52 protein-coding genes and 1 pseudogene (1 of these 53 cut by a window edge) are annotated in these 55837 nt (G+C 63.1%); 25 read left to right on the top strand and 28 right to left on the bottom strand.

Features of this window, described 5'->3' with window-relative positions; genetic code table 11:
* The first annotated feature begins 277 nt into the window (after positions 1–277).
* Positions 278–1732, top strand: coding sequence for an MDR family MFS transporter (locus tag ACYU03_RS05615; protein WP_461891403.1), 1455 nt, complete (start codon positions 278–280; stop codon positions 1730–1732).
* 45 nt (positions 1733–1777) lie between these two features.
* Here ACYU03_RS05615 and ACYU03_RS05610 read toward each other — a convergent pair whose 3' ends face one another.
* Complete coding sequence (locus tag ACYU03_RS05610) at positions 1778–2410, bottom strand: TetR family transcriptional regulator (RefSeq protein WP_461888710.1); 633 nt, start codon at positions 2408–2410, stop codon at positions 1778–1780.
* Positions 2411–2671: 261 nt separating this feature from the next.
* Between ACYU03_RS05610 and ACYU03_RS05605 the strand changes: the two genes are divergently transcribed.
* The 5 genes from ACYU03_RS05605 to ACYU03_RS05585 all read left to right on the top strand — a co-directional run bounded on the left by ACYU03_RS05605 (position 2672) and on the right by ACYU03_RS05585 (position 11117).
* On the top strand, positions 2672–3826 hold the full coding sequence (locus tag ACYU03_RS05605; RefSeq protein ID WP_461888708.1) for an efflux RND transporter periplasmic adaptor subunit: 1155 nt from the start codon (positions 2672–2674) through the stop codon (positions 3824–3826).
* A gap of 3 nt (positions 3827–3829) precedes the next feature.
* The gene (ttgB, locus tag ACYU03_RS05600) at positions 3830–6982 is read left to right on the top strand and encodes a multidrug efflux RND transporter permease subunit TtgB (protein ID WP_461888706.1); all 3153 of its coding nucleotides are present in this window, start codon (positions 3830–3832) and stop codon (positions 6980–6982) included.
* Positions 6979–8433, top strand: a complete 1455-nt coding sequence (locus ACYU03_RS05595) for an AdeC/AdeK/OprM family multidrug efflux complex outer membrane factor (RefSeq protein WP_461888704.1) — start codon at positions 6979–6981, stop codon at positions 8431–8433. Before ttgB ends, ACYU03_RS05595 begins: the two co-directional genes overlap by 4 nt.
* A gap of 358 nt (positions 8434–8791) precedes the next feature.
* Positions 8792–9997 carry an OprD family porin gene (locus ACYU03_RS05590; RefSeq protein WP_461891402.1) on the top strand — a complete coding sequence of 402 codons (1206 nt, stop codon included), beginning with the start codon at positions 8792–8794 and terminating at the stop codon, positions 9995–9997.
* Positions 9998–10133: 136 nt separating this feature from the next.
* A complete protein-coding gene (locus ACYU03_RS05585) occupies positions 10134–11117 on the top strand; it encodes a LysR family transcriptional regulator (protein WP_461888702.1) in 984 nt (327 codons plus the stop codon).
* On the opposite strand, the gene ACYU03_RS05580 is transcribed toward ACYU03_RS05585, so the two are convergent.
* Positions 11017–11712 carry a Crp/Fnr family transcriptional regulator gene (locus ACYU03_RS05580; protein WP_461888700.1) on the bottom strand — a complete coding sequence of 232 codons (696 nt, stop codon included), beginning with the start codon at positions 11710–11712 and terminating at the stop codon, positions 11017–11019. The genes ACYU03_RS05585 and ACYU03_RS05580 overlap by 101 nt on opposite strands.
* Before the next feature lie 91 nt (positions 11713–11803).
* Between ACYU03_RS05580 and ACYU03_RS05575 the strand changes: the two genes are divergently transcribed.
* Positions 11804–12340: an Mpo1 family 2-hydroxy fatty acid dioxygenase gene (locus tag ACYU03_RS05575; RefSeq protein ID WP_461888698.1), complete on the top strand. Its 537-nt coding sequence runs from the start codon at positions 11804–11806 to the stop codon at positions 12338–12340.
* 73 nt (positions 12341–12413) lie between these two features.
* Here the strand turns inward: ACYU03_RS05575 and pcaC are convergent, their stop codons facing one another.
* The 9 genes from pcaC to pcaR all read right to left on the bottom strand — a co-directional run bounded on the left by pcaC (position 12414) and on the right by pcaR (position 22020).
* A complete protein-coding gene (gene pcaC, locus ACYU03_RS05570; RefSeq protein WP_028635111.1) occupies positions 12414–12806 on the bottom strand; it encodes a 4-carboxymuconolactone decarboxylase in 393 nt (130 codons plus the stop codon).
* A 10-nt stretch (positions 12807–12816) separates the two neighbouring features.
* The gene (gene pcaD, locus ACYU03_RS05565) at positions 12817–13608 is read right to left on the bottom strand and encodes a 3-oxoadipate enol-lactonase (protein WP_461888695.1); all 792 of its coding nucleotides are present in this window, start codon (positions 13606–13608) and stop codon (positions 12817–12819) included.
* An 11-nt stretch (positions 13609–13619) separates the two neighbouring features.
* Positions 13620–14984, bottom strand: coding sequence for a 3-carboxy-cis,cis-muconate cycloisomerase (locus ACYU03_RS05560; RefSeq protein WP_461888693.1), 1365 nt, complete (start codon positions 14982–14984; stop codon positions 13620–13622).
* A gap of 9 nt (positions 14985–14993) precedes the next feature.
* The gene (locus ACYU03_RS05555; protein ID WP_461888691.1) at positions 14994–16283 is read right to left on the bottom strand and encodes an MFS family transporter; all 1290 of its coding nucleotides are present in this window, start codon (positions 16281–16283) and stop codon (positions 14994–14996) included.
* Between the two features lie 106 nt (positions 16284–16389).
* A complete protein-coding gene (gene pcaF / locus ACYU03_RS05550) occupies positions 16390–17595 on the bottom strand; it encodes a 3-oxoadipyl-CoA thiolase (RefSeq protein ID WP_461888689.1) in 1206 nt (401 codons plus the stop codon).
* Positions 17592–18371, bottom strand: coding sequence for a CoA-transferase subunit beta (locus ACYU03_RS05545; protein WP_461888687.1), 780 nt, complete (start codon positions 18369–18371; stop codon positions 17592–17594). Before ACYU03_RS05545 ends, pcaF begins: the two co-directional genes overlap by 4 nt.
* Positions 18368–19228 (bottom strand): CoA transferase subunit A, encoded by an 861-nt coding sequence (locus ACYU03_RS05540; RefSeq protein WP_461888685.1) that lies wholly within the window; start codon positions 19226–19228, stop codon positions 18368–18370. The genes ACYU03_RS05545 and ACYU03_RS05540 overlap by 4 nt, the downstream gene beginning before the upstream one ends.
* A gap of 295 nt (positions 19229–19523) precedes the next feature.
* Entirely contained in the window at positions 19524–20867 is a 1344-nt protein-coding gene (locus tag ACYU03_RS05535) for an aromatic acid/H+ symport family MFS transporter (RefSeq protein ID WP_461888684.1), read from the bottom strand.
* Between the two features lie 277 nt (positions 20868–21144).
* Positions 21145–22020 carry a pca regulon transcriptional regulator PcaR gene (gene pcaR, locus ACYU03_RS05530; RefSeq protein WP_461888681.1) on the bottom strand — a complete coding sequence of 292 codons (876 nt, stop codon included), beginning with the start codon at positions 22018–22020 and terminating at the stop codon, positions 21145–21147.
* 701 nt (positions 22021–22721) lie between these two features.
* Here pcaR and ACYU03_RS05525 point away from each other — a divergent pair.
* Both ACYU03_RS05525 and ACYU03_RS05520 read left to right on the top strand, forming a co-directional pair.
* Entirely contained in the window at positions 22722–22922 is a 201-nt protein-coding gene (locus tag ACYU03_RS05525) for a hypothetical protein (protein ID WP_461891401.1), read from the top strand.
* Positions 22923–23216: 294 nt separating this feature from the next.
* Positions 23217–24689 carry an inorganic phosphate transporter gene (locus ACYU03_RS05520; protein ID WP_461888679.1) on the top strand — a complete coding sequence of 491 codons (1473 nt, stop codon included), beginning with the start codon at positions 23217–23219 and terminating at the stop codon, positions 24687–24689.
* A gap of 178 nt (positions 24690–24867) precedes the next feature.
* Here the strand turns inward: ACYU03_RS05520 and ACYU03_RS05515 are convergent, their stop codons facing one another.
* A complete protein-coding gene (locus tag ACYU03_RS05515) occupies positions 24868–26343 on the bottom strand; it encodes a helicase HerA-like domain-containing protein (protein WP_461888677.1) in 1476 nt (491 codons plus the stop codon).
* 165 nt (positions 26344–26508) lie between these two features.
* Between ACYU03_RS05515 and ACYU03_RS05510 the strand changes: the two are divergent.
* From ACYU03_RS05510 to ACYU03_RS05490, 5 genes and pseudogenes are all read left to right on the top strand, one after another.
* Positions 26509–27525: pseudogene (locus tag ACYU03_RS05510) on the top strand (HAMP domain-containing protein); the annotation flags it as partial.
* Between the two features lie 93 nt (positions 27526–27618).
* The gene (locus ACYU03_RS05505; RefSeq protein ID WP_461891400.1) at positions 27619–28383 is read left to right on the top strand and encodes a methyl-accepting chemotaxis protein; all 765 of its coding nucleotides are present in this window, start codon (positions 27619–27621) and stop codon (positions 28381–28383) included.
* Positions 28384–28669: 286 nt separating this feature from the next.
* Positions 28670–29761 (top strand): glycosyltransferase family 4 protein, encoded by a 1092-nt coding sequence (locus tag ACYU03_RS05500; RefSeq protein WP_461891399.1) that lies wholly within the window; start codon positions 28670–28672, stop codon positions 29759–29761.
* Entirely contained in the window at positions 29754–30527 is a 774-nt protein-coding gene (locus ACYU03_RS05495; RefSeq protein WP_461888676.1) for a DUF2334 domain-containing protein, read from the top strand. The genes ACYU03_RS05500 and ACYU03_RS05495 overlap by 8 nt, the downstream gene beginning before the upstream one ends.
* Positions 30524–31513 (top strand): lysylphosphatidylglycerol synthase transmembrane domain-containing protein, encoded by a 990-nt coding sequence (locus ACYU03_RS05490; RefSeq protein ID WP_461888674.1) that lies wholly within the window; start codon positions 30524–30526, stop codon positions 31511–31513. Before ACYU03_RS05495 ends, ACYU03_RS05490 begins: the two co-directional genes overlap by 4 nt.
* Here ACYU03_RS05490 and ACYU03_RS05485 read toward each other — a convergent pair.
* Together ACYU03_RS05485 and purU are read right to left on the bottom strand one after the other, a co-directional pair.
* Positions 31422–31652: a hypothetical protein gene (locus tag ACYU03_RS05485; protein ID WP_461888672.1), complete on the bottom strand. Its 231-nt coding sequence runs from the start codon at positions 31650–31652 to the stop codon at positions 31422–31424. The genes ACYU03_RS05490 and ACYU03_RS05485 overlap by 92 nt on opposite strands.
* Positions 31653–31667: 15 nt before the next feature.
* A complete protein-coding gene (gene purU, locus ACYU03_RS05480; protein WP_461888670.1) occupies positions 31668–32519 on the bottom strand; it encodes a formyltetrahydrofolate deformylase in 852 nt (283 codons plus the stop codon).
* Between the two features lie 311 nt (positions 32520–32830).
* Between purU and mvaT the strand changes: the two genes are divergently transcribed.
* A complete protein-coding gene (gene mvaT, locus ACYU03_RS05475) occupies positions 32831–33208 on the top strand; it encodes a histone-like nucleoid-structuring protein MvaT (protein WP_461888668.1) in 378 nt (125 codons plus the stop codon).
* A gap of 68 nt (positions 33209–33276) precedes the next feature.
* Here mvaT and sbcB read toward each other — a convergent pair whose 3' ends face one another.
* From sbcB to ACYU03_RS05460, 3 genes are all read right to left on the bottom strand, one after another.
* The gene (sbcB, locus tag ACYU03_RS05470; RefSeq protein WP_461888666.1) at positions 33277–34707 is read right to left on the bottom strand and encodes an exodeoxyribonuclease I; all 1431 of its coding nucleotides are present in this window, start codon (positions 34705–34707) and stop codon (positions 33277–33279) included.
* A 60-nt stretch (positions 34708–34767) separates the two neighbouring features.
* Complete coding sequence (locus tag ACYU03_RS05465; protein ID WP_461888664.1) at positions 34768–35127, bottom strand: PilZ domain-containing protein; 360 nt, start codon at positions 35125–35127, stop codon at positions 34768–34770.
* Positions 35128–35250: 123 nt separating this feature from the next.
* Positions 35251–35637: a tetratricopeptide repeat protein gene (locus ACYU03_RS05460; protein WP_461888662.1), complete on the bottom strand. Its 387-nt coding sequence runs from the start codon at positions 35635–35637 to the stop codon at positions 35251–35253.
* Between the two features lie 194 nt (positions 35638–35831).
* Between ACYU03_RS05460 and pyk the strand changes: the two genes are divergently transcribed.
* Positions 35832–37283: a pyruvate kinase gene (gene pyk, locus ACYU03_RS05455; RefSeq protein ID WP_461888660.1), complete on the top strand. Its 1452-nt coding sequence runs from the start codon at positions 35832–35834 to the stop codon at positions 37281–37283.
* A 75-nt stretch (positions 37284–37358) separates the two neighbouring features.
* Here the strand turns inward: pyk and ACYU03_RS05450 are convergent, their stop codons facing one another.
* Positions 37359–38288 carry an iron-sulfur-binding ferredoxin reductase gene (locus ACYU03_RS05450; RefSeq protein WP_461888658.1) on the bottom strand — a complete coding sequence of 310 codons (930 nt, stop codon included), beginning with the start codon at positions 38286–38288 and terminating at the stop codon, positions 37359–37361.
* A gap of 263 nt (positions 38289–38551) precedes the next feature.
* On the opposite strand from ACYU03_RS05450, the gene ACYU03_RS05445 reads away from it, so the two are divergent.
* Entirely contained in the window at positions 38552–40075 is a 1524-nt protein-coding gene (locus ACYU03_RS05445) for a fumarate hydratase (protein ID WP_461888656.1), read from the top strand.
* Positions 40076–40358: 283 nt separating this feature from the next.
* On the opposite strand, the gene ACYU03_RS05440 is transcribed toward ACYU03_RS05445, so the two are convergent.
* The 6 genes from ACYU03_RS05440 to ACYU03_RS05415 form a co-directional block, all read right to left on the bottom strand.
* Positions 40359–40937, bottom strand: a complete 579-nt coding sequence (locus ACYU03_RS05440; RefSeq protein ID WP_461888654.1) for a DJ-1/PfpI family protein — start codon at positions 40935–40937, stop codon at positions 40359–40361.
* 75 nt (positions 40938–41012) lie between these two features.
* Entirely contained in the window at positions 41013–42170 is a 1158-nt protein-coding gene (locus ACYU03_RS05435; RefSeq protein WP_461888652.1) for a phospholipase D-like domain-containing protein, read from the bottom strand.
* Position 42171: 1 nt separating this feature from the next.
* A complete protein-coding gene (locus tag ACYU03_RS05430; protein WP_461888650.1) occupies positions 42172–42753 on the bottom strand; it encodes a YceI family protein in 582 nt (193 codons plus the stop codon).
* A gap of 44 nt (positions 42754–42797) precedes the next feature.
* Positions 42798–43094 carry an amidase gene (locus ACYU03_RS05425; protein ID WP_461888648.1) on the bottom strand — a complete coding sequence of 99 codons (297 nt, stop codon included), beginning with the start codon at positions 43092–43094 and terminating at the stop codon, positions 42798–42800.
* Positions 43091–44179, bottom strand: a complete 1089-nt coding sequence (locus tag ACYU03_RS05420) for a serine hydrolase domain-containing protein (RefSeq protein ID WP_461888646.1) — start codon at positions 44177–44179, stop codon at positions 43091–43093. The genes ACYU03_RS05425 and ACYU03_RS05420 overlap by 4 nt, the downstream gene beginning before the upstream one ends.
* A gap of 42 nt (positions 44180–44221) precedes the next feature.
* Complete coding sequence (locus ACYU03_RS05415) at positions 44222–45109, bottom strand: acyl-CoA dehydrogenase middle domain-containing protein (RefSeq protein WP_461888644.1); 888 nt, start codon at positions 45107–45109, stop codon at positions 44222–44224.
* Positions 45110–45271: 162 nt separating this feature from the next.
* Here ACYU03_RS05415 and olsB point away from each other — a divergent pair, with 162 nt between their 5' ends.
* Positions 45272–46027 carry an L-ornithine N(alpha)-acyltransferase gene (gene olsB / locus ACYU03_RS05410; RefSeq protein WP_461888642.1) on the top strand — a complete coding sequence of 252 codons (756 nt, stop codon included), beginning with the start codon at positions 45272–45274 and terminating at the stop codon, positions 46025–46027.
* On the top strand, positions 46027–46815 hold the full coding sequence (locus tag ACYU03_RS05405) for a lysophospholipid acyltransferase family protein (RefSeq protein ID WP_461888640.1): 789 nt from the start codon (positions 46027–46029) through the stop codon (positions 46813–46815). Before olsB ends, ACYU03_RS05405 begins: the two co-directional genes overlap by 1 nt.
* A 270-nt stretch (positions 46816–47085) precedes the next feature.
* On the opposite strand, the gene ACYU03_RS05400 is transcribed toward ACYU03_RS05405, so the two are convergent.
* Positions 47086–47697, bottom strand: a complete 612-nt coding sequence (locus ACYU03_RS05400) for an acyl carrier protein phosphodiesterase (protein ID WP_461888638.1) — start codon at positions 47695–47697, stop codon at positions 47086–47088.
* Between the two features lie 152 nt (positions 47698–47849).
* On the opposite strand from ACYU03_RS05400, the gene ACYU03_RS05395 reads away from it, so the two are divergent.
* Genes ACYU03_RS05395 through ACYU03_RS05385 form a run of 3 tightly spaced genes read left to right on the top strand, consistent with a single transcriptional unit; the run spans position 47850 to position 50404 of the window.
* Positions 47850–48152: an ArsR/SmtB family transcription factor gene (locus ACYU03_RS05395; RefSeq protein WP_461888637.1), complete on the top strand. Its 303-nt coding sequence runs from the start codon at positions 47850–47852 to the stop codon at positions 48150–48152.
* 13 nt (positions 48153–48165) lie between these two features.
* Positions 48166–49335 (top strand): MFS transporter, encoded by a 1170-nt coding sequence (locus ACYU03_RS05390; protein ID WP_461888635.1) that lies wholly within the window; start codon positions 48166–48168, stop codon positions 49333–49335.
* Positions 49336–49354: 19 nt separating this feature from the next.
* Entirely contained in the window at positions 49355–50404 is a 1050-nt protein-coding gene (locus ACYU03_RS05385; RefSeq protein WP_461888633.1) for an alkene reductase, read from the top strand.
* Between the two features lie 89 nt (positions 50405–50493).
* On the opposite strand, the gene ACYU03_RS05380 is transcribed toward ACYU03_RS05385, so the two are convergent.
* The 3 genes from ACYU03_RS05380 to ACYU03_RS05370 all read right to left on the bottom strand — a co-directional run bounded on the left by ACYU03_RS05380 (position 50494) and on the right by ACYU03_RS05370 (position 53453).
* On the bottom strand, positions 50494–51342 hold the full coding sequence (locus ACYU03_RS05380) for an ATPase (protein ID WP_461888631.1): 849 nt from the start codon (positions 51340–51342) through the stop codon (positions 50494–50496).
* A 175-nt stretch (positions 51343–51517) separates the two neighbouring features.
* Positions 51518–52513, bottom strand: coding sequence for an NAD-dependent epimerase/dehydratase family protein (locus ACYU03_RS05375; RefSeq protein ID WP_461888629.1), 996 nt, complete (start codon positions 52511–52513; stop codon positions 51518–51520).
* 49 nt (positions 52514–52562) lie between these two features.
* Positions 52563–53453: a LysR family transcriptional regulator ArgP gene (locus ACYU03_RS05370; protein ID WP_461888627.1), complete on the bottom strand. Its 891-nt coding sequence runs from the start codon at positions 53451–53453 to the stop codon at positions 52563–52565.
* A gap of 124 nt (positions 53454–53577) precedes the next feature.
* Between ACYU03_RS05370 and ACYU03_RS05365 the strand changes: the two genes are divergently transcribed.
* The 3 genes from ACYU03_RS05365 to ACYU03_RS05355 all read left to right on the top strand — a co-directional run.
* Positions 53578–54177: a LysE/ArgO family amino acid transporter gene (locus ACYU03_RS05365; protein ID WP_461888625.1), complete on the top strand. Its 600-nt coding sequence runs from the start codon at positions 53578–53580 to the stop codon at positions 54175–54177.
* Positions 54178–54368: 191 nt separating this feature from the next.
* Entirely contained in the window at positions 54369–54965 is a 597-nt protein-coding gene (locus ACYU03_RS05360) for a superoxide dismutase (RefSeq protein WP_461888623.1), read from the top strand.
* A 263-nt stretch (positions 54966–55228) separates the two neighbouring features.
* Positions 55229–55837, top strand: partial view of a putative bifunctional diguanylate cyclase/phosphodiesterase gene (locus ACYU03_RS05355; RefSeq protein ID WP_461888621.1) — the 5' portion only. The gene runs 1473 nt beyond the window's last position; only the first 609 of its 2082 coding nucleotides appear in the window; its start codon is at positions 55229–55231; its stop codon lies off the right edge, out of view.

The following is a 55837-nucleotide window of genomic DNA, read 5'->3' as shown; positions in this document are numbered from 1 at the left end:
GACCTGTTCTTACCGTCGCCATCAGGCGGTCATGCTCGACATGCAGGCAGAAGAATAAAAGGTGTGGGATACAGAGACGAAAAATCCGGTGGCAAACGATTGCACCAAGCTGGTGCAAAGCCCCGGAATTCAGCCTCTGTGGCCAAGGCACGATATCACGCGGCCATGCCGGTCAGGATGAAAGCGCTAATGCCGATCTTGCATAGGGAATGCACGAGTTACATAGGAGGCTATTGAAACTCGCTACACTAGCGGCTTTCCAAGACAAGGTATGACCGTGACCGCCGCTTTGCCTCCCACCGTTCTGCGCAGCGTGCTGATCGCCCTGATGCTGGCGATCTTCCTTGGCGCCCTGGACCAGACCATCGTCGCCGTATCGATGCCGGCCATCTCCGCGCAGTTCAATGATGTCGGGCTGTTGGCTTGGGTCATTTCCGGCTACATGGTGGCCATGACCGTGGCCGTGCCGATCTATGGCAAGCTCGGCGACCTGTATGGCCGACGGCGCATGATCCTCACCGGCACCGCGTTGTTCACCCTCGCCTCGCTGTTCTGCGCCATGGCCCAGAGCATGGAACAACTGGTGCTGGCGCGGGTACTGCAAGGTATCGGCGCAGGCGGCATGGTCTCGGTGAGCCAGGCGATCATCGGCGATTTCGTTGCGCCTCGTGAGCGCGGCCGCTACCAGGGCTACTTCAGCAGCATGTACGCGCTGGCCAGCGTGGCAGGTCCGGTGCTGGGCGGCTGGCTGACCGAATACCTGTCCTGGCGCTGGGTGTTCTGGCTCAACCTGCCGCTGGGCCTGTGCGCGTGGTGGGTGACACGCCGCGCTCTCGCCGGCCTGAGCGTGAACAGACGCCAGGCGCAGGTCGATTACCTTGGCGCAGCCTTGCTGATCCTCGGCTTGGGCAGCCTGATGCTGGGCATCACCTTGGTTGGCCAGGGGCATGCCTGGCAGTCGGCGCCGGTGATTAGCCTGTTGTCTTGCGCCCTGTGCGGTCTGTTGCTGTTCGTGCTCCACGAACGGCGGACCGAAGAGCCCCTGCTGCCGCTGAAGCTGTTCGGCAACCAGGTCGCAACCTTGTGCTGGTGCACTATCTTCTTCACCAGCTTCCAGGCGATCTCGCTGACCATGCTGATGCCGCTGCGCTACCAGAGCATCACCGGCGCCGGCGCCGACAGCGCCGCCCTGCACCTGTTGCCACTGGCCATGGGCTTGCCGGTAGGCGCTTACACCGGTGGACGGCTGACCACCCTGACCGGCCGCTACAAGCCGCAGATCCTGGCCGGAGCCTTGCTGATGCCCTTCGCCATCCTCGGCATGGCCATGACGCCACCCCAGGCGGGCCTGCTCAGCGCGCTGTTCATGCTGCTGACCGGCATCGCCAGTGGCCTGCAGTTTCCCACCTCTCTGGTAGGCACGCAGAACGCGGTGGAGATCAGGGACATCGGCGTGGCCACCAGCACCACCAACCTGTTCCGCTCCCTCGGCGGGGCCATGGGCGTGGCCTGCATGTCCAGCCTTCTACTGGCGATGCTGCACAACGGTGGCCTGGAACTGACCGGCAATCCCCTGCTCGGCAGCCTGCAGGCGGGTGAACCGGATATGGCGACCCAGGCACGTCTGCTAGAAGCCTTCCGTAACTTGCTGCTGGCCAGTGCCGCCGTATCATTGCTGGGTCTTTGCGCCGCGCTGGCCTTGCCGGACCGCCAGTTGCGCGGGCGTCAATAGGAGAACTTGCGCCGCCGCGCCTGCATCACAAACCTTCACAAAGTGTCATTTGCGCAACGCAGGGCTCAAGCGCAACATATCCAGCCCTACGTCGACCCACTTCTCGGCATCGCGCAGCAGGTCGAAGCTGTCCGGCAGCAACAACCAGCGCCCCAGCAGGCCATCTATATAGGCATAGATCGCCAGCGCCGCACGGTCGGGGTCCAGGTCGGCGGGCAATTGGCCACGCCGTACCGCATTGCTCATCGAGAGCGCGATGCCCTGATGGCAGTCGATGGTCGAGTTCTGCCGCTGCTGGCGGATCTCACACATGTCATCGGTGAACTCGCATTTATGATGCAGGATTTCATTGATCCGCCGGGTCCTCGGGTCAAGCACCAACTGGTGCATCAGCTGTACCAACAACTTGCGCATGCAGCCGAGCGGGTCGAGTTCATCCTCGCTCTCGCTGGCGCGGGCCAACGGGTCCAGGCTCTCGTGCAGACTGTCGAGCAAGGCCTGGACCAGCTCGGCCTTGTTGTTGAAGTGCCAGTAGATCGCTCCGCGGGTCACGCCTGCGAGTTCGGCGATGTCAGCCAGGGTGGTACGCGCGACCCCGCGCTTGTAAAAGGCCTTTTCCGCTGCCTCGATGATCTGGCTACGGGTTTCCTGGGCTTCCTCTTTGGTTCGACGGACCATGGCAGTACAACCTCATCAGGGCCCGAGCGCTCACAGGGCGCACGGGAATCAGGTCGGGGGCACCTCTTTCAGGGTGTCACCCGGGGGCATTGAACACACTCCAGGGTGGTAGCGGAGTACCACCACATGGTATTTACAAACAACCATGAATGTAAGTATATTCGTTAGTAAGCTACTAATCCACCGAATAGCGTTTTTTCTGACAAGACACTTCCATTATATTCTTGAGCGTCTCCCAGCTCTTGCGACCCGAGGATCCTCATGCAATTCAAGCCAGCCGTTACCGCTCTGGTTTCCGCCGTCGCCCTGGCAACACTGCTCAGTGGCTGTAATAAAGAAGAAGCAGCGCCAGCGGCGCAGGCTCCTCAGGTCGGCGTCGTGACCCTGCAACCGCAAGCCTTCACCCTGACCTCCGAACTGCCGGGGCGCACCAGTGCCTACCGCGTCGCGGAAGTCCGCCCACAGGTGAATGGCATCATTCTCAAGCGCCTGTTCAAGGAAGGCAGCGAGGTCAAGGAAGGCCAGCAGCTCTACCAGATCGACCCGTCGGTCTACGAGGCCAACCTGGCCAACGCCCAGGCCAACCTGCAAGCCACCCGCTCCCTGGCCGAGCGCTACAAGCAGCTGATCGATGAGCAAGCTGTCAGCAAGCAGGAATACGACGACGCCAATGCCAAACGATTGCAGGCCGAGGCTTCGCTCAAAAGTGCGCAGATCGACCTGCGCTACACCAAGGTCCTGGCACCGATCAGTGGCCGTATTGGCCGTTCTGCGGTCACCGAAGGCGCGCTGGTCAGCAATGGCCAGTCCAATGCCATGGCGACCATCCAGCAACTGGACCCGATCTACGTGGACGTCACCCAGTCTTCGGCCGAGTTGCTCAAGCTGCGCCGCGACCTGGAAAGCGGCCAGTTGCAGAAGGTTGGCGAGAATGCCGCCAAGGTCAAACTGATCCTCGAAGATGGCAGCGCGTTCCCGCAGGAAGGCCGTCTGGAGTTCTCCGAAGTCTCGGTTGACGAAACCACTGGCTCGGTCACCCTGCGCGCCGTGTTCCCGAACCCTGAGCACACCCTGTTGCCGGGCATGTTCGTCCACGCCCGCCTGCAGGCCGGGGTCAATGCCAATGCCATCCTGGCACCGCAGCAAGGCGTGACCCGTGACCTGAAAGGCACGCCGACCGCACTGGTGGTGAACAAGGAAAACAAGGTCGAGCTGCGCCAGCTCAAGGCCAGCCGCACCCTGGGGAGCGACTGGCTGATCGAGGAAGGCCTCAACCCGGGCGACCGCCTGATCACCGAAGGCCTGCAGTTCGTCCGTCCGGGCGTCGAGGTCCAGGTCAGCGAGGCCACCAACGTCAAGAAGCCGGTCAATCCAACCCAGGCCAATGCGGCGAACGCAAGCGCCAAAGGGGAGTAAACCATGTCGAAGTTCTTTATCGATCGCCCGATCTTCGCCTGGGTGATCGCATTGGTGATCATGCTGGTCGGCGCCTTGTCGATCCTGAAGCTACCGATCAACCAATACCCCAGCATCGCCCCGCCGGCCATCGCCATCGCCGTGACCTACCCGGGCGCTTCGGCGCAGACGGTGCAGGACACCGTGGTGCAGGTGATCGAACAGCAGCTCAACGGTATCGACAACCTGCGTTATGTGTCCTCGGAGAGTAACTCCGACGGCAGCATGACCATCACCGCCACCTTCGAGCAGGGCACCAACCCTGACACCGCGCAGGTCCAGGTACAGAACAAGCTGAACCTGGCCACCCCCTTGCTGCCGCAAGAAGTGCAGCAACAAGGTATCCGCGTGACCAAGGCCGTTAAGAACTTCCTGATGGTGATCGGCCTGGTCTCCGAAGACGGCAGCATGACCAAGGACGACCTGGCCAACTACATCGTCTCCAACATGCAGGACCCGATCTCGCGGACCGCGGGCGTCGGTGACTTCCAGGTGTTCGGTGCCCAGTACGCCATGCGTATCTGGCTCGACCCGGCCAAGCTGAACAAGTTCCAGCTGACCCCGAGCGACGTGCGCACCGCGGTCACCGCGCAGAACGTCCAGGTATCAAGCGGCCAGCTCGGCGGCCTGCCTGCACTGCCCGGCACCCAACTGAACGCAACCATCATCGGCAAGACCCGCTTGCAGACCGCCGAGCAGTTCGAAAGAATCCTGCTCAAGGTCAACCGCGACGGCTCCCAGGTGCGCCTGGGCGATGTCGCCACAGTCGGCTTGGGCGGTGAGAACTACGCCATCAGCGCCCAGTTCAACGGCAAGCCGGCCTCGGGCCTGGCGGTCAAGCTGGCCACCGGCGCCAACGCCCTGGATACCGCCAAGGCACTGCGCCAGACCATCAGCGAGCTGGAGCCGTTCTTCCCGCCGGGAATGAAGGCTGTATTCCCGTATGACACCACGCCAGTGGTGACCGAATCGATCAGTGGGGTGATCCACACCCTGATCGAAGCGATCGTGCTGGTGTTCCTGGTGATGTACCTGTTCCTGCAGAACTTCCGCGCCACCATCATCACCACCATGACGGTGCCGGTGGTACTGCTCGGGACCTTCGGCGTCCTCGCCGCCGCCGGTTTCAGCATCAACACCCTGACCATGTTCGCCATGGTCCTGGCCATCGGCCTGCTGGTGGACGATGCCATCGTCGTGGTTGAAAACGTCGAACGGGTCATGTCCGAGGAGGGCCTACCACCGAAGGAAGCGACCAAACGCTCCATGGGCCAGATCCAGGGCGCGCTGGTCGGTATCGCCCTGGTACTCTCGGCGGTACTCCTGCCGATGGCCTTCTTCGGCGGCTCCACCGGGGTGATCTACCGGCAGTTCTCCATCACCATCGTCTCAGCCATGAGCCTGTCGGTGCTGGTAGCGCTGATCTTCACCCCGGCCCTGTGCGCCACCATGCTCAAGCCGCTGAAAAAGGGCGAGCATCATGTGGCCAAGCGCGGCTTCTTCGGCTGGTTCAACCGCAACTTCGACCGCAGCGTGCGTGGCTACGAGCGCAGCGTCGGCAACATTCTGCGCAACAAGATCCCGTACCTGCTGGCCTACGTTCTGATCGTCGTGGGCATGATCTGGCTGTTCACCCGCATCCCGACTGCGTTCCTGCCGGAAGAAGACCAAGGCGTGCTCTTCGCCCAGGTGCAGACCCCAGCCGGTTCCAGTGCCGAACGCACCCAGGTGGTGGTCGACCAGATGCGCGAATACCTACTGACCGAAGAAGCCGATACCGTGTCGTCGGTGTTCACCGTCAACGGCTTCAACTTCGCCGGCCGCGGCCAGAGTTCGGGCATGGCCTTCATCATGCTCAAGCCATGGGATGAGCGCTCTTCGGAAAACAGCGTGTTCAACTTGGCGACCCGCGCCCAGCAGCACTTCTTCAGCTTCCGCGATGCGATGGTGTTCGCCTTCGCTCCGCCAGCGGTACTCGAACTGGGTAACGCCACCGGCTTCGACGTGTTCCTCCAGGATCGCGCCGGTGTCGGCCACGAGAAGCTGATGGAAGCGCGCGACGAGTTCCTCGCCAAGGCCTCGCAGAGCAAGATCCTCTCGGCGGTGCGCCCGAACGGCCTGAACGACGAGCCGCAGTACCAACTGACCGTTGACGACGAGCGTGCCAGCGCCCTGGGCGTGACCATCGCCGACATCAACAACACTCTGTCGATCGCCCTGGGGGGCAGCTACGTCAACGACTTCATCGACCGTGGACGGGTCAAGAAGGTCTACATCCAAGGTGAAGCCAACTCACGGATGAGCCCGGAAGACCTGCAGAAGTGGTACGTGCGCAACGCCGCCGGCGAGATGGTGCCGTTCTCCTCCTTCGCCACCGGCGAGTGGACCTACGGCTCGCCCAAGCTGTCGCGCTACAACGGTGTCGAAGCGGTCGAGGTCCTCGGCGCCCCGGCGCCCGGCTACAGTACCGGTGAAGCCATGGCCGAGGTCGAACGCATCGCCAGCGAGCTGCCGGAGGGTATCGGCTACTCCTGGACCGGCTTGTCCTACGAGGAGAAACTCTCCGGTTCGCAGATGCCGGCGCTGTTCGCCCTCTCGCTGTTGTTCGTGTTCCTCTGCCTGGCAGCGTTGTACGAAAGCTGGTCGATCCCCATCGCGGTCGTGCTGGTGGTGCCACTGGGTATCATCGGTGCGCTGATGGCGGCGAGCATGCGTGGGCTGTCCAACGACGTGTACTTCCTGGTCGGCCTGCTGACCACCATCGGCCTGGCGGCGAAGAACGCGATCCTCATCGTCGAGTTCGCCAAGGAACTGCACGAACAGGGCCGCAGCCTGTTCGACGCGGCGATCGAGGCCTGCCGCATGCGTCTGCGCCCGATCATCATGACCTCGCTGGCATTCATCCTCGGCGTGGTACCGTTGACCATCGCCACCGGCGCGGGCTCGGGCAGCCAGCATGCCATTGGTACTGGCGTGATCGGCGGTATGATCACGGCGACTGTCCTGGCTATCTTCTGGGTGCCGCTGTTCTTCGTTAGCGTGTCGTCGCTGTTCGGCAGAAAGGAGCCGGAAGCCGACGCCACCCCTGAAACTCCACGCTATGAGGCTGGGCAATGAGCAAGTCCCTGTTATCCCTGGCGGTCACCGCTTTCATCCTGGGTGGCTGCTCGCTGATTCCCGATTACCAGACCCCGGAAGCGCCGGTGGCTGCGCAATGGCCGCAAGGCCCTGCGTACTCGCCGGCCGAGTCGGCCGACGTAGCCGCCGCCGAGCAGGGCTGGCGCCAGTTCTTCAATGACCCGGCGCTGCAGCAACTGATCCAGACCGCACTGGTCAACAACCGCGACCTGCGTGTCGCCGCCCTGAACATCGACGCCTACCGGGCGCAGTACCGCATCCAGAGAGCCGATCTGTTCCCGGCGGTCTCGGCCACCGGCAGTGGCAGCCGCCAGCGCGTGCCGGCGAACATGTCGCAGACCGGCGAGTCAGAAATCACCAGCCAGTACTCGGCCACCCTCGGTGTCAGCGCCTACGAGCTGGACCTGTTCGGCCGGGTGCGCAGCCTGAGCCAACAGGCCCTGGAAACCTACCTGTCCAGTGAAGAGGCACGGCGCTCGACGCAGATCAGCCTGGTGGCCAGCGTGGCCAATGCCTACTACACCTGGCAGGCCGACCAAGCCCTGCTCAAGCTGACCGAAGACACCCTCAAGACCTACGAGGAAAGCTACGCGCTGACCAGCCGTAGCAATGAGGTCGGTGTCGCCTCGGCACTGGACCTGAGTCAGGCCCGCACCGCGGTCGAAGGCGCACGAGTCAAGCTGGCCCAGTACCAGCGCCTGGTCGCCCAGGACCTGAACAGCCTGACCGTGCTGCTCGGCACCGGAGTGCCCGCTACCCTGCCGGCGCCACTCAAGCTCGACGCCGACCAGCTGGCCGAGGTGCCTGCCGGGCTGCCATCGGACCTGCTGCAACGCCGTCCGGACATCCAGGAAGCCGAGCACCTGCTCAAAGCCGCCAATGCCAACATCGGCGCCGCCCGCGCAGCCTTCTTCCCGAGCATCAGCCTGACCGCCAATGCCGGGACCCTGAGCCCCGACATGGACGGCCTGTTCAAGGGCGGTTCGGGCACCTGGCTGTTCCAGCCGCAGATCAACCTGCCGATCTTCAACGCCGGCAGCCTGCGCGCCAGCCTGGACTACTCGAAAATCCAGAAGGACATCAACGTCGCCAAGTACGAAAAGACCATCCAGACGGCCTTCCAGGAAGTCTCCGATGGCCTTGCCGCACGCAAGACCTTCAACGAACAGTTGCAGGCGCAACGCGACCTGGTGGCCGCCAACCAGGACTACTACCGCCTGGCTGAACGCCGCTACCGCATCGGCATCGACAGCAACCTGACCTTCCTCGACGCCCAGCGCGGCCTGTTCAGCGCCCAACAGGCCCTGATCAGCGACCGCCTCTCGCAGCTGGTCAGCGAGGTCAACCTGTACAAGGCCCTCGGTGGCGGCTGGTACGAGCGGACCGGCCAGGCCAACCAGCAAGCCTCGCTGGAAACGCCGAAAGGCTGATTGTCCTGCAGTACAAGAAGCCCACCCTTACGGTGGGCTTTTTCATGGGCGTTCGCAGGAGCACGGGGCAACTGACACCTGTCAGTAGTCAGCGTCGACCACAGAGCCTGCCCTGCACCAGACGCTGTCAGAAAAACTTCAATTTCGTTCGATAACCGCCCATTTCCGTTTGTCACGAATTGCTTCACCTCTTCCCTTTTTCGCACCATCGCCTCGCAACGTTGCACAGGTTCATCCCGATTGCGTCCTCCTGCGGCCACACCCTCCGCAGCGAACCCGCTCGCCCATAAAAACAAGAGATCCACGACAGATGAGCACTTTGCAACCCGCACGCCAGCTACTACCCGGTCTGTTGGCCATGACTTGCGCCCTGCCCGCCTTGGCCGCCGAAGACGGCTTCCTGGACGGCGCCAAGGCCAGCCTCAACCTGCGCAACTTCTACCTCAACCGCAACTTCGTCGACCCGGCCAATCCCCAGGGCAAGGCAGAGGAATGGACCCAGAGCTTCATCCTCGACGCCCGCTCCGGATTCACCGAGGGTTCCGTCGGTTTCGGCGTGGATGTGCTGGGGCTTTACTCGATCAAGCTCGACGGCGGCAAAGGCACCGCCGGTACCCACCTGTTGCCGGTGCATGACGACGGACGCCCGGCCGATGACTTCGGCCGTTTGGGCGTGGCCCTCAAGGCGCGGATCTCGCAGACCGAACTGAAAGTCGGCGAGTGGATGCCGGTGCTGCCGATCCTGCGGTCCGATGATGGCCGCTCGCTGCCGCAGACCTTCCGCGGCGGCCAGCTGACCTCCAATGAAGTCGAGAACCTGACGCTCTATGCCGGGCAGTTCCGCGGCAACAGCCCGCGCAATGACGCAAGTATGGAAGACATGTCGCTCAATGGCAGGCCAGACTTCACCTCGGACCGCTTCAACTTCGCCGGCGGCGAATACAGCTTCAACGACCAGCGCACGATGATTGGCCTGTGGGATGCCCAACTCAAGGACATCTACCGCCAGCAGTACCTCAACCTGGTACATAGCCAGCCCCTGGGCGACTGGACCCTCGGCGCCAATCTCGGCTACTTCATCGGCAAGGAGGACGGCGCCGAACGCGCCGGCAAGCTCGACAACCGCACCGCGTCAGCCATGCTCTCGGCACGCTACGGCGGCCATACCGTCTATCTCGGCCTGCAGAAGGTCAGCGGCGACGATGCCTGGTTGCGGGTCAACGGCACCAGCGGCGGCAGCCTGGCCAACGACAGCTACAACGCCAGCTTCGACAATGCCGGCGAGCGCTCCTGGCAACTGCGTCACGACTTCAACTTCGTGACCGTCGGCTTGCCTGGCCTGACCTTGATGAACCGCTACATCAAAGGCGACAAGGTGCAGATCGGCGGGCGCAACGATGGCAAGGAATGGGCACGGGAAACCGAACTGGCCTATGTCATCCAGGCAGGAAGCCTCAAGGACCTGTCGGTGAAATGGCGCAACTCGACCATGCGCCGTGACTTCAGCAGCAATGCCTTCGACGAAAACCGCCTGATCGTCAGCTATCCGTTCGACCTGCTGTAAGCCCCAGAAAGCGGCGTGCAAGCGCCGCCTCTATGCATATGCATAAAACATATAAAAACACTTATGGAGCTTTGTTGACGATATATGTAACAAAGGCTAAAAACGAGCCCTGTATCTATCACCGCAGAGCCTCGACATGGACCTTCGCCAACTGCGCTACTTCATCGCCCTGACCGAGTACCGCAGTTTCGTGCGTGCCGCCGATGCCATGGGCATCACTCAGCCGGCTTTCAGCCGGGCAATCCAGGGGCTGGAGCAGGAACTGGGATGCGTGCTGGTGGACCGTGGCAGCAAGATCCTGCAGCCAACCCCAGAAGGCCAGATGGTCCTGCAGCATGCCCGGCGCTTGGTCCAGGGTGCTGCGCAGTTGAGCAACGACGTTCTGCAGATGACCAAGCTCGATGCGGGCGAGTTGCAGTTCGGTTGTGGTCCGGCGCTGGCGGTGCAATTGGTGCCTCAAGCGCTTGGGCACTTCATTGAAACTCATCCGGGAATCCGCACCCGGGTGCAGGTCGACAATGCCGAACAGCTTGGCCAGGCCCTGCGTCGCGAGCAAATCGAGTTCTTCGTCGACGACGTCCGCCCCTTCGAAGCCGACCCGAACTTCCATACCGAGCCACTGACACCACGGCCGGGCCTGTTCTTCTGCCGCCCAGGCCATCCGCTGCTGGGCAAGGACAGCCTGTCGACCAACGACCTGTTCGCCTATCCCCTGGCCAGCGCCCTGCTTACTCCCGGAGTGCGCAAGCGCCTGGCCAATCTCAGCGGCCGCAGCGATTTCACCCCTCACCTGCAGACCGAACACCTGTCGATCCTGCGCAGTGTGGTCCTGGCCAGCAATGCCATCGGCACTGCCAGCGAGGAGGCACTGGCCGATGACCTGGCTGAAGGCCGGTTGGTGCGCCTGCACTGGCGCAACCTGCCACCGGGGCTGGAGGTGCTGAGCGTGCGCTGTGGCGTGGTCAGCCGCAGCGGTTACCGGCTGTCGCCGGCGGCACGGGCGATGATCGACACCCTGGTCAACCTCGATGCCCAGCCATTGCCCGCAGACGCTCTACGTCGAGGATCTCCACCTCGCCATATCCCAGACGCACCACGCCCTCCTGCTGCAGGTTCTTGAGGATCTGGTTGGTGGTCTGGCGCGACAGCGAAAGCATCAGCGCCAGTTGCTCCTGGGACAGTTGCAGGCACCATTGCGGCGTATCGCGTTCGCCGTAGCCTTCGGCGATCTGCAGCAACCGGTGCGCCAGGCGAGGGGCAGCAGCCAGCAGGCTCTGCTGTTCCAGGGCAACGAAGACCCAACGCAGCTTCTGGCTCATCAACAGGGCCAAGTCACGCCAATGCTGAGGTTCCCGGCCAAGCCACTCCAGCAGCGCCACCTGAGGGACCCACAACAGGCAGGTAGCACCTTCGGCGAACGCATCGTGGGTGCGCGGCTGACCATCGAACAGGCTGATCTCACCGAACCAGTGCGGCGGCTCGACCAGGGTCAACAGCGCCTCCTTGCCCTCGCTGCTGACCGCGCCCACCCGCATCGCCCCCTGCAACACCGCGTAGAGCCCACAGGGCGCATCGCCACGCTGGAACAGGCACTGGCCCGGCGCCAACTCACGGGGTCGGGCCAATGCCAACAGGCTATCCTGAACAGTAGCGGGCAACTGTCTGAACCAATGGCCATGCAACAATTGATTGCGCCAAGCGCGAGGGTTGTCCATGACACCTCTTTAGCTGAACTCTGTCGTCCAGGCGACAGACGACGGCAAATGATCAGGGCAAGCTGCAGCTACCCCTGATGGAGGAACAACAATGAAAAGCCTCGTCGAACATTTGAGTCAATATGCCACCTATCACCGCGATCCGCGCAACATCGCCACGCACTTCGTGGGCATCCCGCTGATCGTGCTGGCGGTGACCATCCTTCTCTCCCGTCCTGGCTGGGCCATGGGCGGGGCGTGGCTGTCGCCGGCAATGCTGGTGGCCGCAGCTTCGGTCTGGTTCTACCTACGTCTGGACCTACGTTTCGGCCTGGTCATGGGGCTGTTGCTGGGCTTGTGCCTGTGGGCTGGCCAGGTCCTGGCCATGCAAACCACCGCCCTGTGGCTGAGCGCTGGCCTGGGGGCCTTCGTGATCGGCTGGGTGATCCAGTTCGTCGGGCATTACTACGAAGGCCGCAAACCGGCATTCGTCGACGATATCAGCGGGCTGATCATTGGCCCGCTGTTCGTGGTGGCGGAGCTGGCCTTTCTGCTCGGCCTATGCCCCGAGTTGAAACGGGCCATAGAAGCCAATGCCGGGCCGGTGACGATCCGGCAAGCCAGCTCGCAGGTTCAGCGCCGGCCATAGGTAAGGGCGTAGGTCCCGTAGGAGCGGGCTTGCCCGCTCCTCCAGCGTCTGTCACAGAAATCGAGGCGACGCCTCAGCCCCGCGACTCGACTCCCAGCTCATCCCACACCGACTCGGCCAGGTGGAAGGTGGCATTGGCCGCCGGGATGCCACAATAGATCGCACTCTGCATCAGCACTTCCTTGATCTCGTCGCGGGTCACGCCGTTGTTGGCAGCCGCGCGCAGATGCAGTTTGAGTTCATCGTTGCGGTTCATGCCGATCAGCATAGCGATGGTGATCAGGCTACGGGTGTGCCGGGGCAGGCCCGGTCGGGTCCAGATATCACCCCAGGCGTGACGGGTGATCATCTCCTGGAACTCGCCATTGAAGTCGTTGAGCTTCTCCAGGCTGCGGTCCACATGGGCATCGCCAAGCACGGCGCGGCGCACCTGCATACCAGCGTCGTAACGTTGTTTCTCGTCCACGGCAAACTCCTCAGCGGGCCAGCAGGAAATCGGCGACGCGGCGGCTGAACGGTTCGCCGACCTCGACATTGGAAAGGTGGGCAGCGTGGAACTCGGCATACTCGGCGCCGGCCACTCGTTCCTGGATGAACAACCCACCGGACGGCGGCGTGACCGCATCGGCGCTGCCGGAGATCACCAGCAACGGCACCTTGATCTGACCCAGTTGATCACGGAAATCGGCGTCACGCACCGCGCCGCAGTTGGCCGCATACCCCTCAGGGGAGGTGGCTGCGAGCATGTCGGTGATGCGCTTGACCTGCTCGGCGTGGGCCGCGGAATAGGCCGGGGTGAACCACCGCTCGATAGAGGCATCGCGCAGGCCGCGCATGGCCGCCGGACCGTCGCGCAAGACCATCTCGATGCGCGGGTTCCAGGTCTGCGGCGAGCCGATCTTGGCAGCGGTATTGCAGACCACCAGGCGCTTGAGGCGCTCGCCGGCGTTGATGCCCAGCCACTGACCGATCAGGCCGCCCATGGACAGGCCGCAGAAATGCGCCTGTTCGATCTTCAGCGCATCCAGCAGGGCCAGCACGTCACGGCCCAATTGCTCGATGCTGTAGGGGCCTTCGGTCACCAGCGAACCGCCATGGCCACGGGTGTCGTAGCGCAGCACGCGAAAGTGCTCGGTCCACTCCGGGATCTGGGTGTCCCACATGTGCAGGTCGGTACCCAGGGAATTGGACAGCACCAGTACCAGGGCATGCTCCGGGCCGTCGAGTTGGTAGTTCAGTACGCCATCGGCCAGTTGCAATTGAGGCACAGCGGTCTCCTTCAGGCAGTGAAACGTTGATGTTCAGCGACGGCCCGGGCCACCCATACACGGGCCTGGCCGAGGTAGTGGGCCGGGTCGAGCAGCCGGTCGAGTTCTTCAGCGGACAGTTCGCCACTCACCTGTGGCTCATCGCCCAGTACCGCGCGTAGGTGGCGCTGTTCGGCAACGGCACGCTGGCAACACTGCTCCAGCAGGTGATGGGCGCGGTCGCGCCCCAGGCGTTGGGCCAGGACGATACTCACCGCTTCGGCCAACACCAGGCCCTGAGTCAGGTCAAGGTTGCGGCGCATGCGCGCGGCGTCCACTTCCATACCCTCGGCGATGATCTGCGCCTGGCGCAGCGAGCCGGAGACCAGGCAGCAGATCTCCGGCAGGGTTTCCCATTCGGCATGCCACAGGCCAAGACTGCGCTCATGCTCCTGGGGCATGGCCGCGAACAGCGTGGCCAGCAGGCCCGGCACGCGGGTCGCGGCGCTGATCAGCACCGCCGCCCCCACCGGGTTGCGCTTGTGCGGCATGGTCGAGGAGCCGCCCTTGCCCGGCGCGGACGGCTCGAACAGCTCGCCCGCCTCGGTCTGCATCAGCAGGCTGAGGTCGCGGCCGAGCTTGCCCAGGCTGCCGGCGATCAGACCGAGCACCGATGCGAACTCCACCAAACGGTCGCGCTGGGTGTGCCAGGGCTGCTCCGGCAGGGTCAGCTGCAGTTGTCCGGCCAGGGCCTCGGCCACCGGCAGCGCCTTGCTGCCAAGTGCCGCCAGGGTCCCGGAGGCGCCGCCGAACTGCAGGCACAGCAGGCGTGGACGCAACTCCTGCAGGCGCTGGCGGTGACGGGTCAGGGCGCCGAGCCAACCTGCGATCTTCATGCCCAAGGTCACCGGGGTGGCGTGCTGCAGCCAGGTGCGCCCCACCAGGGGGGTGTCGGCGTGCAGCAAGGCTTGCCGCGCCAAGGAATCGGCCAATTGCGCAAGGTCGGCCTCGATCAGCCCCAAGGCGTCGCGAAGCTGGATGACCAGGCCGCTGTCCATGGCGTCCTGGCTGGTCGCTCCCAAGTGCACGTAGCGCTCGGCTTCCGGTACGTCGCTGGCAACCACCTTGCCCAACGCCTTGACCAGCGGAATCGCCGAGTTGCCGGCGATGGCGATGGCCTCGGCCAGGGCCTGGGCGTCGTAATGCTCGGCCCGACAGGCCGCCTCGATGGCGGCCACCGCGCTGGGGGGCACCAGGCCGGCATCGGCCTCGGCGCGGGCCAGAGCGGCTTCGAAATCGAGCATGCCCTGCAGCCGGCCATGGTCGGAGAAGACCTCACGCATGGCCGGTGCAGTGAAGTAGGCATCGAACAACTGGTTGTCCGCTCGTTGCGTCATTACAGGTCCTTAATGATCGTGATGCAGGTACGCCGCCTGTTTCGGCAGCCGCAGGCTGAACAGGAAGGCCACCGCCATCATGGCCGTCACGTACCAATAGAAGGTGTTCTCCATTCCCAGGGATTTCAAGCCCAAGGCCACGTATTCGGCCGAACCGCCGAACACGGCATTGGCCACGGCATAGGCCAGGCCAACGCCCAGGGCGCGCACCTGGGGCGGGAACATCTCGGCTTTGACCAGGCCACTGATGGAGGTATAGAAACTGACGATGCAGAGGGCCAGAGTGATCAGCACAAAGGCCAGGAACGGGCTGCTGACCGTCTTCAAGGCCATCAGCAGCGGCACAGTGAACAGGGTCCCCAGGGCGCCGAACAGCAGCATCGAGTTACGCCGGCCGATACGGTCGGAAAGCATGCCGAAGAACGGCTGCATGCACATGTAGAGGAACAGCGCGCCAGTCATCACGAAGCTAGCGTTCTTGGCGTTCATCCCGGCAGTGTTGACCAGGTACTTCTGCATGTAGGTGGTGAAGGTGTAGAAGATCAGCGAACCGCCAGCAGTGTAACCAAGCACAGTGATGAACGCCGCCGCGTGGTTGCGGAACAGGCCACTGATGGTGCCGGCCTCCTTGTTCTGGCGGGTTTCGGCGCTGCTGGTTTCTTCCAGCGAACGACGCAGCATCAGCGAGATCAGCGCGGCCACCGCCCCCACCACGAAGGGAATGCGCCAACCCCAGGCGCGCAGCTCGTCTTCGCTGAGCATCTGCTGCAGGATCACGACCACCAACACGGCCAGCAACTGGCCGCCGATCAAGGTCACGTACTGGAAGGAGGCGAAGAAGCCGCGCTGGCCACGCAACGCCACCTCGCTCATGTAGGTCGCCGTAGTGCCGTATTCGCCGCCCACCGACAATCCCTGGAACAGACGCGCCAGCAACAGCAGCGCGGGCGCCCAGGCGCCAATGCTGGCGTAGGTCGGCAAGCAAGCGATCACCAGGGATCCGGCGCACATCATCAGCACCGAGATCATCAATGAGTTCTTGCGGCCATGGCGGTCAGCTACCCGGCCGAACAGCCAGCCACCGATCGGTCGCATCAGGAAGCCGGCGGCGAATACCCCGGCGGTATTGAGCAGTTGTACGGTTGGGTCGTCGGAAGGGAAGAACGCCGGGGCGAAGTAGATAGCGCAGAAGGCATAGACGTAGAAGTCGAACCATTCCACAAGGTTGCCCGAAGAGGCACCCACGATGGCGAAGATGCGCTTACTGCGCTCTTCCCCGGTGTAATAGGCTGAAGTCATGCGGTTTTACTCCTGGAGGGTCACTGCAAGTCTAGACACAATTAGTAACACTCCGTTCCCCCATCACAGCCGCCGGCGGGCTGCACTGCCCGCCGGCGTCTTTGCCTCAGATGCGCTCGATGGCCAGCGCCAGGCCTTGGCCAACGCCTACGCACATGGTTGCCAGCCCCTTGCGCCCACCGCTTTTCTCAAGCTGGTGCAAGGCGGTCAGCACCAGGCGCGCACCGCTCATGCCCAGGGGATGGCCCAGGGCAATGGCACCGCCGTTGGGGTTGACCTGTGGCGCGTCATCGGCCACGCCGAGTTCGCGCAGCACGGCTAGGCCCTGGCTGGCGAAGGCTTCATTGAGCTCGATCACGTCGAAGTCGCTGACGGCCAGCCCCAGGCGCTCAGTCAGCTTGCGCACCGCCGGCACCGGGCCGATGCCCATGACCCGTGGCGCCACGCCGGCACTGGCCATGCCCAGCACGCGGGCGCGCGGGGTCAGGCCATGCTTCTTCACTGCCTCTGCCGACGCGAGGATCAGCGCGGCAGCACCATCGTTGACGCCCGAGGCGTTGCCTGCGGTGACGGTCTTGTCTGGGCCGTTGACCGGCTTGAGCCTGGCCAAGGCCTCCAAGGTAGTGTCGGCACGCGGGTGTTCATCGCGCTCGACCAAGGTCTCGCCCTTCTTGTGGACGATGCGCACCGGCACGATTTCCTCGGCGAAATAGCCGGCGGCCTGGGCCTGGGCGGCACGCTGCTGGCTGCGCAGGGCGAAGGCGTCCTGATCGGCACGCGATACCTGATAGTCGTCGGCCACGTTGTCGGCGGTCTGCGGCATGGCATCGACACCATACTGGGCTTTCATCAAAGGGTTGATGAAGCGCCAGCCGATCGTGGTGTCTTCAAGCTTCATGTTGCGCGAGTAACCGCTCTCGGCCTTGCCCATGACGAAGGGCGCACGCGACATCGACTCGACGCCACCGGCGAGCGCCAGCTCCATCTCGCCACTGGCGATGGCCCGGAACGCAGTGCCGATGGCATCCATACCTGAAGCGCACAGGCGGTTGAGGGTCACCCCCGGCACGCTTTCCGGCAAACCGGCCAGCAGCAGCGCCATGCGCGCCACGTTGCGGTTGTCCTCACCGGCCTGGTTGGCGCAGCCGAGGAAGACTTCGTCGAGCTGGTCCCACTGCACCGACGGGTTGCGCTCGATCAGCGCCTTGAACGGCACAGCCGCCAGGTCGTCGGCACGCACACTGGCCAGGGCGCCGCCGAAGCGGCCGATAGGGGTACGGATGGCATCACAGATGAATACGTCGCGCATCATGCTTCTCCTGGCGCCTGGCCATGAGCTGCTGCGGTACGCGCTTCGAGGTCACGCAGCGCGGTCAGCTCGACCTCGGTAGGCTCGACAGTGGTCTCGACCGTATCGGCGAAGCGGATCGGCCAGCCGGTGGCGGCAACGATCTGCTCACGGGTCACGCCCGGGTGGATCGAGGTGACCACGAACTCATGGGTGCCGGCTTCCGGCTCCATGATGCACAGGTCGGTGATGATGCCGACCGGGCCGTCGCCCGGCAGCCCCAGGCGCTTGCGCGAATCGCCGCCTTCGCCATGGCCGACCGAGGTGATGAAATCGAGCTTGTCGACAAAGGCACGCGACGACTGTTTGAGGATGATCAGCACCTGCTTCGCCGAACCTGCGATCTCCGGCGCACCGCCAGCACCAGGCAGGCGCACCTTGGGCTGGTGGTAGTCACCGACCACGGTGGTGTTGATGTTGCCGAAGCGGTCGACCTGGGCCGCGCCCAAGAAGCCGACGTCGATACGCCCGCCCTGCAGCCAGTAGCGGAAGATCTCGCCGGTGGGCACCACAGTGTCGGCGGTTTCCGCCAGCTCGCCATCACCGATGGACAGCGGCAGGACGCTCGGCTTGGCGCCAATCGGGCCGGATTCATAGATCAATACCACGTCTGGCGAGGAGGTCAGGCGCGCCAGGTTGGCGGCCTTGGACGGCAGGCCGATGCCGACGAAGCAGACAGCACCGTTACGCAGGCGACGGGCGGCGGCGACAGTCATCATTTCATTGGTGGAGTAGCTCATTGTGCGGCCTCCGAAGCGTTGGCCAGCTTGGCCTTGTATGCGTTGAAGTCAGCGGTGCCACGGATGTAGGTGTCGATCCAGGCGGTGAAGGCCTCGCGGCTGCGGGCGATCGGGTCCCAGTCCTGGTAGAAGCGGTTGTCGCGCTCGTAGTAACCGTGGGCGTAGGATGGGTGTGCGCCGCCCGGCACCAGGCATACCGCGCTCAGGGCCCAGCTCGGCAGGACACAAGCATTCATCGGCGCCTGCAGGTCATCGACGATTTCCTCGACGGTGACAATGCAGCGCTTGGCGGCCAGGGCCGCTTCCTTCTGCACGCCCAGGATGCCCCAGAGCAGCACGTTGCCCTTGCGGTCAGCCTTCTGGGCATGGATCACGGTGACATCCGGTCGTACCGAAGGCACTGCAGCGAGGACCTCGCCAGTGAACGGACAGGTCACGCTCTTGATCAGCGGATTGACCTTCGGCAGGTCGGAACCCGCGTAGGCGCGCAGCACGGCGAACGGCAGGCCGGAAGCGCCGGCGACATAGGCGTTGGCCAGGTCGGCGTGGCTGTGTTCCTCGATCTCCATGGCATGCGGCCACTGCTTCTCGACCGCATCGCGCAGGCGGTGCAGCGAGCCCACGCCAGGGTTGCCGCCCCAGGAGAAGATCAGCTTGCGGGCACAACCGGCACCGATCAGCTGGTCATAGATCAAGTCCGGGGTCATGCGCACCAGGGTCAGGTCTTTCTTGCCTTGGCGGATGATCTCGTGGCCGGCCGCAGTCGGGATCAGGTGAGTGAAACCTTCGAGGGCGATGCTGTCGCCATCCTGGATGAACTGCTTCACTGCGTCGTGAAGCGAGAGGATTGCTGCCATGGGAGACTCCTGGTCAGGCTGAGTCGAGGTCGGTTGAGCAGGACGTTGCGAGCAACGCCGCGTTGAGCTCAGATTAAGGAGACTGGTGGGACTCTTTCAATCCGATAATCGACTATCCGTGCGATTATCGAACAAATTGTTGTTGTGCTATGTATTCCCTTGCGGACGACGCGAGATGAGCAAGGGCTAGCGCCAGTTGGCGATACAAGGCACAGCCTTGCCAGTGCCGGAGCAAGGCCGCTGCGCAGCCATCACCAGTTGACGCTGCCTCCTACCAATAGAGTGTCCTCTTTGCTCAGGTCGCATCCGCATGACTGACCAAGCCCTTGATCACCACCGCCACGGTCGCCAGCCCGGCCGGCACTACCAGTGCGGTCAGCACCTGCTCGAAATTCCAGCCCAGGCCCAGCAGGGTCGCGCCGATCCAGGCGCCGAGGATGGCCCCGAAGCGCCCGATACCGAGCATCCAGGACACCCCAGTGGCACGGCCCTGGGTCGGGTAAAAACGTGCCGCCAGTGATGGCATGGCCGATTGCGCGCCGTTGACGCACATGCCTGCGATCAGCACCAAGGTCGCGAGCAAGGTGATATCGCCCAGGCTCTGCCCTACCGCGTAGGCGAACACCCCGGCCAGCAGGTAGAAGATACCGATGACCTTGTGCGGGTTGAAACGGTCCATGGCCCAGCCGACCGCCACGGCGCTGAGCACCCCACCGAACTGGAACAACGCGCCGATGAACGCGGCCTGCTCCATGCTCGCGCCGCTGTCACGCATCAGGGTCGGCAGCCAACTGGTCAGCAGGTACACGATCACCAGACCCATGAAATAGGTCAGCCAGAGCAACAAGGTGCCCAAGCCGTAGGTGCCGGAGAAGATCACGGCAAAGACGTTGCGGGCCGCCACCACCTTTTGTTCCGGCACGCTGAAGCTACCCGCCTGGGCGACCACCGCCGGGGCGATGGGGGCCAGGGTCTTGCGCACCTTGTCCGTGCCCCGGTTGCGTACCACCAAATAACGCGCCGACTCCGGCAGCCAGGCCATCAGCACCACAGCCAAAATCAGCGGCAGCACGCCACCGATCAGCAGCAGACTGTGCCAGCCGAACATGGGAATCAGCTTGGCGGAGATGAAGCCGCCACCGGCCATACCAAGGTTGAAACCACAGAACATGCTGGTCACCAGCAACGACTTGTGACGCTCCGGGGTGTACTCAGACAGCAGCGTGGTGGCGTTGGGCATTCCCGCCCCCAGTCCCAGGCCGGTCAGGAAGCGCAGCACCAGCAATTGATCGACCGAGCCGGCATAGGCCGAAGCCAGGCTGAACCCACCGAACACCAGCACGGCACCGACCAGCACACCCTTGCGACCGAAGCGGTCAGCCAGCGGGCCGGAACCCAGGGCGCCGAAAACCATGCCGATCAGCGCAGCGCTCATCACCGGGCCCAGGCTGGCGCGGTCGATGCCCCAGTCCTGGGACAGCGCCGGGGCGATGAAACCCATGGCCGCAGTGTCCAGGCCATCGAGGAAGACAATAAGGAAGCACAGGATCACCACCCGCCACTGATAGCGGGACAGTGGTTGGTCATTGATAAAGGACTGCACATCAAGGCAGTTTCCGACAGATTGAGGCTTGTTCATTGTTCTTATCCAAGAAACGCGCGCAGGTGGGCGCTGTACACGCGAGAGGCACAGGGATCAAAAGGGGTTTCGTGGCTGGCGCTCAGCCTGGGTAGGCCAACGCTGCAAGCGGGTGCGGCCGCGGCAGCGAGCGGATGTCGATCATGAGGGTGCCTCACGCGTGTTGTTATTGTCCGGCCGGGACGAGCCGGCCGCTGCAAAGGACATTAATAAGCAGGCGAAGCGGACGCAATTCGATAAACGCGACACTGTGCGTTTATCGAACAGGAAAATGCCGTCAGGCGAACAACTGGGCGCAAAGGTCGCGGCTGGCCGCCAGCATGATCGGCAGGAAACGCTGCTCCAGGTCGCCACGGCTGACCCGGCCGACATGGGTACTGACATTCAGGGCAGCCAGTACCTGCCCGGACGCGTCGTACACCGGTACGGCAATCGAGCGCAGGCCCTGTTCCAGTTCCTGGTCGACCACGCACCAGCCTTGCTCACGCACCTGCTGCAGACAGGCCAGCAGAGCCTGGGGCTCATGAATGGTACGGCTGGTGCGGGCCTTCATGTCGGCGCGCTCCAGGTATTCGTGGAGGCTGGCGTCATCCAGTGCCGCCAGGAGGATGCGGCCCATCGAGGTGCAATAGGCCGGTAGACGTCCACCCACTGAAAGGTCGACAGAGATCAAGCGCTCTACCGTGGCCGAACGGGCGATATAAAGGATGTCGTCGCCTTCCAGGGTCGCCATGTTGGCGGCCTCGTGTAGCTGGTCGCTGATACGGTCCAGGTAGGGTTGGGCGGACACCGCCAGCGGCGTGGACGACAGGTAGGCATGGCCCAGGGTCAGCACCTTGGGCAGCAAGGAATAGGTACGGCCATCGGTGGTGGCGTACCCCAGCTTGATCAAGGTGTGCAGGCAACGCCGTACAGCCGCCCGGGGAATCTCGGTGCGGTGGCTGATCTGGGCGATGGTCAGGTGGCGCTTGCGCTCCTGGAACGCCTGGATCACCGCTAGGCCACGGGCGAGAGAGGTCATGAAATCCGGATCACCGGTAAATGCCTGGATACGCTTGGCCGGCGACGCCACGATAGGCGGCGCCAGGGCAGTAAAGGCACTGCGTTCCAGCTCGTTCGATGCAGGCACTTTGGGCTGTATTTCTTCACTCATGGCTAACCTCGACAACAGTCACTTGTTCGATTATCGAACCAACGGCCGATAATCGCAATTGACCGATACCCTATTTGCTTATACCTTTCTCATGCCACTATGTGGCTTCTTGGAGAGACTGGTCAGGTACCCACCGTAGAAGTCCCAGGCACGGCCTTGCCACCCGCAAGGCCGTTTTTCATTTCCCCGCCCCGCTCCGTAATGCTGTTCACTTGAACCGCAGTGAGCTACGTATTTACCTAGCGACGCAGCCCATTGAGGAGCGGCCTTGTGGCCCGATGGTGCGCATAGCGGCCCCAAACCAGCAACAGCTGTCTTAAGCGAACAGCAGAACTTTTTTCGAAGCGGTCGGCTCCAACTCCCAAGAGTGGCCACGCTGTCATCATCTGCTTGTTATGCGAACAACTTCATACTGTCGTACCAGCAACAATACCGGATGATGGCCAACGGCAAGTTGATTGCTATAATGAACCCCGCTGGCCCTGATCCATTATGCGGTCGAGGATGCAAGGAGTTTGCACGACTGCGGATCGGCTTAGCGAGCCTGGTGCAGTTGGTTCAGCCATCCCACACGTTTCAGAGCGTCTTGCACCCCAACAACACTGTTGCTGCGACAGCGAATGTCGCCCTGGTGGCGTAGCCGCATGCCTATTGATATGCATGTCGATGCCAGGGTCAACTTCAACAATTCAGGTAATACTGTGACGAAAGATGAACTGCGCGCGGAACTCGAGCGTCAGGAACAACGTTACAAGGAAGTTTATGGTGGTGAAGTCACCACCTATGCCGCCCAACCAGACCCGGAACGCAAACCCTGGCGCAAGCGTGCCAGCATCCTGGACCAAGCCTTTGCCCAGGAACTGGAAAAGATAGAAAAGGAACTGCACAGCGAAAAACCGTGAATAGCCAGTAGCCACTAGTACGAATGATCGATCATTACAGTCCTTACATCGATGTAAAGGAATTTCACAAATTTCATACGGTCGTTTGAAATATTCGATAAACGGTAAAGCCGACAGATTTTTGTGCTTTTCCTGAATTTTCACTGATCTTGACCGACATTTACCCTTGAGGAAGCGTCCCCTCCCCCCCGTTTGGGTGACGCACTCATGTTCAATCAGTCGGCAACACGTGCATCGATTGCCATGGTTTTCTGGCATAATCGCGCCCCCTTATGACCGGGTCAGAAAACCTTCATGATCGATTTATTCAGCGGACTTGATGCCTGGGTACTGGTGAGCCTGGTGCTCGCCTTGACCTTCGTGCTCGCCTTCGAGTTCATCAATGGCTTTCATGACACCGCCAACGCGGTAGCTACAGTCATCTATACCAAAGCCATGCCACCGCACCTGGCCGTGTTCTTCTCCGGCGTGTTCAACTTCCTCGGAGTTCTGCTCGGCGGTGTCGGCGTGGCCTATGCCATCGTCCACCTGCTGCCGGTCGAACTGCTGATCAATGTGAATACCGGTCATGGCCTGGCGATGGTCTTTTCCCTGCTAGCTGCGGCCATCACCTGGAACCTGGGCACCTGGTACTTCGGTATCCCGGCATCCAGCTCGCACACCCTGATCGGTTCGATCCTCGGTGTCGGCCTGGCCAATGCCGTGCTCAACGACATTCCATTAGGTGACGGGGTCAACTGGCAGAAGGCGATCGATATCGCCATGTCGCTGGTGTTCTCGCCCTTGGCCGGCTTCGCCGTGGCAGCCCTGGTGCTGATCGCCCTGAAGTGGTGGCGCCCGCTGTCGAAGATGCACAAGACTCCGGAGCAGCGCCGCAAGCTCGATGACAAGAAGCACCCTCCTTTCTGGAACCGCCTGGTGCTGGTGATTTCCGCCATGGCCGTGAGCTTCGTGCACGGCTCCAACGACGGCCAGAAGGGCATCGGTCTGATCATGCTGGTACTGATCGGTATCGTGCCGGCGCAGTTCGTCCTGGACCTGCGCAGCACCACCTACCAGATCGAGCGGACCCGCGACGCTACCTTGCACCTGAGCCAGTTCTACCAGCGCAACGAAGCCACCCTCGGCGAGTTCCTCGCCTTGGGCAAGGCCGCGCCAGGCGATCTGCCGGAGCAGTTCAGCTGCAATCCGCAACAGACAGAGCCGACCATCACCGCGCTGCAAGAATCGCTCAAGGGCGTTGGAGACTACCACTCGCTGTCCTCGGAAAAGCGCGTGGAAGTGCGCCGTTACCTGCTCTGTCTGGATGACACGGCGAAGAAGGTCGGCAAATTGCCAGGTCTGAATGCCCGTGAGCGGGCCGACCTGGACAAACTGCGCCGTGACCTGACCGCCACCACCGAGTACGCCCCCTTCTGGGTGATCCTCGCCGTCGCCCTGGCCCTCGGCCTTGGCACCATGGTCGGCTGGAAGCGCGTGGTACTGACCATTGGCGAGAAGATCGGCAAGCAAGGTATGACCTACGCCCAGGGCATGTCGGCGCAGATCACCGCTGCCTGTGCCATCGGCATGGCCAACATCTTCAGCCTGCCGGTCTCTACTACCCATGTGCTGTCGTCCGGCGTTGCCGGCACCATGGTCGCCAACAAGAGCGGCCTGCAAGGCGGCACCGTCAAGACCATCCTGCTGGCCTGGGTCCTGACCCTGCCAGCATCCATGGGCCTGGCGGCCGGTCTGTTCTGGCTGGCCTCCAAGTCCATCGGCTGAGCTTTATAAGCTGGAGTGCCTTCAGGTGGGGCTGCTACGCAGCCCATCGCGATACAAGGCCGCCCCACAGAGGGCTTGCCTTGTGTGTGGGCCTTGTGTCGCGATGGAGCGCGCAGTGGCCCCAAACCATACGACAGATGTCTTAATGTCGACTGCAGGAAGGTGACCGTCCTGCCCCCTAACGCCGCTTGCCGCCGAGCAACGAGCCCATCACCCCCCGCACCAGTTGCCGTCCCAGTTGGTTCGCCGCCTGACGCACCGCCGACTTGATCGCCTGTCCGGCTGCGCTCTGCAGGAACTCACCAGCTTTATCAGCAATGCTTTCCTCGCCGGCCTTCGGTGTCTTGCCCGCCTCTGCCAGCTCGCCCTTGCGGGCAGTGAGCATTTCATAGGCAGACTCTCGGTCGATTGGCTTGTCGTAGCGACCGGCAAGCGGCGAGGCGCTGATCAATGCGCTGCGTTCCGCCTCGGTCAGCGGGCCGATCCGTGATTGCGGCGGTGCGATCAGTACGCGCTGGACCATCTCCGGCGTGCCCTTGTCCTGCAGGGTTCCCACCAGCGCCTCGCCGATGCCCAGCTCGGTCAGTACAGACAAGGTATCGAACGCCGGGTTGGGACGGAAACCATCGGCCACGGCCTTGAGCGATTTCTGTTCCTTGGCGGTGAAGGCGCGCAGGCCATGCTGAATACGCAGGCCCAACTGCGCCAAGACCGCATCGGGCAAGTCACTGGGCGATTGAGTCACGAAATAGACCCCTACCCCTTTGGAGCGGATCAGCCGCACCACCTGTTCCAAACGATCCTGCAAAGCCTTCGGCGTACCGTTGAACAACAGGTGCGCCTCGTCGAAGAACAGTGCCAGCACCGGTTTATCGGCATCGCCACGTTCCGGCAATTGCTCGAACAGCTCAGCCAGCAGCCACAGCAGGAAGGTCGCATAGACCTTGGGCGCCTCGTGCACCAGGCGGCTGGCATCCAGCAGGTGAATGCGCCCGCGGCCGTCGGCATCCGGGCGCAGCAGGTCTTCCAGTTGCAGGGCCGGTTCGCCGAACAGCGCTTCGGCGCCTTGCTGCTCGAGGATCGCCAAGCGGCGCAGCAGGGCCTGGGTCGAGCCGCTGGTCATCAGTGCACCATCCTCGCCCAGCAGTTGCGGGTTGTCCTTGAGGTGCCCCAGCAATGCCTTGAGGTCCTTGAGGTCGAGCAGCAACAGGCCTTCGCGGTCAGCCACCTTGAACGCCGCATAGAGCGCCGCCTGCTGGCTGTCGGTCAGTTCCAGCAGGTTACCCAGCAGCAACGGTCCCATTTCGCTGATCGTGGTGCGCAGGGGATGGCCCGATTTGCCATCGATGTCCCACAGGCTGACCGGATAGGCCTGTGGCCGGTGCTCCAGCCACGGCATGCCGGCAATGCGCTCGGCCACCTTACCTTGCGGCACGCCCACCGCGCCCAGGCCGCACAAGTCACCCTTGATGTCGGCGGCGAACACCGCGACCCCGGCATCGCTGAACACCTCCGCCAGGTGCTGCAGAGTGACGGTTTTGCCTGTGCCGGTGGCACCCGCCACGAGGCCGTGCCGGTTGGCCAGGCGCATGGCCTGGCTCACGGCCTGGCCCGCCAGATCGGCGCCCAGGACGATTTGCGATGAATCAGACATGTTTTTTCATCCTCTGCTCAAGCTTTACAGCGTAACGGCCGATACCCCGTCGTGAAATTCACTGGAAAGACAGGAAAACCCGAAAGGACCACGGGAATTGCACTGTTTTCAAGCTGCGCTTCGTGCGAACGACCCGATAAAAGACCTTAGCGGACCCGATACGCCATGAACAAAAACCTTCGCTTCAGTCACAAGATTCTTTTGGCTGCATCACTCATCGTGATGCTCGCCTTCATCCTGTTCACCTTGTACAACGATTACTTGCAGCGTAATGCGATTCGCGCCGACCTGGAAAGTTATCTCGAAGAAATGGGCAACTCCACGTCGACCAATATCCGCAACCTGTTCGACGGGCGTATCAAACTGGTGGAAAACCTGGCGCAAAACATCGCGCAATCTCCAGACAATGCCGCCACCTTGATGGGGCAGGATGCCCTGACTTCAAGTTTCCTCACCGTTTATATGGGCGGGGTCGACGGCAGTTTCATCGTCCGTCCAGATTCCAAGATGCCCGACGGTTACGACCCCCGCATACGCCCCTGGTACAAGGACGGCATGAGCGCTAACGGGGCGATCCTCACCGAACCCTATATCGATCTGACCACCAACAAGATGGTGATCGGCATTCTCAGCAATGTCTCACGCAGTATCGGCGTGGTGGGCGGTGACCTGGCCCTGGACGGGCTGGTGCAGATCATCAACTCGTTGAACTTCGGCGGCATGGGTTATGCCTTCCTGGTCAACGACCAGGGCAAGATCCTCGTGCACCCGGACCAGGACCTGGTGATGAAGTCGCTGGCAGACCAGTTCCCGCAGAATACCCCGAAGCTGTCGAACGACCTGACCGAGCTGCAAGTCAACGGCCAGACCCGCCTGATGACCTTCACCCCGATCAAGGGCCTGCCTTCCGCCAACTGGTATATCGGCCTGTCGGTGGATAAGGAAAAGGCCTACTCGATGCTCAGTGACTTCCGCACCTCCGCGATCATTGCCACCTTGGTCGCCATCGTCATCATCATCGCCCTGCTCGGTCTGCTGATCCGTGCGCTGATGCAGCCGCTGCACACCATGACCCGCGCCATGGAAGATATCGCTGAAGGTGAGGGCGACCTGACCAAGCGCCTGAGCATCCACAACCACGACGAATTCGGCATCCTCGGCAGTGCCTTCAACCGCTTCGTCGAACGCATCCACGGCTCGATCCGCGAAGTGTCCTCGGCCACCGAGCAGGTCAACGAAGTCGCCCTGCGGGTGATCAGCGCCTCCAACTCATCGATGGCCAATTCCGATGAGCAGGCCAACCGCACCAACAGTGTCGCGGCGGCGATCAACGAACTGGGCGCCGCCGCCCAGGAAATCGCTCATAACGCCGCCCAAGCCTCACAGCACGCAAGCTCCGCACGGCACCTGGCCGAGGAAGGCCAGCAGGTGGTGGAGCGCAACATCCAGGCGATGAACCGACTGTCGGACCTCATCTGCACTTCCAGCGCGCACATCGAGACCCTGAACAACAAGACCGTGAACATCGGCCAGATCCTCGAAGTCATCACTAGCATCTCCCAGCAGACCAACCTGCTGGCGCTCAACGCTGCCATCGAAGCCGCCCGCGCCGGGGAAGCCGGTCGTGGCTTCGCCGTAGTCGCCGACGAGGTGCGCAACCTGGCCCATCGCACCCAGGAATCGGCCCAGCAAGTGCAGAACATGATCGAGGAACTGCAGGTCGGTGCCCGCGAGTCGGTCGACACCATGGGCCAGAGCCAACGCCACAGCCAGGACAGCGTGGAGATCGCCAACCAGGCCGGCGAACGCCTGGACAGCGTGACCCAGCGCATCGGCGAGATCGATGGCATGAACCAGTCGGTGGCCACCGCTACCGAAGAGCAGACCGCCGTGGTCGACTCGATCAACATGGACATCAACGAAATCAACATGCTCAACCAAGAAGGCGTCGAGAACCTGCAGTCGACCCTGCGCGCCTGCGCCGACTTGGAACAGCAAGCCACCCGCCTGAAACACCTGGTCGGCAGCTTCCGTATCTGACTGCGTTGCAGGTGGATCAAACTAGTGGCCCGGTAACGTGCACCTCCGCGCACCGGGCCCTTCTCTCGACAAGTTGAACCGCCAACTGAAACCGCCTCCAACCGCTGCAGAGCAGTGCCTCGCAGCGGAATGCAGGCCCCCTGGCCCGCCCCTCCAGACCGATCGAACAAACTATCCTTACTGAAGGTCAACCTTTAGGCGCGTCATCGTCGGCAGAGCACTGCCGGATGACAGACCTGAAGACGATCTCGGAGGGACGCTGATCGTGCACATCGCTGACATCACCATGTTCTACGCCCCCGCAAGCGGCGGCGTACGTACTTATCTTGATGCCAAACACCGCCGCCTCGACGCCATGATCGGCGTTCGCCACAGCCTGCTGATCCCCGGCGCCAGTGCCACCCATGCCAACGGTATCTACCAAGTGCCGGCGCCAGCCCTGCCCTTCGGCAACGGCTACCGCTTCCCGGTACGCCTGGCGCCCTGGTGCCATGTGTTGCGCAACCTGCAGCCGGACCTGATCGAAGTGGGCGATCCCTACCTGACCGCCTGGGCCGCCCTGGATGCGCGGCGCCAGCTCAATGTACCGGTCATCGGTTTCTATCATTCCGACCTGCCGCTACTGGTCAGCAACCGGATGGGCAACTGGTTCACGCCCAATGTCGAGGCCTACGTCAGCAAGCTGTACGGCAACTTCGACAGGGTTCTGGCGCCGAGCCAAGTCATGGCGGACAAGTTGCGCCGCCTGGGTATCGACAATGTCCATGTGCAGCGGCTGGGCGTAGACCTGGGCACGTTCAACCCCGAACACCGCGACCCGCACCTGCGCGCCGAACTGGGCATTCCCGACACCACCCGGCTGCTGGTCTTCGCCGGCCGTGGATCGCGGGAAAAGAACCTGCCGGTGCTGCTCGATTGCATGAAGCACCTGGGACGGCACTATCACCTGCTGCTGGTGGGCTCGCACATGCCGGTTTCGGTACCAGACAACGTCAGCGTGATCGACCACTTCTGCCCTGCCCATGAGGTCGCCCGCCTGCTCGCCAGCGCCGACCTGCTGGTGCATGCTGGCGACCAAGAGACCTTCGGCCTGGTCATCCTTGAGGCCATGGCCAGCGCCACGCCAGTGGTGGCCGTCGCCGCCGGAGCCTTCGGCGAAATCGTCAATGAGCACTGTGGCCGGCTGTGCCAGCCCAACGACGGCCAAGCCATGGCCAAAGCGGTGCGCGAGGTCTTCGAGGCCGACGTGCGTAATCTCGGCGCCCAGGCTCGCCGCCATGTGGAACAGCACTACTCCTGGGACAGCGTGGTCAACGGCCTGCTCGGCCATTACCAGGCGGTGCTCGGCCACCAGCCGCGAGTGTGGGCCCATGGCTGAGGGCACTCGCACTGCAGCGCCGGCACGTAGCCTGATGCTGGTGCTGCATGATGTCGCGCCCGAGACCTGGCCGGACTACCAGCCTTTCGTCGCAGCGGTCGATGCGCTGGGCCAGGTCCCTATGACCTGGCTGGTGGTGCCGGACTTCCACCGGCGCAATGCGCTGAGCCGCTCGCCCACCTTCTGCCGCCTGCTCGAACGGCGCCTGGCGCAGGGTGATGAACTGGCCCTGCATGGCTATTACCATGCCGACGAAAGCCCACCACCGCGCAGCCCCAGCGAGTACTTCATGCGCCGTATCTATACCCATGAGGGTGAGTTCTACGGCCTGGACCAAGCGCAGGCGTTGCTTCGCCTGCAAGCGGGCATGGCCCTGTTCGAGCGACAGGGCTGGCCGCTGGCCGGCTTCGTCGCGCCAGCCTGGCTGATGAGCGAAGGGACACGCCAGGCCCTGCGCAGCCTGCCCCTGCGCTACACCAGCACACCGCAACATCTGTACCGCCTGCCGGACTTCACTGCCATTGCCGCCCCAGGCCTGGTCTGGAGTGCACGTAGCGCCTGGCGACGCGGCCTCTCGCGGCTAGTCTGCGACTGGCGATACCAGCGCCTGAAAGGGGCCGAGACCCTGCGCCTGGGCCTGCACCCAGTGGACATGCGCCACGCCCTGTCACGGAACTACTGGTTGCAGACCTTGCAAAGCATGCTCGCAGAGGGACGCGCACCACTGACCAAATCCGCATGGCTGGACAGCAGGACCACCGCATGAGGCGCCTGGCATGGCTTGGGGCGGCACTGCTGTTCGCCCTGCTGGTGCCCGCCTTGCTCGGAGGCAGCGAGCTACTGCCGCGCCTGCAAACCTTCGCACCAGGCCTGATGATGGTGCTGCTGGGCATGATCCTGCTGTGCTGGATCATCAACGCCATCCGCCTGCGGCTGCTGCTCGGCCAGCAAGGGGCGCGACTGGGGCGAGTCAGAAGCCTCGGCGTGGTCATGGCCACCGAGTTCGCCATCTGCACCACGCCCGGTGGCAGTGGCGGCCCGCTGACCCTGATGGCCTTGCTCGCCCGCGAGCGCATTGGCCCGGCCCGCAGTGGCGCGGTGTTCGCCATGGACCAGCTCAACGACCTGCTGTTCTTTTTCTGCGCGATGCTCGCCATTGCCGGCTACGCCTTGTTCCACAGCCTGGGCCGCAGCCAGGAAGCCATGCTGCTGAGCAGCGCCCTGCTGCTCTGCTCGGTGCTGGCCGGGCTCGTTGCCCTGCTGCGCTATCGACGAGGTATGCTGCGTTTCAATGGCAGGCTGCTGCGGCGGCTGGGCGTGTCGTTGCGGCGACGCCAACGCTGGACGCGCAAACTGCTGCATTTCTTTCGCGCATTGGCCGAGACCTGGCGCTTGCCCAAGCGCACCCTAGCCCTGGTTTTCACCCTGACGTGTTTGCACTGGAGCCTGCGCTATAGCGTGCTGTATCTCGTGTTGCGGGGATTGGGCGTGGAGTTGCAGTGGGTGCCGAGCTTTCTGGTGCAAATGCTTTCGTTCAGCGCAGGCCAATTCAGCCTGCTACCGGGTGGCGCCGGTGCCGCCGAGCTGACGTCGGCGACCCTACTGGCGCCGCTGGTGGGCAGCTCGACCGCGGCCGCGGCCATTCTGATCTGGCGCGCGGTCACTTATTACTTCTATTTGCTCGCGGGCGGCCCGGTGTTCGTCTGCCTGCTGGCGCGTCCGCTGCTGGAGCGCTGGCGACAGGCGGGTTGAGCTGCTGCCAAAGTTCGGCGGCACCGGGAAACTCAGTGCCGTCGTCCTCACTCAGGGCCTCAGGGTCATAACGGGCCAGACAGCCTTCACCCAAGGTGGGCGGCGCCTTGGCCCCGGCCTTGTCTCTCGGGTCGGCCATCTGCTCGCCCTGCCCTTAGTTGAACACCACGGTCTTGTTGCCGTGGACCAGCACGCGGTCTTCCAGGTGATAGCGCAAGCCACGGGCCAGGACCATCTTCTCGACATCACGGCCGAAACGGACCATGTCGTCGATGCTGTCGCTGTGGCTGACGCGAACCACGTCTTGCTCGATGATAGGACCGGCGTCCAGCTCTTCAGTGACGTAATGGCAAGTGGCGCCGATCAGCTTCACACCACGCAGGGAAGCCTGGTGATAAGGCTTGGCACCCACGAAAGATGGCAGGAAGCTGTGGTGGATATTGATCACCTGCTGGGCATATTCCTGGCACAGCTGCGGCGGCAGGATCTGCATGTAGCGCGCCAGCACCACCACATCGGCACCGTGCGCCTTGACCAGGCGCGACACTTCGGCGAAGGCCGGCTGCTTGTCCTTCGGATCGACCGGGACATGGAAGAACGGGATGCCGTGCCACTCGACCATGCTGCGCAGGTCGTCATGGTTGGAGATTACACAGGGAATCTCGCAGTCGAGCTCCCGGGTGTGCCAGCGGTGCAGCAGGTCGGCCAGGCAATGGGATTCACGGCTGGCCATCAGCACCACACGCTTTTTCTGCTCGGAATCGGTGATCCGCCAATCCATGGAGAATTCTTCAGCGATAGGCGCGAAAGCCTCGCGGAAGGCTTCGATGTCGAACGGCAGGGACTCGGCGCGGATTTCATGGCGCATGAAGAACCAGCCACTCTGCTCATCGGAGTGGTGACTGGCCTCATTGATCCAGCCATTGTAGGACGCCAGGAAATTACTGACTTTGGCCACGATGCCTACGCGGTCGGGGCACGCAATCACCAGTCGGTAGGTGCGCATGAAAAGGACTCCAGAACTTCGCAAAGGCGCACATTCTAGCGAGTAGGCGGAAAAACTGCAGTAACCATCGCCTGTCGCCCGCCTTGCGGTTCCGGTGCCGCGAATCTGGTCCACGAGCGAGCCGCAGGGCACGCCCGACAAAGTTCGCGAGAATTTGTCCTACAGATTATGTAAATTTTTCTTAACCAAAAAATATCTTGTCACCAGTCAGGCAACAGGTTAATTGCCGTTTTAATTGTTTACTTGAGTCTAGTGCCTGACTATTATTGGCCTACTGTCTCTCTGACCTTTTATTCAACAAGGATCGCATTATGTCCCTGATCAACGAGTACCGCGCCACCGAAGAAGCTATCAAGGAACTTCAGGCCCGCCTGGCGAACCTGTCGCAAGACGACAAGCTGAAGAAAGAACTGGAGTTCGAAGGCAAACTGCGCGCGCTGATGGGCGAGTACTCGAAATCCCTGCGTGATGTGATTGCCCTGCTCGACCCGGATGCCAAACTGAGCAAGGCCCCACGCGGCGCAGTTAAAACCACTGGCACCAAGCGCGCGCGCAAGGTCAAGCAATACAAGAACCCGCACAATGGCGAAGTGATTGAAACCAAGGGTGGCAACCACAAAACCCTGAAAGAGTGGAAAGCCAAATGGGGTGGCGATGTGGTTGAAGGCTGGGCGACCCTGCTGGGTTAATCACCTCGTCGTATCACGCGACATCAAGAAAAACGCCAGCTTGCTGGCGTTTTTCTTTTTCAGTGTACTCAGAGTTTCAACTGCACTTTCAATTGCTGGACATGCCGTTGCCAGGCGTCCAGTACCTGGCGCTGGGCCTCGTCCGCCCCGGCCCAACTGCTCTGCCAGGCCTGTTCGAAGTCACCGAGGGTATTCGGCGCCCCCATCAGCGGATCGCTCAGGCGCTGTTGGCAGAAGGTAAGCCAACGTTGTCGCTCTTGTTCATCCAGGGTTTCGATGAAGTTTCGTGCGCGGTAACGGAACAATAGCTCTGGCAAGCGCTCGTCATCGAACATCCATTGCCCCTGGGCCAATTGCCCGGGTTCTACATTACGCACTTGCTCGCACAAGCGACGGTCCCGGTCGCCCAGGAAACCGTCGTACAACTGTTGTTCCGGATCCTCACTGGGCGCGAATTCATCGCCACTGTAAATCACCTTGAGCTTTTCCTGCCAAAGGGCCTGCTGATTAGCCAACTGCTCGGCGCGTGATTGGTACAACGACATATCCACCCCCAGACGCTGTTGGTCTTGAGGGCGCAACACCGACAAGGGAGCCAACACCGGGCAGCGGTTGATATGTACCAACTTCAGCGGCACTGGTAATTGCCCTTCAGACAATTCCTCACGTCGCGTGTACAAACGCTGACGCAACTCATCAGCACTTTCCCGCAATAACGGCAGGTTTTCCAGATGCAAGTCACAAACAATCAGGGCATTGCGGTTGCGTGGATGCCAAGCCAGCGGCAACACCACCCCCAGGTAATTGCGCTCGGCGGAAAAGCGTCCGGAAACATGTACCAGAGGCTGCAACAGGCGGATCTGCTCCATCACTTTGTGCTTGCTGCGCAACTGGAACAGCCAATCATAGAGTTTCGGTTGCTTCTGTCGGATCAGTCGGGCCAGAGCAATGGTCGCCCGCACGTCGGACAGGGCCTCATGGGCATGCCCGTGGTCGATACCGTTGGCCTGGCTGAGCAACTCAAGACGCAGACTCGTGCGCCCATCTTGCTGCGGCCAGACGATGCCCTCCGGACGCAAAGCGTAAGCCGTGCGTACCACATCGATCAGGTCCCAGCGGCTGTTGCCGCCTTGCCACTCCCGGGCGTAGGGATCGAAGAAGTTGCGGTAGAGGCTGTACCGAGTGACCTCGTCGTCGAAACGCAAGGTGTTGTAGCCGGCGCCACAGGTGCCCGGACGTACCAGTTCGGCATGCACTCGGGTCATGAACTCGGCCTCACCCAAGCCCTGGCTGGCCAGTTGCTCGGGGGTGATGCCCGTGACCAAACAGGCCATCGGGTGCGGCAGGATATCGTCGGAAGGACGGCAGTAAAGGCTGATCGGCGCCTCGATCTCGTTGAGCTCGAGATCGGTGCGCACACCCGCGACCTGCAGGGGGCGATCGCAACGTGGGTTGATGCCAGTGGTTTCGTAGTCGTGCCAGAAGATGCTGGAGCTCACGGGGTCTTCCTGTAGAAAGGTCGACCAGAGTCTAGGGCGACTCGCGCTCCAGGGCCAGCCTCACGCCGAGGCGTTCAATGGCCGGAAACTGAAGTAATCGCGCAGGGCACGCACCAGCTCATCGTACTCACGCGGCGCCTGCAACAACATGAACCCCGAGTCGTAGTGCCCAGGCGTCTGATCCTCCCGACACCACAGACAACTGGCGGTCAGGTCGATCACCTGCCAGTTGCCGTCACGCACCGGCACCTTGAGCTGAAGTTCGAAGTCCGGGCCAACCAGTACCGGCAGTTGGCTGATCAGCATCAGGCCGTCTTCGGACACATTGCCCAGGTAGCCAATCGGCCGACCGGTGTAACGGTTGAAGACCCTGAGGAAGAAAGGGAGTTGATGGCGTTCGATGTGGCGCTCGGTAAACATGATCGCACTCGCTGTCCGTACCCGGATGCCAGGAAGACGAGGCGCTGGCGTTGATCGTTACAGTCAAGTAACAGATTAGCCCAGCCCCTCCCTCGCGTCGCAGGTGATCCGCATACTTTAATATTAACGCCAAGGACTGGTGGTCGCTGGCCCCGCCACGGCAGGCCCACCGCTGCGGTAATGGCCCAATTGCTCGAGGGTCTGCAGGCGGGCCTTGGCGCGGTAGGCATACTCGTTCTGCGGGTAGCGCTGGATCAGGTACCGGTAGGTCTGCGCGGCATCCACGTAGAGCTTCTGCCGCTCCAGGCACTGGCCACGCAGCAGCGCTACTTCCGGATGGATGAACGGCCGCGCGCGGCTGGTCCGGTCGACCTGCGACAGCTCGAGCATCACACGCTCGCAATCGCCACGGTCATAGGCGCGGTAGGCATTGTTCAGATGATGGTCCATGGACCAGCGGGTACAGCCGACGACACTGGCCGCCATGGCTAAAACGATCAAGGCTCGCATGGGAATATCTCCTTTACTGAGCAGTGTATCGGCCTCGCCCTGCAAATCTTCACAGGCTTTTGCAAGCGCTGGCGCACGTGCGCGACGGCAGGTCAAACGCCACCCTGTCGCCGTTCAAGGTAGTGCAACGGAACAATGACTACAGCTCAATTGAGGAGTAGCCTTTCGCTGCGCTTCACTATAGGAGTCTGTGCATGACCATCCGCCGTACCAAAATCGTCGCCACCCTGGGCCCCGCCAGCAACTCGCCGGAAGTGATCGAACAGTTGATCCTTGCCGGCCTGGATGTCGCGCGCCTGAACTTCTCCCACGGCACCCCGGACGAGCACAAGTCCCGCGCCCGCCTGATCCGTGAGATCGCCGCCCGTCTCGGCCGCCATGTCGCGCTGCTGGGCGACCTGCAGGGTCCGAAGATCCGCATCGCCAAGTTCAGCAACAAGCGCATCGAGCTCAAGGTCGGTGACAAATTCACCTTCTCCACCGCCCACCCGCTGACCGAAGGCAACCAGGACATCGTCGGCATCGACTACCCCGACCTGGTCAAGGACTGCGGCGTCGGTGACGAACTGCTGCTCGACGACGGCCGCGTGGTCATGCGCGTCGAAACCGCTACTAAAGATGCCCTGCACTGCGTGGTGCTGATCGGCGGCCCGCTGTCGGACCATAAAGGCATCAACCGCAAGGGTGGCGGCCTGACCGCTCCAGCCCTGACCGAGAAAGACAAGGCCGACATCAAGCTGGCCGCGGAAATGGACCTGGACTACCTGGCCGTCTCCTTCCCGCGTGACGCCAGCGACATGGAATACGCGCGCCGCCTGCGCGACGAAGCCGGCGGCAGCGCCTGGCTGGTGGCCAAGATCGAACGCGCCGAAGCCGTGGCCGATGACGAGACCCTCGACGGCCTGATCGCCGCCAGTGACGCGGTCATGGTTGCCCGTGGCGACCTGGGTGTGGAAATCGGCGACGCCGAGCTGATCGCCATCCAGAAGAAGATCATCCAGCACGCCCGCCGCAACAACAAGGCGGTGATCGTTGCGACCCAGATGATGGAGTCGATGATCCAAAACCCGATGCCGACCCGTGCCGAAGTGTCCGACGTGGCCAACGCCGTGCTCGACAACACCGACGCGGTGATGCTGTCGGCCGAGAGCGCCGCCGGTGCCTACCCGATCGAAGCAGTCCAGGCCATGGCCCGCATCTGCCAGGGCGCCGAAAAGCACCCGACCAGCCAGAAGTCCAGCCATCGTCTGCACACCCGCTTCGAGCGCTGCGACGAAAGCATCGCCCTGGCGGCGATGTACACCGCCAACCACTTCCCGGGCGTCAAGGCGATCATCGCCCTCACCGAAAGTGGCTATACCCCGCTGATCATGTCGCGCCTGCGCTCCTCGGTGCCGATCTTTGCCCTGTCGCCACACCGCGCCACCCAGGCCCGGGCCTCGATGTTCCGTGGCGTCTACCCGATCGCCTTCGACCCGGCGGCACTGCCACCGGAGAAGGTCAGCGAAGCAGCCGTCGACGAACTGCTCCAGCGTGGCCTGGTGCAACAAGGTGACTGGGTCATCCTGACCAAGGGCGACAGCTACCACACCATCGGTGGCACCAACGGCATGAAGATCCTGCACGTGGGTGATCCGCTGATCTGAAGCGTCTGACAGACTAGCGCTAAAACTGTAGGAGCGGCGGGCCAACCGCCGCTCCTACACATTCGCTGGCAGCTTTCAAATATGTTCGACAAATACATCGGCAAATAGCTGATTGCGCGGCAACCCGGCGATAAACAGCCTTCGCGCGAACTGCTCGACGCTGCCTGGCGCCCCGCATACCAATGCCACCGTCTGCCGCGATGACAAGCGCAGCCCCGCCAGCGCTTGCTGAAAGTCATCGACCACGACCAGCTCCACGTCCAATCCCGGATAGCGCTCTGCCAGGTCGTTCAGCGTCTCGGCCAGATAATGCTCATGAGCCACATGCATTACCTTGATCGCCCCCTCATGCCCCTGGCGCAACGCCTCTCGCAGAATGCCCCACAACGGCGCCAACCCGGTGCCCGCCGCCAACAACCAGAGCGGGCGTGCCTGCCAGTCCGCGTCGTAATGCAGGGCACCACCCCGCAACTCGCCCAAGCGCAGCTCATCACCGATCTGCAATTGCCTGGCGCCATCGCAGAACGCGCCGGGCCGCCGGCAATCGAGATGAAACTCAAGAAAAGCATCCTCACCCGGCAGGCTGGCCAACGAGTAGGGCCTGGCCACCCCCGCCCCATTCCATAACACCAAATGCTGCCCGACCTGGTAACGCAAGGGACGCCCAGGCTTCAGGCGCAGGCGCAGCACCTCGCCGCTCAGCCAGTCCAGACCGCAGACTTGGGCCGGCAAACCGTCACTCGTCGGATCGAACACGGCCACCCGCAAGTCTTCCTCGACCCGGCACTGGCAGGCCAGGTGCCAGCCCTGCCCACGCTTGTCCGCCGCCAGCGCATCGGGCAAAGCATCGGCCGGCAGCCCCTCGAGGCAGCGCACCAGGCAGGCATGGCAACTGCCGGCCCGGCAGCTATAGGGCACGTTGAAACCTGCCGCGTTGAGGGCATCGAGCAGGTTGCTGCCAGCCGGCACCTCCCAGCAGCGCTCGCCCACACAGAGTTCGGGCATTGGTCTTCTCCACGTTCACTGACCGCCACTGTAGGACCAAAGCCCTTGGCGCAACAGCCAAGGCAGGCAAAAAGAGTGCCCGCCTGCTGCCGACCTTGGTCCAGACCACTCGCAGGTGTGCCAGCCACGGATGCGCGCTATACTGCCGCGCCTTTTTGCGTCGGCCTGACCTGCCGGCGCGCCTTGCAAGGCGTTTCGACAGGCTGGTCGGCCACGTCGGAAGGCCTTTACGAATGTTCCCGTCTTTAAGAGGAGCGCGCTGCATGACCGTGATCAAGCAAGACGACCTGATTCAGAGCGTTGCCGACGCCCTGCAATTCATCTCGTACTACCACCCCGTCGATTTCATCCAGGCGATGCACGAGGCCTATCTGCGTGAAGAGTCGCCCGCTGCGCGTGACTCCATCGCCCAGATCCTGATCAACTCGCGCATGTGCGCCACCGGCCACCGCCCGATCTGCCAGGATACCGGCATCGTCACCGTGTTCGTGCGCGTCGGCATGGACGTGCGCTGGGATGGCGCCACCATGAGCCTGGACGACATGATCAACGAGGGCGTGCGCCGCGCCTACAACCTGCCGGAGAACGTCCTCCGCGCCTCCATCCTGGCCGACCCGGCCGGCAGCCGCAAGAACACCAAGGACAACACCCCGGCGGTGATCCACTACTCCATCGTCCCCGGCGACAAGGTCGAGGTGGACGTCGCGGCCAAGGGCGGCGGTTCGGAGAACAAGTCGAAGATGGTCATGCTCAACCCGTCCGACTCGATCGTCGACTGGGTCCTGAAGACCGTTCCTACCATGGGCGCCGGCTGGTGCCCGCCTGGCATGCTCGGCATCGGCATCGGCGGTACCGCTGAGAAGGCCGCCGTCATGGCCAAGGAAGTGCTGATGGAGTCCATCGACATCCATGAGCTCAAAGCCCGTGGCCCGCAGAACCGCATCGAGGAACTGCGCCTGGAGCTGTTCGAGAAGGTCAACCAACTGGGCATCGGTGCCCAGGGCCTCGGGGGCCTGACCACCGTGCTCGACGTCAAGATCATGGACTACCCGACCCACGCCGCCTCTCTGCCGGTGTGCATGATCCCCAACTGCGCGGCCACCCGCCACGCCCACTTCGTGCTCGATGGCTCTGGCCCGGCCGAACTGGAAGCGCCGTCGCTGGATGCCTACCCGGAGATCGTCTGGGAAGCCGGCCCGTCGGCCCGCCGCGTCGACCTCGACACCCTGACGCCAGAAGAAGTGCAGAGCTGGAAGCCCGGCGAGACCGTCCTGCTCAACGGCAAGATGCTCACCGGCCGCGACGCTGCGCACAAGCGCATGGTCGAGATGCTCAACCGTGGCGAAGAACTGCCGGTAGACCTCAAGGGCCGCTTCATCTACTACGTCGGTCCGGTCGATCCGGTCGGTGACGAAGTGGTCGGCCCAGCTGGCCCGACCACTGCCACGCGCATGGACAAGTTCACCCGCCAGATCCTCGAACAGACCGGCCTGCTGGGCATGATCGGCAAGTCCGAGCGCGGCCCTGCCGCCATCGACGCGATCAAGGACAACAAGGCTGTGTACCTGATGGCCGTCGGCGGAGCTGCCTACCTGGTGGCCCAGGCGATCCGCAAGTCGAAGGTCCTGGCCTTCGCCGAGTTGGGCATGGAAGCGATCTACGAGTTCGAGGTCAAGGACATGCCGGTCACCGTCGCGGTCGACAGCAAGGGCGAATCGGTGCACATCACCGGCCCAGCCCTTTGGCAGAGCAAGATCGCCGAAAGCCTGGCGGTGGAAGTGAAGTAATCGCCATCCCTATGGCGGCATGAAAACGCCCGGCATCTGCCGTAATGCTGTTCACTTAAGACATCTGTCGTAAGGTTTGGGGCCGCTGCGCGCCCATCGCGACACAAGGCCGCTCCCACAAGGCAAGCCCTCTGTGGGAGCGGCCTTGTGTCGCGATGGGCTGCGTAGCAGCCCCACTTGAAGGCACTCCAGCTTAAGTGAACAGCATTACGGCAGATGCCGAGCGTTTTCGTTTGTTGGGGCTCTGCCATCCCATGGTAGGAGGCAGCAAGGCGAGTTCCAGTCAGAGAATCTTCGTCCCCAGCACCTTGAGAAACGCCGCCAACCACGCCGGATGCGCCGGCCAGGCCGGGGCGGTGACCAGGTTGCCCTGGACGTGGGCCTGGTCCACGGGAATTTCCACGTAACGACCACCGGCCAACTGCACTTCCGGCGCACAAGCCGGGTAGGCGCTGCACTCACGTCCCTCCAGCACACCAGCGGCGGCCAGCAGTTGAGCACCGTGACACACGGCGGCGATAGGCTTGCCCGCCTTGTCGATAGCCTTGACCAACGCCAGCACCTGCTCATTCAGGCGCAGGTACTCCGGTGCCCGGCCACCCGGAATCAGCAAGGCGTCATAGCCTTCGGCACGCACCTGCTCGAAATCGAAGTTGAGCACGAAGTTGTGGCCAGGCTTCTCGCTGTAGGTCTGGTCGCCTTCGAAATCATGAATCGCCGTGCGCACCGCCTGGCCCGCTGTCTTGCCCGGGCATACGGCATGAACGGTGTGTCCGACCATCTGCAGGGCCTGGAACGGCACCATCACTTCGTAGTCTTCGACGTAGTCGCCGACCAGCATGAGAATCTTCTTCGCTGCCATGTCACCCACTCCTTTCATTGCCTTGGACAATCACAGCACGATAGACCCCTTTGCCCACTTGGGAAACCAGCCCCCTCAGCTACGGCGCCCAAGCAACAGGACCACCAACCGGTCAAGCAAGCCCCATAGCCGCTGCTTGAACCGACGCCACAGCGGCCGGGCATTCCAGTGGTCGAGGTCGATTTCCAGGCTCTGGGCGAAGTCACGCTCGAAACTGGCGGCCACAGCCGCAGTCAGCGGTGGGTCGAGGGCTTCAAGATTGGCTTCGAGGTTGAAACGCAGGTTCCAGTGGTCGAAGTTGCACGAGCCGATGCTGACCCAATCGTCCACCAGCACCATCTTCAGGTGCAGAAAGCACGGCTGGTACTCGAAGATCTTCACCCCGGCGCGTAGCAAGCGTGGGTAGTAGCGGTGGCCGGCGTAACGCACAGAGGGATGATCGGTGCGCGGCCCGGTCAGCAACAGGCGCACGTCGACACCCCGGGCCGCGGCGCGACGCAGCGAGCGGCGCACGCTCCAGGTCGGCAGAAAGTACGGAGTCGCCAGCCAGATACGCCCGCTGCCGCTGTTCAGGGCACGCACCAATGCGCGCAGGATGTCCCGGTGCTGGCGGGCGTCGGCGTAGGCCACCCGCCCCAAGCCCTGCCCCTGGGTCGGCACCCGTGGCAAGCGCGGCAGACCGAAATCATCGGGAGGGCGCCAAGCCGTGCGGCGGGTGTTGGCATGCCACTGACGATCGAACAGCAGTTGCCAGTCGGTCACCACCGGCCCCTTCATCTGCACCATCACTTCATGCCACTCGCTGAGCTCCTCGCCAGGCGTCCAGAATTCGTCTGTCACCCCCGTACCACCGACTGCGCCCCAACGCTGGTCGACCAGCAGCAACTTGCGATGGTCACGATAAAGATTGCGCAGGCCCCGACGCCAACGCAGGCGGTTATACCAGCGCAGCTCGACACCCGCCGCCCTCAGGCGTTGGCACAAGCCCAGGGCGAAGGCCCGCGAACCGTAGTCGTCGAACAGGCAGCGCACCCGAACGCCACGGCCAGCGGCCTGCTCCAGCGCCTCGACCAAAACCTCGGCGCAAGCACCCGCTTCGACCAGGTAGAGCTCCAGGTCGACCTGCTGCTCGGCGCGCACGATCTGCAAGAGCATGCGCGGAAAGAACGCCGGGCCGTCGATCAGCAGTTCGAATTGGTTGCCATCCCGCCAGGGGAAGACCGGCCCGGCCATTTCAACGGGCGGTGAAGATCAGTACCGCACTCACCGGCACCGACGGGCTGATGGAGGACACGCCAGCGACTTTGCGCAATGTCGCCAAGCCCGGCATCAGGTCGAAGTCTTCGGCGCGCAGCATCAGCGGCTCCAGGGTCACCACCTGGAAGCGTCGCTCATCCAGGCGGGTAGCCAGGAGCAAGGCGTTGTAGCTGTGCTTCTTGCCATGCAAGGTCACCGAAAGCGGCAGGCGCAGTTCGAGCTGGGCACCATTGGCCAGGTCGTTGATCGGCCGCAGATCCAACTGGGCCTGCACCGTGGCCTCCGGGAAGCGCGCGTATTCGAACAGGTCATTGCGCACGCGTTCGTCGCGCAGGGGGATGCCGCTGCTGACCGAATCCATTTCGATCTTCAGCTGGGCGACGCCCTGGCGGTCGACCTTGCCGTGCAGCACCAGGAAGCGGTGCACTTCAGCGGTATTACCATTCTTGCTGGTGACAAAGGACAGGCGCGAAGATTCGCCATCCAGGTGCCAGTTGGCCTGGACCGGGAGGCTCAAGGCCAGCAGGAGGGGGAGCAGAAAACGGGGCAGCTTGAACATGTGGAATCCTGTAAAACAAGACCGTCAACCTTACCCGGCTGCCTTCATGGCAGCAAGCGGCAGCCCTCCCGCACGCCCTCCCAGACCGCCTCGTTGCGCCGCCACAGCCCCTCGGCCAACACATGGCGTGCCTGGGTATCCTCCTCCAGTCGGCTCAAGGGCAGGTACTGGCGCACATAATCACGGCAATAGGTAGCCTCGAAACCCATGACGAAACGGCAGGAGCAGTACTCCTTGGCCGAGTAGGCAGAGAGGATGCCGGGGAAGTCCGTCAGCGCCCGGCGCTCATAGCAACCCCACGCCAGCAGTGCCAACAGCAGCACCAGCAACGCACGCTTCATGGCGCCTCCTGATCCAGCGCAGCCAGCACGCGCTTGAGCAGTTCGTTGTGCTGATAGCGTCCATCACGGTCATCGGCGTAGCGCACGATCACCAGTTTCCGACTGGGCAGTACGTAGAGCGCCTGCCCCCAGTGCCCGAGGGCGGCATAGGTATCGGAAGGGCTGTCAGGCCAAGGCGGTGCTTCACCGGGCAGCGGCTTGTTCAGCCACCAGTGGCCACCAGGATTGGCTTCGCCGGGGAACGCCTCGGCCTGCGCGAACAGGGTGCGGTTGAAGACCACCCACTGCGCGGGCAGCAACTGACGGTCCCGCCAGCGGCCCTCGCGCATCATCAGCAAACCGATGCGCCCCAGGTCACGTGCGCTCAGGTAGAGATAGGAAGAACCGACGAAAGTGCCGTTGCCATCGCGCTCCCACACAGCGCTGTCGATCCCCAGCGGGGTAAATAACGCCTGCCAGGGATAGTCCGGGTAGCGGACCGCATCCAACATCCCACGCAAGGCGGCGGCCAGCAGGTTGCTATCGCCACTGGAATAACGGAAGCGTTCGCCGGGTGGCTGCTCGGCGGCCATGGCCGCCGTGAAGCCAGCCATGTCACTGCGTCCGCGGGTATAGAGCATGGCCACCACCGAGGACTTCAACGGCGCGTATTCGTAATCCTCCTGCCAGGCAAGGCCGCTGGCCCAGTGCAGCAGGTCGACCAGGCGCAGTTGCGGGTGCTTCTGCAAGGGCGGGTAATAGCGCGCCGCCGGGTCCTCCAGGGCAAAGCGTCGCTCGCCATAGGCGACGCCAAGCAAAGTGGCGAGCACGCTTTTGCTGATCGACCAGGTCAGGTGTGGGGTGTCGACGCGGGTTGGCGCCTGGTAGCGCTCATACAGGATGCGCCCGTCACGAATGATCAGTAGCGCATCGGTGCGCACGCCCTGGCGGCCTTCCGCCGCCCGGGGCGCGAAGGCGTAGTCATCCACCGCGCGCCAATCGGCAGTGGCAGGCTCGACCGCCCAGTCCGGGTCAGGCCATGACTCGGCATGAGCCCAGGCAGTGGCCAGCCCCAGGATGCACAACAGTCCACTCGCCCTGCCCATCTGCTGCCCTCTCGTCGTGGATCGGGCCAGCCTGGCACAGGCTCATGACAATCCGGCGCTGGTCCAGGCCTTGGCCAGGCGTTTTTCCCGGGCGGTGCTGGCCAGGTCCAGCACGCCCTGGTCGCGTTGCCACAGGCTCGCCCATTCCTCCGGTCCTGCTGCCAGGGCCTGGTCGATTTCGCCACGCAGGCCCTGGAACTGGGCGAACAGCCCGCCGAGCAACAAGTGGCAGCCAACGCTGTCGGCGCACTGCCGGCTGCCCTCGGCACAGCCGCCAAGCAGGCCCAGCAGACGTAGTTGCAACGCCTGGGGCCAAGCGCATTGCTGGCCGACGCTATAGAGCCAGGCAACCAGGGCAGCTAGGACATAGAGGTCTTCCAGGGAGCGGAAGGGTTTGACGTAGGCATCCCAGCCATCACCGGCCAGCAGTTCGCAAACAGCCTGCTCCAAGTGCAGGTGGGCGTGCCCGACCTCCGGCATCAGCGGCAGGGCCGGCAAGGCCTCCACACGCACGCCAGGTTCGCCCGGGTAGACCACCGCCAAACTCAGCCGTGGGGTTTCGCCCTGCTCTTCGCTGCGCGCCGCCACCAGCAACCATTCGGCCTCCAACCCGGCCGTGACGAAATCCTTGCTCCCTGTCAGGCGCAGCCCATCGAGGCGCACGCCCATATCCGCCGGGCGCACGCTGCGCCGCTCAGTGGCGCACAGCGCGCCGAGGCTGGCCGGGGCGCTGGGCCAGAGCACGCGCAAGGCCGCCTGGTAGCCAATCAGGAAGGCGAGCCCCGGGGTCGGCATGGCGCGCCCACCAAGTACCGCCAGCTCGAATGGGCTGACTGCGCCGAGACGTTCCAGCAGTGCGGCATAGGTCTCACCCAGGCTCGCCGCCAATGGCTGGCGCAGGGGGTCGTTGAGTCGTTGCAACCAGGCCATCGGAGGCTCCTTGGGGTCGCGGATGAACAGGGAACAGGCCTGGGGCCTGTCATACAAGCATCACCAAAGATTCATGGAGGTGACACCGCCTCTACCTAGGCTGACTTTGCACAACAAAGCCGACCGGCCGCAACCCCAATGGCTGGCTTATGGAGACTCGCAATGACTCGGATCGCTCGCTCTGGCGACAACAGCACTGAACGCCGTCTGCAAGCCGAACGCCTGGTCGGCGCCACGGCCCTGCAGGAAGCACAGGCCTTGCGTTTCAAGGTATTCAGCGCCGAATTCAAGGCCAAGCTCAAAGGCGCGGAACAGGGCCTGGACATGGATGACTACGACATCCACTGCCGCCATATTGGCGTACGTGACTTGGCCAGTGGCCAACTGGTCGCCACCACCCGTCTGCTCGATCACCAGGCCGCCAGCAGCCTCGGCCGCTTCTACAGCGAAGAAGAGTTCAGCCTGCACGGTCTCGGCCACCTGCAGGGGCCGATCCTCGAACTGGGGCGCACTTGCGTCGACCCGGCCTACCGCAATGGCGGTACCATCGCCGTGCTCTGGGGCGAACTGGCCGAAGTGCTCAATGAAGGCCGCTACAGCTACCTGATGGGCTGCGCCAGCATTCCCATGCAGGATGGCGGTGTACAGGCCCACGCGATCATGCAGCGCCTGCGCGAACGCTACCTGTGCACCGAACACCTGCGTGCCGAACCGAAAAAGCCGCTACCCACCCTGGCCCTGCCCGGCAATGTCATCGCCGAGATGCCGCCGTTGCTCAAGGCCTACATGCGCCTTGGCGCGAAGATCTGTGGCGAACCCTGCTGGGACGAAGACTTCCAGGTCGCCGACGTGTTCATCCTGCTCAAACGTGATGATCTCTGCCCCCGCTACGCCCGCCACTTCAAGGCGGCGGTCTGATGCCGCGCCTGCGGGTGGTCGCCCGCCTCTCCCGCTTGTTGCTGGTGATCCTCCTGGGCTTGGGCATGGCCTGTGTCTTCAGCCTGGGCGAACGTCTCGGCCTGGGCGCCACGGCTGAACGGCGCCAGCGCTGGACCTGCCTGTTCATGCGCCGCCTGATCCGGGCCCTGCCCTTCGAAGTGCAGGTAATCGGCACGCTGCCGCAACAGCCGATGCTCTGGGTCAGCAACCATGTGTCCTGGACCGATATTCCGCTTCTGGGCATGCTCACCCCGCTGTCATTCCTGTCCAAGGCAGAAGTCCGTCACTGGCCGGTGGCCGGGTGGCTGGCGCTCAAGGCCGGCACCCTGTTCATCCGCCGCGGCGGTGGCGACAGCCAGCAACTGCGCCGGCAGATCCACGCGCAACTGCAGCAGTCACGCCCGCTGCTGATCTTTCCAGAAGGCACCACCACCGACGGGCGCAGCCTGCGGACCTTCCATGGTCGCCTGTTGGCGGGCGCGATCGACCAGGGCACACCGGTACAACCGGTGGCGATCCAGTACCTGCGTGGTGGCCAGCCCGATCCTGTGGCCCCCTTCATTGGCGATGACGATTTGCTCTCGCACCTGATGCGCCTGTTTGCCCAGCCCGCAGGCGAAGTACGGATTTATTTGCTGGCACCGATCCCCAGCCTGGGGCAGGAACGCGCGGCCCTCGCCTTCGAAGCGCAGCGGGCGATCCAGATGGCGTTGTTCGGGGTCGAAGAAATCGAGAAAGCACCGCGTCGTCAGTCCCGCGCCGCCTGACATTGCCCTTGCGGAGCCTGAGACAAGCCCGCTCCTACAGTAATGGTGTTCACTTAAGGCATCTGTCGTATGGTTTGGGGCTGCTGCGCTCCCCATCGCGACACAAGGCCGCTCCCACAGAGGGCTTGCAAACCATAATACATTTACGTATCGGCAAGCCCCTTGTGGGAGCGGCCTTGTGTCGCGATGGGCTGCGTAGCAGCCCCACCTGAAGGCACTCCAGCTTAAGTGAACAGCATTACGCTCCTACAGGGCCCTGCAAACCTCGATTCATGTGAGCGATGCAAGGCGCGACCTTGCCATAGGGCCGCTCCGCTCGGCAGCAGCGAAGGCCTGCAACTGTGGATAGAAGGCACGGAAGTCGTCCATCAGCGGCTCGTATAGCAGGTCCAGTTCCTCCATGACCCCCACCATCCCTTCGGGCTTCGACAGGCGCCGGGCAATGCCTTTGAACACCTGCTCCAGCGTGGCGAAGTCGCCATAAGCCCCCAGCCAGTCATCGGCGGCCATGAACGGCGCGATATGCGCCAGCCGACCCGGCAACTCAGGCTGTGCCAGCAGGACCTGATAGAAGCGCCGGGTGAAGAGGTCTAGCGGCTGCTCGGCATAGTCGTTCCAATGCCGGGCCAGGCAATGGTCGAAAAACACATCCAGGATGATCCCGGCAAAACGCCGCCGCTCGCGGGGAAACCGCGCCAGCGCCGCCAGCACCAGCGGGTGGCTGTCGGTGTAGCTGTCGATATGCCGGTGCAGGCGGATGGCCGCTTCCAGCGCCAGCGGGAAACGCCCTTCCAGCGATCCCTTGACGAAATCCCCATACAGGCTGCCCAGCAGTTGCTGCGGCTCGTCGCCGCCCAGATGAAGGTGTGCGAGGTAGTTCATGGCGCAAGTCTAACACTGAGATAAACCATATCGTTATAACCCGATATAGCGATTCACGCTCAGCTCAGAACCTCTTCATATTTGTATATCGTGAGATACCGATTTATATTTCGTGACATCGCGATATACCGCTACACACCACGAGCCCAACCATGCCTCTCGATCTCGACGAAATAATAAAAGCACTGTCCCATCCGGTACGGCGAGACATCCTCAACTGGCTGAAAGACCCAGCGACGCAATTCCCTGACCAGCACCACAGCACCGAACATGGCGTCTGTGCCGGGCAGATCGATCAACGCTGCGGCCTGTCGCAGTCGACCGTCTCCGCCCACCTGGCCACCTTGCAGCGCGCGGGCCTGATCACCAGCCAGAAGATAGGCCAGTGGCATTTCTTCAAACGCAACGAGGAAACCATCCAGGCCTTCCTCAAGCAGATGAGCCAAGAGCTCTGACAAGGACCTTGCAATGCCCCTTTCCCTGTTGATCCTGGCGCTCAGCGCATTCGCCATCGGCACCACCGAGTTCGTCATCATGGGCTTGCTGCCGGACGTGGCCAGCGACCTAGGCGTGTCGATCCCCGGTGCCGGCTGGCTGGTGACCGGCTATGCCCTAGGCGTGGCCATCGGTGCGCCGTTCATGGCCCTGGCCACTGCCCGCTTGCCACGCAAGGCGGCGCTGGTGGCACTGATGGGTGTCTTCATCGTCGGCAACCTGCTGTGCGCCGTCGCCAGTGATTACAACCTGCTGATGTTCGCTCGGGTGGTGACAGCCTTGTGCCATGGTGCCTTCTTCGGCATCGGCTCGGTAGTGGCCGCCAGCCTGGTGCCGGCTAACCGCCGCGCCTCGGCCGTGGCCCTGATGTTCACTGGCCTGACCCTGGCCAACGTGCTCGGCGTGCCGCTGGGCACCGCCCTCGGCCAGGTGGCCGGCTGGCGCTCGACCTTCTGGGCAGTGACGGTCATCGGCGTGATCGCCCTGATCGGCCTGGTGCGCTTCCTGCCGCTGCAGAAGGACGAAGAAAAAGTCGACATGCGCGCCGAACTGGCGGCTCTCAAGGGCATAGGCATCTGGCTGTCGCTGACCATGACCGTACTGTTCGCGGCATCGATGTTCGCCCTGTTCACCTACGTCGCGCCGCTGCTCGGTGATGTCACTGGCGTGTCGCCACGGGGCGTGACCTGGACCCTGCTGCTGATCGGCCTGGGCCTGACCCTGGGCAACATCCTCGGCGGCAAGCTGGCCGACCGGCGCCTGGGCGCCACCCTAATCGGCGTCTTCGCCACCATGGCCGTGGTCTCCACCGTGCTGAGCTGGACCAGCAGCGCCCTGGTGCCTGCGGAAATCACCCTGTTCCTCTGGGCCACCGCTGCCTTCGCCGCTGTGCCGGCCCTGCAGGTCAATGTAGTGACCTTCGGCAAGGCCGCGCCGAACCTGGTGTCGACCCTCAATATCGGCGCCTTCAACCTGGGCAATGCCCTGGGCGCCTGGGTCGGCGGCAGTGTCATCGCCCACGGGATGGGCCTGACCAGCGTGCCTCTGGCTGCTGCGGTGCTGGCAGTACTGGCATTGCTCGTCACCCTCATCACCTTCAGCCAGCGCGGCAACGACGCCGAACTGGCTCCCGCATCCAACTGACCACTGCGAGGCTTTGCGCATGACCACGCTTTTCGATCCGATCACCCTCGGCGACCTCGAACTGCCGAACCGCATCATCATGGCGCCGCTGACCCGCTGCCGCGCCGACGAAGGCCGCGTACCCAACGCCCTGATGGCCGAGTACTACGTGCAACGTGCCAGCGCTGGCCTGATCCTCAGCGAAGCGACCTCGGTGACACCGATGGGCGTCGGCTACCCCGACACGCCTGGCATCTGGTCCAACGACCAGGTGCGCGGCTGGACCAACGTAACCAAGGCCGTGCACGCCGCGGGCGGGCGCATCTTCCTGCAACTGTGGCATGTGGGGCGCATCTCCCATCCCAGCTACCTGAATGGCGAGTCCCCGGTGGCCCCGAGCGCGATCCAACCCAAGGGGCATGTCAGCCTAGTGCGGCCAATCACTGAATACCCGACACCGCGCGCCCTGGAAACCGCCGAGATCGCCGACATCATCGAGGCGTACCGGGTCGGTGCGGAAAACGCCAAGGCAGCCGGCTTTGACGGCGTGGAAATCCATGGCGCCAACGGCTACCTGCTCGACCAGTTCCTGCAAAGCAGCACCAACCAGCGCACCGACCACTACGGCGGCTCCCTGGAAAACCGAGCCCGCCTGATGCTGGAAGTAACCGACGCCGTCATCGAAGTATGGGGCGCGAACCGTGTCGGCATGCACTTGGCACCCCGTGCCGACAGCCATGACATGGGCGACGCCGACCGTGTCGAAACCTTCACCTACGTTGCCCGTGAACTGGGCAAACGTGGCGTAGCCTTCATCTGCTCTCGCGAGAAAGAAGCGGACGACAGCATCGGCCCGTTGATCAAGGAAGCGTTTGGCGGCCCGTATATCGTCAACGAGCGCTTCGACAAGGCCAGTGCCAATGCCGCCCTGGCCAGCGGCAAGGCCGATGCAGTGGCGTTCGGCGTTCCATTCATCGCCAACCCGGACCTGCCAGCCCGCCTGGCTGCCGATGCGCCATTGAACGAAGCGCATCCGGAAACCTTCTATGCCAAGGGGCCGGTGGGGTATATCGACTACCCGCGGATGTGATGTAGCGGCCCCGCCTCTGGCAAGGCTTCGCCAGCCTACGCTGACTCCTACAGGGCTCTGCAAGCAGGCCCTGTAGGAGTCAGCTGACGCTAAGGCCGGGCGTTGATCTGCTGCTGCAGGTTCTGGATCTGGCTTTGCAGGGTATTGATGTTGCGGGTCATCTGCCCACGGAAAGCATCGAACTCCTGCACCGAGGCACCGCTGGCGGCAGGCGTCGCCGGGCGGTTGTCAATCTGGCTCTTGAGCACCAGCACATCCTGCTCCAGGCTCTGGATCGCCGCGCTGGGATTGCCCTGCTTCTTCAACGACGCCACCTCGCCACTCAGGCTCTTGATCTGGCTGTCGAGCTTGCCGCCATCCACCTGGGCAGCCTTCAAGGCCGCCAGTTCAGTGTTCACGGCCTTGATCTGCGCCTGCAACTGACTCTGCAACTCGGCATTGGCTTTCTGCTGCGCTTCATTGGCCTTCTGTTGCTCACGGGCATCGGCCAGCACCTGCTCCAAGCGCTTGCCCAAGTCGCCGGCCTGGCCTGCCACCCCTTGCTGTTGCTTGCCTTGCTCAGCCAGGCTGGCCTGCAACTGGCGGATCTGCAACTTGAGCGCTTCGCTGCCAGTGGCAACACTGGATTCGCTGGCTTCGACCTTTCCACTGATCGCCTGCAGACGTCCGGCGGCTTCCTCGCTGATGCGGGCGAAGCTTTCCTGGGTCGCCACCAATTGCTGCTCCATCAGCGAGATCTGTTGGGAGCTCCACCAGCCCAGACCCGCCAGGGCAATGAAAGAGGCGCCCAGCAGTGCCCAGAGCGGGCCGGTGCTGACCGGCCGAGCGGCTTTCTGCCGGGTACGGGCCACATGTGCCGGAAGCAGTTCATCGTCATCACGGGTGCCGGCACTCAAGGTGGGCACGTCGTCGAAATCGTCTTTGGCATCGTTACGCATGGGAGCTTTCAACCGCAGTAGTGGTAGCGAAGAGGCGCTAGGGTCTGTTGACGTTCCATTCTCACGCAGCCCGAAGGGGCGGGCCTGTTTTGGCGCAGCTGGGGGGAAACGTCAAGGGCCCCTAGTATAAACCGCTCAAGCGGCGCTCTGATCGACCACCGTCAGGCGTACAGGTTCAGTGACCGGCCTCTTGGCTTTTCCACCAGGTGCAAAACTCGTCCAGCGCCGACCACAAGCTGACCCTGGGATGGTAATCGAGTTGCTGGCGGGCACGGCTGATGTCCAAGGTGAAATCCTTGCTCATCACCTGCATGCCCAGGCGGCTCAAGGTGGGCTCCGGACGCCCGGGCCAGAGCAGGCAGGCAGCCTCGTTGAGGGCAGCCAGGCTGTAGGCCAGGCCATAGCTGCGGTAGCGGGTGACCTGCGGCAACTGCATCTGGCGCATCACGTAGTTGACCACATCCCACAACGGCAACGGCTGGCCATTGCTGATGTTGTAGGCCTGGCCCAGTGCCTGGTCATCGGCGAACAAGGCGCTGAGCAAGGCCTCGTTGAGGTTGTGCACGCTGGTGAAGTCGACCTTGTTCAGACCGTTGCCGATGATTGCCAGGCGGCGCTTGCGCTGCAGTTGCAGCAGCCGCGCAAAGATGCTGGTATCTCCCGCCCCGGTGACGAAACGCGGCCGCAAGGCCAGCACTTCCAGGCCGAACTCCTGAGCACCGAAGACCTTCTGCTCGGCCAAATACTTGGTCGCCCCGTAGTGGTCGTGGAAACGCCGTGGTACCTGCTCCTCGCGGATGTCCAGGCGCGAGCGGCCATTGAAATAGATCGATGGCGAAGACAGATGGACCAAGCGTCGCACATGCTCCTTCAGACAGGCTTCGACCACGTTCTCGGTAACCACCACGTTGCCTTGGTAGAACTCCTGGTAACGCCCCCAACTGCCCACCGCACCAGCGCAATGCACCACCGCCTCGACCCCCTGGCACAGGCGCCGGGCCAACCCGGCGTCGCCCAGGTCGCCTGGGATGAACTGCGCGCCACGCCGCACCAGGTGCTCGACGCCTTCGGCACGCCGGCCATTGACCCGCACCTCCAGGCCCTGCTCCAGGGCGAAACGCGCAAAACGCCCGCCGATGAAGCCGCTCGCGCCGGTGACCAGAATTCGCATGAAAGACTCCGCCTTGCCAGATTTCAGATGCAACTGACGCCGACCACGCCTACAAGGGCACCAGCCACTGTGCCGCCGTCTGGCGCAAGTGTTCGGTCAGTTGGCCGAGCAGTTGCCCGCCATTGCGCCAATGATGCCAGTACAGGGGAACATCGATAGGAGTATCGGCGCATATTTCCACCAGTTGCCCGCAGGCCAACTGCTCCCTCGCCTGCAGTTCAGGCACCAGCCCCCAGCCAAGTCCTGCCTCGGTCATGCGCAGGAAGCCCTCGGAGGAAGGGCAGAGATGATGCAGGAAACCCTCCTGGATACCCAGGGACGCCAGGTATCGGTGCTGAAGGAAATCGTCCGGCCCGAACACCACGGCCGGTGTCCGGGCCAACCGGGCGACCTCGAACCCCTGGGGAAAGTAGCGCTGCATGAAAGCTGGACTGGCCAGGGCCCGGTAGCGCATGGCGCCCAGCGGCAGGCTACGCGCGCCAGCCACTGGCCGCTCGCTGCCGCACAGGCAGGCGGCCACCTCGCCTGCGCGCATGCGCCGCAGGCCAACTTCCTGATCCTCGACCACCTGGTCCAACAGTACTTTCTGCTCGGCGCAAAACGCGCCCACCGCGCCAGCCCACCAGGTTGCCAAACTGTCGGCATTGAGGGCGATGCGCAACCGCTCCGGCATGCCCTCCTCATCCAGGGCCGGCACCTGGCGCTGCAGGTCGCGCTCCAGCAGGCGCACCTGCTGCACATGGTTGAGTAACTGGCGACCGACCTCGGTCGGGCTCGGCGGATTGGCTCGCACCAGCACCGGCTGGCCGACCCTCGCCTCGAGCAACTTGACCCGCTGGGAGATGGCCGACTGCGAAAGCCCCAGCACCTGCGCGGCTCGCTCGAAACCGCCCTGCTCGATCACAGCGGCAAGGGCAGCGAGCAGTTTGTAATCGAACATCAGTTTCTCTAATGCCTGATCAGGTTTATTTGTTTTTCTTATAGCAACTCTTTGCCCAGAATGACCAGCATCTTCTTTCGAGTCAGCGTCGGCGGTCCCGTCGGCGCCAGTGGAGCGTCTTCCTATGTGGCAAAGCTATATGAACGGCATGTTGGTGGCCTTCGGCCTGATCATGGCCATCGGCACCCAGAACGCCTTTGTCCTAGCGCAAAGCCTGCGTCGCGAACACCACCTGCCCGTGGCTGCCCTGTGCGTTGTGTGCGATGCGATCCTGGTCGCCGCCGGCGTGTTCGGCCTGGCCACGGTGCTGGCCCAAAACCCGACGCTGTTAGCGGTGGCCCGCTGGGGCGGAGCCGTGTTCCTGATCTGGTACGGCAGCAAGGCCTTGCGTCGCGCCTGCTCGATACAGAGCATGCAGCAAGACGAAGGCCAAGGCCTGCGCTCGCGCCGGGCAGTACTGCTCAGCGCCCTGGCGGTGACCCTGCTCAACCCCCATGTGTATCTGGACACGGTGCTGCTGATCGGCTCGCTAGGCGCCCAGCAGAGCGTGCCCGGCGCCTACGTGGCCGGCGCCGCCAGTGCGTCGCTGATGTGGTTCTTCACCCTGGCCCTGGGCGCGGCCTGGCTGGCGCCGTGGTTGGCACGGCCGGGCACCTGGCGCCTGCTCGACCTGATGGTGGCGGTGATGATGTTCGCCGTGGCGGCGCAATTGATTTTCACCTGACGTGCCGCTGGTCCGCGCGCCTGCGAAGGCTCTGGAACCTCTATTCCCTATACTTGTTGCGTGGTTATGCGCCGGGGCCGGTGCTATGATCCAGCCCTTGCGTCGCAAAGAGTACAAAACTCACCGACGCACACCGGCCGCCCGTGATCGGCCTTGCGCTCACCGCAACAGACCTGATTAGGAGATTCACCATGGCTTTTGAATTGCCGCCGCTGCCGTACGCCCACGATGCCCTGCAGCCGCACATCTCCAAGGAAACCCTGGAGTATCACCACGACAAGCACCACAACACCTATGTCGTGAACCTGAACAACCTGGTTCCAGGCACCGAGTTCGAAGGCAAGACCCTGGAAGAGATCGTCAAGACCTCCTCGGGCGGTATCTTCAACAACGCCGCTCAAGTCTGGAACCACACCTTCTACTGGAACTGCCTGGCGCCGAACGGCGGTGGCGAACCTACCGGCGCCCTGGCCGAGGCCATCAACGCCGCCTTCGGTTCGTTCGACAAGTTCAAGGAAGAGTTCACCAAGACTTCCGTCGGCACCTTCGGTTCCGGCTGGGGCTGGCTGGTCAAGAAAGCCGACGGCTCCCTGGCCCTGGCCAGCACCATCGGCGCCGGCAACCCGCTGACCAGCGGCGACACCCCGCTGCTGACCTGCGACGTCTGGGAACACGCCTACTACATCGACTACCGCAACCTGCGCCCGAAGTATGTCGAGGCGTTCTGGAACCTGGTCAACTGGAAGTTCGTTGCCGAGCAGTTCGAAGGCAACACTTTCAAGGCCTGACCTCGAAGGTTGGCGCTCGATTGAAAAAACCCGGCCTTGCCGGGTTTTTTTTCATCTGCGCCAAGCCATGCTGCCCTTGCCCCAGACGGATAGCACGCTAACATCAAGGATTGGGAAGGTTGATGCAGCGTACTCAAGCCGCATGGCAACGCAGCCGACACACTCCGCAGGACAGATCCGCTGCCAGGCTAGCAGTCTGACGGCTCACGGTGTTTCCCGTGGCGAACGGCCGATAGTGTAATGCCAAGGTTGATGGCAAAATAATGCCATGCGCATGGATTAAGGAAACCCTATTGAAGCTGGAATTCAAGAACAGCTTATCGGTCAAGTTGCTCAGGGTCGTGCTGCTCTCGGCACTCGCAGTCGGTGTCGTTCTCAGCTGTGCGCAGATCGTCTATGACGCCTACAAGATCCGACAGGCCGTCGCTACCGACGCCCAGCGCATCCTCGATATGTTCCGCGACCCATCGACCCAGGCGGTGTACAGCCTTGATCGGGAAATGGGCATGCAGGTCATGGAAGGCCTGTTCCAGGACGAGTCCGTGCGCATGGCCTCGATTGGCCACCCCAACGAGACCATGCTGGCCGAGAAGTCCAGGCCGCTGGAAGAAACGTCCACACGCTGGCTGACCGACCTGATCCTCGGCCAGGAGCGCAGCTTCTCCACCCCACTGGTCGGCCGTGGCCCCTACAGCGAGTACTACGGCGACCTCAGCATTACCCTCGACACCGCAGAGTATGGCGAAGATTTCCTGATCAACGCGGTGATCATCTTCATCTCCGGTGTGTTGCGTGCCATGGCCATGGGCCTGGTGCTGTACCTGGTCTATCACTGGATGCTGACCAAGCCGCTGTCGAAGATCATCGAACAC

The sequence above is a fragment of the Pseudomonas sp. X10 genome (assembly GCF_054889225.1).
The sequence above is the reverse complement of the archived record's forward strand: the minus strand, read 5'-3'. Positions and strand labels throughout refer to the sequence as shown.

What these genes read in the sequence shown, in the direction of transcription:
- ACYU03_RS05545 (WP_461888687.1), bottom strand. Translation starts at nt 18,371, where the DNA reads ATGAGCTACTCCACCAATGAAATGATGACTGTCGCCGCCGCCCGTCGC.
- ACYU03_RS05460 (WP_461888662.1), bottom strand. Translation starts at nt 35,637, where the DNA reads ATGCGAGCCTTGATCGTTTTAGCCATGGCGGCCAGTGTCGTCGGCTGT.
- ACYU03_RS05370 (WP_461888627.1), bottom strand. Translation starts at nt 53,453, where the DNA reads ATGTTCGATTACAAACTGCTCGCTGCCCTTGCCGCTGTGATCGAGCAG.
- ACYU03_RS05425 (WP_461888648.1), bottom strand. Translation starts at nt 43,094, where the DNA reads ATGAAGCGTGCGTTGCTGGTGCTGCTGTTGGCACTGCTGGCGTGGGGT.
- ACYU03_RS05500 (WP_461891399.1), top strand. Translation starts at nt 28,670, where the DNA reads ATGTTCTACGCCCCCGCAAGCGGCGGCGTACGTACTTATCTTGATGCC.
- ACYU03_RS05380 (WP_461888631.1), bottom strand. Translation starts at nt 51,342, where the DNA reads ATGCGTAACGATGCCAAAGACGATTTCGACGACGTGCCCACCTTGAGT.
- ACYU03_RS05450 (WP_461888658.1), bottom strand. Translation starts at nt 38,288, where the DNA reads ATGCCCGAACTCTGTGTGGGCGAGCGCTGCTGGGAGGTGCCGGCTGGC.
- ACYU03_RS05610 (WP_461888710.1), bottom strand. Translation starts at nt 2,410, where the DNA reads ATGGTCCGTCGAACCAAAGAGGAAGCCCAGGAAACCCGTAGCCAGATC.
- pcaF (WP_461888689.1), bottom strand. Translation starts at nt 17,595, where the DNA reads ATGATGCGCGACGTATTCATCTGTGATGCCATCCGTACCCCTATCGGC.
- pcaR (WP_461888681.1), bottom strand. Translation starts at nt 22,020, where the DNA reads ATGAGTGAAGAAATACAGCCCAAAGTGCCTGCATCGAACGAGCTGGAA.
- ACYU03_RS05430 (WP_461888650.1), bottom strand. Translation starts at nt 42,753, where the DNA reads ATGTTCAAGCTGCCCCGTTTTCTGCTCCCCCTCCTGCTGGCCTTGAGC.
- ACYU03_RS05435 (WP_461888652.1), bottom strand. Translation starts at nt 42,170, where the DNA reads ATGGCCGGGCCGGTCTTCCCCTGGCGGGATGGCAACCAATTCGAACTG.
- ACYU03_RS05420 (WP_461888646.1), bottom strand. Translation starts at nt 44,179, where the DNA reads ATGGGCAGGGCGAGTGGACTGTTGTGCATCCTGGGGCTGGCCACTGCC.
- ACYU03_RS05515 (WP_461888677.1), bottom strand. Translation starts at nt 26,343, where the DNA reads ATGTCTGATTCATCGCAAATCGTCCTGGGCGCCGATCTGGCGGGCCAG.
- ACYU03_RS05605 (WP_461888708.1), top strand. Translation starts at nt 2,672, where the DNA reads ATGCAATTCAAGCCAGCCGTTACCGCTCTGGTTTCCGCCGTCGCCCTG.
- ACYU03_RS05465 (WP_461888664.1), bottom strand. Translation starts at nt 35,127, where the DNA reads ATGTTTACCGAGCGCCACATCGAACGCCATCAACTCCCTTTCTTCCTC.
- ACYU03_RS05520 (WP_461888679.1), top strand. Translation starts at nt 23,217, where the DNA reads ATGATCGATTTATTCAGCGGACTTGATGCCTGGGTACTGGTGAGCCTG.
- ACYU03_RS05535 (WP_461888684.1), bottom strand. Translation starts at nt 20,867, where the DNA reads ATGAACAAGCCTCAATCTGTCGGAAACTGCCTTGATGTGCAGTCCTTT.
- ACYU03_RS05495 (WP_461888676.1), top strand. Translation starts at nt 29,754, where the DNA reads ATGGCTGAGGGCACTCGCACTGCAGCGCCGGCACGTAGCCTGATGCTG.
- ACYU03_RS05595 (WP_461888704.1), top strand. Translation starts at nt 6,979, where the DNA reads ATGAGCAAGTCCCTGTTATCCCTGGCGGTCACCGCTTTCATCCTGGGT.
- ttgB (WP_461888706.1), top strand. Translation starts at nt 3,830, where the DNA reads ATGTCGAAGTTCTTTATCGATCGCCCGATCTTCGCCTGGGTGATCGCA.
- ACYU03_RS05485 (WP_461888672.1), bottom strand. Translation starts at nt 31,652, where the DNA reads ATGGCCGACCCGAGAGACAAGGCCGGGGCCAAGGCGCCGCCCACCTTG.
- ACYU03_RS05395 (WP_461888637.1), top strand. Translation starts at nt 47,850, where the DNA reads ATGCCTCTCGATCTCGACGAAATAATAAAAGCACTGTCCCATCCGGTA.
- mvaT (WP_461888668.1), top strand. Translation starts at nt 32,831, where the DNA reads ATGTCCCTGATCAACGAGTACCGCGCCACCGAAGAAGCTATCAAGGAA.
- ACYU03_RS05490 (WP_461888674.1), top strand. Translation starts at nt 30,524, where the DNA reads ATGAGGCGCCTGGCATGGCTTGGGGCGGCACTGCTGTTCGCCCTGCTG.
- ACYU03_RS05555 (WP_461888691.1), bottom strand. Translation starts at nt 16,283, where the DNA reads ATGACTTCAGCCTATTACACCGGGGAAGAGCGCAGTAAGCGCATCTTC.
- ACYU03_RS05540 (WP_461888685.1), bottom strand. Translation starts at nt 19,228, where the DNA reads ATGGCAGCAATCCTCTCGCTTCACGACGCAGTGAAGCAGTTCATCCAG.
- ACYU03_RS05590 (WP_461891402.1), top strand. Translation starts at nt 8,792, where the DNA reads ATGACTTGCGCCCTGCCCGCCTTGGCCGCCGAAGACGGCTTCCTGGAC.
- ACYU03_RS05385 (WP_461888633.1), top strand. Translation starts at nt 49,355, where the DNA reads ATGACCACGCTTTTCGATCCGATCACCCTCGGCGACCTCGAACTGCCG.
- ACYU03_RS05560 (WP_461888693.1), bottom strand. Translation starts at nt 14,984, where the DNA reads ATGACGCAACGAGCGGACAACCAGTTGTTCGATGCCTACTTCACTGCA.
- ACYU03_RS05375 (WP_461888629.1), bottom strand. Translation starts at nt 52,513, where the DNA reads ATGCGAATTCTGGTCACCGGCGCGAGCGGCTTCATCGGCGGGCGTTTT.
- ACYU03_RS05405 (WP_461888640.1), top strand. Translation starts at nt 46,027, where the DNA reads ATGCCGCGCCTGCGGGTGGTCGCCCGCCTCTCCCGCTTGTTGCTGGTG.
- pyk (WP_461888660.1), top strand. Translation starts at nt 35,832, where the DNA reads ATGACCATCCGCCGTACCAAAATCGTCGCCACCCTGGGCCCCGCCAGC.
- purU (WP_461888670.1), bottom strand. Translation starts at nt 32,519, where the DNA reads ATGCGCACCTACCGACTGGTGATTGCGTGCCCCGACCGCGTAGGCATC.
- ACYU03_RS05445 (WP_461888656.1), top strand. Translation starts at nt 38,552, where the DNA reads ATGACCGTGATCAAGCAAGACGACCTGATTCAGAGCGTTGCCGACGCC.
- ACYU03_RS05360 (WP_461888623.1), top strand. Translation starts at nt 54,369, where the DNA reads ATGGCTTTTGAATTGCCGCCGCTGCCGTACGCCCACGATGCCCTGCAG.
- ACYU03_RS05400 (WP_461888638.1), bottom strand. Translation starts at nt 47,697, where the DNA reads ATGAACTACCTCGCACACCTTCATCTGGGCGGCGACGAGCCGCAGCAA.
- ACYU03_RS05505 (WP_461891400.1), top strand. Translation starts at nt 27,619, where the DNA reads ATGGCCAATTCCGATGAGCAGGCCAACCGCACCAACAGTGTCGCGGCG.
- ACYU03_RS05390 (WP_461888635.1), top strand. Translation starts at nt 48,166, where the DNA reads ATGCCCCTTTCCCTGTTGATCCTGGCGCTCAGCGCATTCGCCATCGGC.
- ACYU03_RS05575 (WP_461888698.1), top strand. Translation starts at nt 11,804, where the DNA reads ATGAAAAGCCTCGTCGAACATTTGAGTCAATATGCCACCTATCACCGC.
- ACYU03_RS05585 (WP_461888702.1), top strand. Translation starts at nt 10,134, where the DNA reads ATGGACCTTCGCCAACTGCGCTACTTCATCGCCCTGACCGAGTACCGC.
- ACYU03_RS05440 (WP_461888654.1), bottom strand. Translation starts at nt 40,937, where the DNA reads ATGGCAGCGAAGAAGATTCTCATGCTGGTCGGCGACTACGTCGAAGAC.
- ACYU03_RS05580 (WP_461888700.1), bottom strand. Translation starts at nt 11,712, where the DNA reads ATGGACAACCCTCGCGCTTGGCGCAATCAATTGTTGCATGGCCATTGG.
- ACYU03_RS05415 (WP_461888644.1), bottom strand. Translation starts at nt 45,109, where the DNA reads ATGGCCTGGTTGCAACGACTCAACGACCCCCTGCGCCAGCCATTGGCG.
- ACYU03_RS05365 (WP_461888625.1), top strand. Translation starts at nt 53,578, where the DNA reads ATGTGGCAAAGCTATATGAACGGCATGTTGGTGGCCTTCGGCCTGATC.
- olsB (WP_461888642.1), top strand. Translation starts at nt 45,272, where the DNA reads ATGACTCGGATCGCTCGCTCTGGCGACAACAGCACTGAACGCCGTCTG.